The organism is Azonexus sp., assembly GCF_049652925.1.
Taxonomy (GTDB): domain Bacteria; phylum Pseudomonadota; class Gammaproteobacteria; order Burkholderiales; family Rhodocyclaceae; genus Azonexus.
Genome location: NZ_JBASFI010000025.1, coordinates 110,923 through 167,660, shown reverse-complemented (window position 1 = coordinate 167,660; position 56,738 = coordinate 110,923). Strand labels below are relative to the sequence as shown.

The 56,738-nt window shown below is 61.0% G+C and carries 54 protein-coding genes (2 of these 54 only partly in view); 41 read left to right on the top strand and 13 right to left on the bottom strand.

The window, feature by feature from the left end; genetic code table 11:
- Together WBK19_RS14515 and WBK19_RS14510 are read left to right on the top strand one after the other, a co-directional pair.
- On the top strand, positions 1–152 hold the final stretch of the coding sequence (locus WBK19_RS14515) for an EAL domain-containing protein (RefSeq protein WP_511290905.1). 2,191 nt of this gene lie to the left of the window's left edge; only the last 152 of its 2,343 coding nucleotides appear in the window; the start codon falls outside the window, past its left edge; its stop codon occupies positions 150–152.
- Positions 153–1,044: 892 nt separating this feature from the next.
- A complete protein-coding gene (locus WBK19_RS14510) occupies positions 1,045–1,272 on the top strand; it encodes a hypothetical protein (RefSeq protein ID WP_511290903.1) in 228 nt (75 codons plus the stop codon).
- Between the two features lie 96 nt (positions 1,273–1,368).
- On the opposite strand, the gene ahpF is transcribed toward WBK19_RS14510, so the two are convergent.
- Positions 1,369–2,934 carry an alkyl hydroperoxide reductase subunit F gene (gene ahpF / locus WBK19_RS14505; protein WP_511290901.1) on the bottom strand — a complete coding sequence of 522 codons (1,566 nt, stop codon included), beginning with the start codon at positions 2,932–2,934 and terminating at the stop codon, positions 1,369–1,371.
- A gap of 113 nt (positions 2,935–3,047) precedes the next feature.
- A complete protein-coding gene (gene ahpC, locus WBK19_RS14500) occupies positions 3,048–3,611 on the bottom strand; it encodes an alkyl hydroperoxide reductase subunit C (protein WP_511290899.1) in 564 nt (187 codons plus the stop codon).
- A gap of 217 nt (positions 3,612–3,828) precedes the next feature.
- Between ahpC and WBK19_RS14495 the strand changes: the two genes are divergently transcribed.
- The 26 genes from WBK19_RS14495 (at position 3,829) to WBK19_RS14370 (ending at position 30,717) form a co-directional block, all read left to right on the top strand.
- Positions 3,829–4,155, top strand: a complete 327-nt coding sequence (locus WBK19_RS14495) for a chaperone NapD (protein ID WP_511290897.1) — start codon at positions 3,829–3,831, stop codon at positions 4,153–4,155.
- Positions 4,152–6,665 carry a nitrate reductase catalytic subunit NapA gene (gene napA / locus WBK19_RS14490; protein WP_511290895.1) on the top strand — a complete coding sequence of 838 codons (2,514 nt, stop codon included), beginning with the start codon at positions 4,152–4,154 and terminating at the stop codon, positions 6,663–6,665. Before WBK19_RS14495 ends, napA begins: the two co-directional genes overlap by 4 nt.
- A gap of 86 nt (positions 6,666–6,751) precedes the next feature.
- Positions 6,752–7,195 carry a nitrate reductase cytochrome c-type subunit gene (locus WBK19_RS14485; protein WP_511290893.1) on the top strand — a complete coding sequence of 148 codons (444 nt, stop codon included), beginning with the start codon at positions 6,752–6,754 and terminating at the stop codon, positions 7,193–7,195.
- The gene (locus WBK19_RS14480) at positions 7,192–7,842 is read left to right on the top strand and encodes a NapC/NirT family cytochrome c (RefSeq protein ID WP_511290891.1); all 651 of its coding nucleotides are present in this window, start codon (positions 7,192–7,194) and stop codon (positions 7,840–7,842) included. The genes WBK19_RS14485 and WBK19_RS14480 overlap by 4 nt, the downstream gene beginning before the upstream one ends.
- Positions 7,843–8,066: 224 nt before the next feature.
- Entirely contained in the window at positions 8,067–8,366 is a 300-nt protein-coding gene (locus WBK19_RS14475; protein WP_226401804.1) for an HU family DNA-binding protein, read from the top strand.
- Between the two features lie 132 nt (positions 8,367–8,498).
- A complete protein-coding gene (locus WBK19_RS14470; protein WP_511290889.1) occupies positions 8,499–8,786 on the top strand; it encodes a hypothetical protein in 288 nt (95 codons plus the stop codon).
- Positions 8,787–8,826: 40 nt separating this feature from the next.
- On the top strand, positions 8,827–9,990 hold the full coding sequence (locus tag WBK19_RS14465; RefSeq protein WP_511290887.1) for a UbiH/UbiF family hydroxylase: 1,164 nt from the start codon (positions 8,827–8,829) through the stop codon (positions 9,988–9,990).
- Between the two features lie 30 nt (positions 9,991–10,020).
- The gene (locus WBK19_RS14460) at positions 10,021–10,704 is read left to right on the top strand and encodes a DsbC family protein (protein ID WP_511290914.1); all 684 of its coding nucleotides are present in this window, start codon (positions 10,021–10,023) and stop codon (positions 10,702–10,704) included.
- Positions 10,705–10,779: 75 nt separating this feature from the next.
- Positions 10,780–12,747 carry a diguanylate cyclase gene (locus WBK19_RS14455; protein WP_511290885.1) on the top strand — a complete coding sequence of 656 codons (1,968 nt, stop codon included), beginning with the start codon at positions 10,780–10,782 and terminating at the stop codon, positions 12,745–12,747.
- A gap of 307 nt (positions 12,748–13,054) precedes the next feature.
- Positions 13,055–13,501, top strand: coding sequence for a division/cell wall cluster transcriptional repressor MraZ (gene mraZ, locus WBK19_RS14450; protein ID WP_226401794.1), 447 nt, complete (start codon positions 13,055–13,057; stop codon positions 13,499–13,501).
- On the top strand, positions 13,498–14,424 hold the full coding sequence (rsmH, locus tag WBK19_RS14445; RefSeq protein WP_511290883.1) for a 16S rRNA (cytosine(1402)-N(4))-methyltransferase RsmH: 927 nt from the start codon (positions 13,498–13,500) through the stop codon (positions 14,422–14,424). Before mraZ ends, rsmH begins: the two co-directional genes overlap by 4 nt.
- Complete coding sequence (ftsL, locus tag WBK19_RS14440; RefSeq protein WP_226497201.1) at positions 14,424–14,681, top strand: cell division protein FtsL; 258 nt, start codon at positions 14,424–14,426, stop codon at positions 14,679–14,681. Before rsmH ends, ftsL begins: the two co-directional genes overlap by 1 nt.
- On the top strand, positions 14,681–16,429 hold the full coding sequence (locus WBK19_RS14435; RefSeq protein ID WP_511290881.1) for a peptidoglycan D,D-transpeptidase FtsI family protein: 1,749 nt from the start codon (positions 14,681–14,683) through the stop codon (positions 16,427–16,429). Before ftsL ends, WBK19_RS14435 begins: the two co-directional genes overlap by 1 nt.
- A complete protein-coding gene (locus WBK19_RS14430) occupies positions 16,426–17,913 on the top strand; it encodes a UDP-N-acetylmuramoyl-L-alanyl-D-glutamate--2,6-diaminopimelate ligase (protein WP_511290879.1) in 1,488 nt (495 codons plus the stop codon). Before WBK19_RS14435 ends, WBK19_RS14430 begins: the two co-directional genes overlap by 4 nt.
- The gene (locus tag WBK19_RS14425; RefSeq protein WP_511290877.1) at positions 17,910–19,280 is read left to right on the top strand and encodes a UDP-N-acetylmuramoyl-tripeptide--D-alanyl-D-alanine ligase; all 1,371 of its coding nucleotides are present in this window, start codon (positions 17,910–17,912) and stop codon (positions 19,278–19,280) included. Before WBK19_RS14430 ends, WBK19_RS14425 begins: the two co-directional genes overlap by 4 nt.
- Positions 19,280–20,383 (top strand): phospho-N-acetylmuramoyl-pentapeptide-transferase, encoded by a 1,104-nt coding sequence (mraY, locus tag WBK19_RS14420; protein ID WP_511290875.1) that lies wholly within the window; start codon positions 19,280–19,282, stop codon positions 20,381–20,383. The genes WBK19_RS14425 and mraY overlap by 1 nt, the downstream gene beginning before the upstream one ends.
- On the top strand, positions 20,383–21,735 hold the full coding sequence (murD, locus tag WBK19_RS14415) for a UDP-N-acetylmuramoyl-L-alanine--D-glutamate ligase (RefSeq protein ID WP_511290873.1): 1,353 nt from the start codon (positions 20,383–20,385) through the stop codon (positions 21,733–21,735). Before mraY ends, murD begins: the two co-directional genes overlap by 1 nt.
- The gene (ftsW, locus tag WBK19_RS14410) at positions 21,732–22,895 is read left to right on the top strand and encodes a putative lipid II flippase FtsW (protein ID WP_511290871.1); all 1,164 of its coding nucleotides are present in this window, start codon (positions 21,732–21,734) and stop codon (positions 22,893–22,895) included. Before murD ends, ftsW begins: the two co-directional genes overlap by 4 nt.
- Positions 22,892–23,950 carry an undecaprenyldiphospho-muramoylpentapeptide beta-N-acetylglucosaminyltransferase gene (gene murG / locus WBK19_RS14405; protein ID WP_511290869.1) on the top strand — a complete coding sequence of 353 codons (1,059 nt, stop codon included), beginning with the start codon at positions 22,892–22,894 and terminating at the stop codon, positions 23,948–23,950. The genes ftsW and murG overlap by 4 nt, the downstream gene beginning before the upstream one ends.
- On the top strand, positions 23,951–25,342 hold the full coding sequence (gene murC, locus WBK19_RS14400; protein ID WP_511290868.1) for a UDP-N-acetylmuramate--L-alanine ligase: 1,392 nt from the start codon (positions 23,951–23,953) through the stop codon (positions 25,340–25,342).
- Positions 25,343–25,399: 57 nt separating this feature from the next.
- Complete coding sequence (locus tag WBK19_RS14395; RefSeq protein WP_511290866.1) at positions 25,400–26,305, top strand: D-alanine--D-alanine ligase; 906 nt, start codon at positions 25,400–25,402, stop codon at positions 26,303–26,305.
- A gap of 53 nt (positions 26,306–26,358) precedes the next feature.
- Positions 26,359–27,054 (top strand): cell division protein FtsQ/DivIB, encoded by a 696-nt coding sequence (locus tag WBK19_RS14390; RefSeq protein WP_511290864.1) that lies wholly within the window; start codon positions 26,359–26,361, stop codon positions 27,052–27,054.
- 4 nt (positions 27,055–27,058) lie between these two features.
- The gene (gene ftsA, locus WBK19_RS14385; protein ID WP_511290862.1) at positions 27,059–28,288 is read left to right on the top strand and encodes a cell division protein FtsA; all 1,230 of its coding nucleotides are present in this window, start codon (positions 27,059–27,061) and stop codon (positions 28,286–28,288) included.
- Positions 28,289–28,323: 35 nt separating this feature from the next.
- A complete protein-coding gene (ftsZ, locus tag WBK19_RS14380) occupies positions 28,324–29,505 on the top strand; it encodes a cell division protein FtsZ (protein WP_511290860.1) in 1,182 nt (393 codons plus the stop codon).
- A gap of 83 nt (positions 29,506–29,588) precedes the next feature.
- Positions 29,589–30,506 (top strand): UDP-3-O-acyl-N-acetylglucosamine deacetylase, encoded by a 918-nt coding sequence (gene lpxC, locus WBK19_RS14375; RefSeq protein ID WP_511290858.1) that lies wholly within the window; start codon positions 29,589–29,591, stop codon positions 30,504–30,506.
- 22 nt (positions 30,507–30,528) lie between these two features.
- On the top strand, positions 30,529–30,717 hold the full coding sequence (locus tag WBK19_RS14370) for a hypothetical protein (RefSeq protein ID WP_511290856.1): 189 nt from the start codon (positions 30,529–30,531) through the stop codon (positions 30,715–30,717).
- Here the strand turns inward: WBK19_RS14370 and WBK19_RS14365 are convergent.
- Positions 30,704–31,138, bottom strand: coding sequence for a DciA family protein (locus tag WBK19_RS14365; protein ID WP_511290854.1), 435 nt, complete (start codon positions 31,136–31,138; stop codon positions 30,704–30,706). The genes WBK19_RS14370 and WBK19_RS14365 overlap by 14 nt on opposite strands.
- A gap of 10 nt (positions 31,139–31,148) precedes the next feature.
- On the opposite strand from WBK19_RS14365, the gene WBK19_RS14360 reads away from it, so the two are divergent.
- The 4 genes from WBK19_RS14360 (at position 31,149) to ydiK (ending at position 37,330) form a co-directional block, all read left to right on the top strand.
- On the top strand, positions 31,149–32,069 hold the full coding sequence (locus WBK19_RS14360; protein ID WP_511290852.1) for a M23 family metallopeptidase: 921 nt from the start codon (positions 31,149–31,151) through the stop codon (positions 32,067–32,069).
- A 112-nt stretch (positions 32,070–32,181) separates the two neighbouring features.
- On the top strand, positions 32,182–34,890 hold the full coding sequence (gene secA / locus WBK19_RS14355; RefSeq protein ID WP_511290912.1) for a preprotein translocase subunit SecA: 2,709 nt from the start codon (positions 32,182–32,184) through the stop codon (positions 34,888–34,890).
- Between the two features lie 60 nt (positions 34,891–34,950).
- Complete coding sequence (argJ, locus tag WBK19_RS14350) at positions 34,951–36,177, top strand: bifunctional glutamate N-acetyltransferase/amino-acid acetyltransferase ArgJ (RefSeq protein ID WP_511290850.1); 1,227 nt, start codon at positions 34,951–34,953, stop codon at positions 36,175–36,177.
- A gap of 22 nt (positions 36,178–36,199) precedes the next feature.
- Complete coding sequence (gene ydiK, locus WBK19_RS14345; RefSeq protein ID WP_511290848.1) at positions 36,200–37,330, top strand: AI-2E family transporter YdiK; 1,131 nt, start codon at positions 36,200–36,202, stop codon at positions 37,328–37,330.
- Here the strand turns inward: ydiK and WBK19_RS14340 are convergent.
- The gene (locus WBK19_RS14340) at positions 37,286–37,879 is read right to left on the bottom strand and encodes a class I SAM-dependent methyltransferase (protein ID WP_511290846.1); all 594 of its coding nucleotides are present in this window, start codon (positions 37,877–37,879) and stop codon (positions 37,286–37,288) included. The two genes, ydiK and WBK19_RS14340, sit on opposite strands and share 45 nt — an antisense overlap.
- Positions 37,876–38,259, bottom strand: a complete 384-nt coding sequence (gene apaG, locus WBK19_RS14335) for a Co2+/Mg2+ efflux facilitator ApaG/CorD (protein WP_494647110.1) — start codon at positions 38,257–38,259, stop codon at positions 37,876–37,878. Before apaG ends, WBK19_RS14340 begins: the two co-directional genes overlap by 4 nt.
- 40 nt (positions 38,260–38,299) lie before the next feature.
- On the opposite strand from apaG, the gene rpe reads away from it, so the two are divergent.
- From rpe to WBK19_RS14290, 9 genes are all read left to right on the top strand, one after another.
- The gene (gene rpe, locus WBK19_RS14330; protein ID WP_511290844.1) at positions 38,300–39,001 is read left to right on the top strand and encodes a ribulose-phosphate 3-epimerase; all 702 of its coding nucleotides are present in this window, start codon (positions 38,300–38,302) and stop codon (positions 38,999–39,001) included.
- Positions 39,001–39,681 (top strand): phosphoglycolate phosphatase, encoded by a 681-nt coding sequence (locus tag WBK19_RS14325; RefSeq protein ID WP_511290842.1) that lies wholly within the window; start codon positions 39,001–39,003, stop codon positions 39,679–39,681. Before rpe ends, WBK19_RS14325 begins: the two co-directional genes overlap by 1 nt.
- Positions 39,682–39,803: 122 nt before the next feature.
- Positions 39,804–41,279, top strand: coding sequence for an anthranilate synthase component I (gene trpE, locus WBK19_RS14320; RefSeq protein ID WP_511290840.1), 1,476 nt, complete (start codon positions 39,804–39,806; stop codon positions 41,277–41,279).
- A 264-nt stretch (positions 41,280–41,543) separates the two neighbouring features.
- Positions 41,544–42,443: a glutamate/aspartate ABC transporter substrate-binding protein gene (locus tag WBK19_RS14315; RefSeq protein WP_511290838.1), complete on the top strand. Its 900-nt coding sequence runs from the start codon at positions 41,544–41,546 to the stop codon at positions 42,441–42,443.
- Positions 42,444–42,507: 64 nt separating this feature from the next.
- A complete protein-coding gene (locus WBK19_RS14310) occupies positions 42,508–43,245 on the top strand; it encodes an amino acid ABC transporter permease (protein ID WP_511290836.1) in 738 nt (245 codons plus the stop codon).
- Entirely contained in the window at positions 43,245–43,928 is a 684-nt protein-coding gene (gene gltK, locus WBK19_RS14305) for a glutamate/aspartate ABC transporter permease GltK (RefSeq protein WP_511290834.1), read from the top strand. Before WBK19_RS14310 ends, gltK begins: the two co-directional genes overlap by 1 nt.
- 22 nt (positions 43,929–43,950) lie before the next feature.
- On the top strand, positions 43,951–44,679 hold the full coding sequence (locus WBK19_RS14300) for an amino acid ABC transporter ATP-binding protein (RefSeq protein ID WP_511290832.1): 729 nt from the start codon (positions 43,951–43,953) through the stop codon (positions 44,677–44,679).
- Positions 44,680–44,739: 60 nt separating this feature from the next.
- Positions 44,740–46,671 carry a sensor histidine kinase gene (locus tag WBK19_RS14295; protein ID WP_511290830.1) on the top strand — a complete coding sequence of 644 codons (1,932 nt, stop codon included), beginning with the start codon at positions 44,740–44,742 and terminating at the stop codon, positions 46,669–46,671.
- The gene (locus WBK19_RS14290; RefSeq protein ID WP_511290828.1) at positions 46,668–47,987 is read left to right on the top strand and encodes a sigma-54-dependent transcriptional regulator; all 1,320 of its coding nucleotides are present in this window, start codon (positions 46,668–46,670) and stop codon (positions 47,985–47,987) included. The genes WBK19_RS14295 and WBK19_RS14290 overlap by 4 nt, the downstream gene beginning before the upstream one ends.
- A 103-nt stretch (positions 47,988–48,090) precedes the next feature.
- On the opposite strand, the gene WBK19_RS14285 is transcribed toward WBK19_RS14290, so the two are convergent.
- The 8 genes from WBK19_RS14285 to aspA form a co-directional block, all read right to left on the bottom strand.
- Positions 48,091–48,417, bottom strand: a complete 327-nt coding sequence (locus WBK19_RS14285; protein WP_511290826.1) for a FlxA-like family protein — start codon at positions 48,415–48,417, stop codon at positions 48,091–48,093.
- A 141-nt stretch (positions 48,418–48,558) separates the two neighbouring features.
- Positions 48,559–49,761: an IS4 family transposase gene (locus WBK19_RS14280; RefSeq protein ID WP_511290824.1), complete on the bottom strand. Its 1,203-nt coding sequence runs from the start codon at positions 49,759–49,761 to the stop codon at positions 48,559–48,561.
- Between the two features lie 223 nt (positions 49,762–49,984).
- A complete protein-coding gene (locus WBK19_RS14275) occupies positions 49,985–50,551 on the bottom strand; it encodes a PEP-CTERM sorting domain-containing protein (RefSeq protein WP_511290822.1) in 567 nt (188 codons plus the stop codon).
- Positions 50,552–50,732: 181 nt separating this feature from the next.
- On the bottom strand, positions 50,733–51,908 hold the full coding sequence (locus WBK19_RS14270) for a porin (protein WP_511290820.1): 1,176 nt from the start codon (positions 51,906–51,908) through the stop codon (positions 50,733–50,735).
- 134 nt (positions 51,909–52,042) lie between these two features.
- Positions 52,043–53,104 (bottom strand): asparaginase, encoded by a 1,062-nt coding sequence (locus WBK19_RS14265; RefSeq protein ID WP_511290818.1) that lies wholly within the window; start codon positions 53,102–53,104, stop codon positions 52,043–52,045.
- A gap of 205 nt (positions 53,105–53,309) precedes the next feature.
- The gene (locus tag WBK19_RS14260; protein WP_511290816.1) at positions 53,310–54,065 is read right to left on the bottom strand and encodes a sulfite exporter TauE/SafE family protein; all 756 of its coding nucleotides are present in this window, start codon (positions 54,063–54,065) and stop codon (positions 53,310–53,312) included.
- A gap of 90 nt (positions 54,066–54,155) precedes the next feature.
- Complete coding sequence (locus WBK19_RS14255) at positions 54,156–55,454, bottom strand: dicarboxylate/amino acid:cation symporter (protein ID WP_511290814.1); 1,299 nt, start codon at positions 55,452–55,454, stop codon at positions 54,156–54,158.
- A gap of 161 nt (positions 55,455–55,615) precedes the next feature.
- Positions 55,616–56,738, bottom strand: the 3' portion of a protein-coding gene (gene aspA / locus WBK19_RS14250; protein WP_511290812.1) for an aspartate ammonia-lyase. 302 nt of this gene lie beyond the right edge of the window; 1,123 of the gene's 1,425 nt are visible here — the last part of the coding sequence; its start codon lies off the right edge, out of view; the stop codon is at positions 55,616–55,618.

Sequence of the window (56,738 nt, the reverse complement as noted above, 5' to 3'; positions counted from 1 at the left end):
TAGGTATATCGGTTATTGCCGAGGGGATTGATTCCAAGGAGTCTCTCGATTACCTGAGGCTGCATCATTGCACGCTAGGCCAGGGATTCCTATTCACGCATCCGTTGTCGTCTGGCGAATTCGAGGAGTGGTACAAACGCAGGGCGGCATAATATTTGGAAAATGTGCCATGTTCTGGATTGTGATAATTCAGAGACGGCTTCGGCGGTTGCTAAAGATGCGCAAAATGGGTAAATGAAAGCTGATTCCTTAGCATTGCTGGTTAGCTATTGATATTGGATAGCCACCCCGACCGTCGCCTTTTGGCCGGTAGTGTGAGGTCGGCAACGGCGGCTTTGTGGCAGTCGAGTTCGAAAAACCTGGGTTTGGCTCACTGGCCGCTATCGGGAACCCGCTACTGCAGCTTTGGGTCGGTTGCAGCCGTTCCTGAAAGGCCGAGTTAGGAACGCATCAATAGTAAGCTGGAGGCTGGTGTTGACCTTCAAATGTGTTGCCTGGTGCCCGGCTTACAAGTTATTGGGCGGCTTCGTCCAGTCCCCAAGACTTAGCGCTTTCGCATCTCGACAATCAAGGCTTAAGATTGCTCGAGTCGGGCACTAGCTACAGCGGCCAACTGTTCTGCTGCAATCCTCTGCTCACGCGCCATGTCCAAAGATATCGAGCGTATCGAGGAGGTCAGCGTCTCGAGGGTTGAAGATTTCGCTCAGACCTGGTTGTACTGGCTCGATTCAGCGGATAGTGAAGGGGGTTAATCGAGACTGAGCGGGTAGAATAGATTCAACACAGTCAGTAAATGTTGATTTTAAGAGTTGGTTTTCTGTGGCTCAAATTGAGTTTTTTAGTGTGGCTCATTTGCCCGGTGGACTTAAAATAGTCGTTTGATTAGTAACAGATTTTTTTGAGCTTACAGTTTCTGCCCATCACCACCACAAATGCAAAAACCCGCTGATTCGTCAGCGGGTTTTTCTTTTTGGTCCCCGCAATCTGGGCCAAATATTGCTAGAGCTACCTCGTGGTTTCGTTTTTCCGAAAGCGAGGTGCGTCATGCATGATTTTTCGAACTCATTTAATGCCAATCCGGCGTTGACCGAAGAGGCCATGTTCTGGATGCGTTTGGCCGCATTTGCCGGCGTTTCGGAGTATGTGCTATCGACAGGGGCTTCGTTGCTCGATGCCGAGGAGCTTTTGTTCGGCTTTTGCCTGCCGGGCGACCTGCCATCCCGCTATGCCAGTCTTTCAGGCGGTGCGGCGAATCCGCGCGTGCTGGTTTAGCTGTCCGCCGGCGTTTGTCGGATTGTCGACGAGATGAAAGAACCAATGCGCCGAAGCGGTGCATTGGTTCCGGGGCAGGCTGGTAGATCGAATCGATCAGGCCGGTGCCGAACTGCGGATCAGGTGGTCGAACGCGCTGAGTGAGGCGGTGGCGCCGGCACCCATGGCGATGATGATCTGCTTGTAGGGCACGGTGGTGCAGTCGCCGGCGGCGAAGACGCCGGGAACGGAGGTCTGGCCCTTGGCATCGATTTCGATTTCGCCGAAGCGGCTCAGGTTGAGCGTGCCCTTGAGCCAGTCGGTGTTGGGCAGCAGGCCGATCTGGACGAAGATGCCTTCGAGTTCGACGTGCCTGATCTCTTCCGTCACGCGATCCTTGTAGGTGATGCCGTTGACCTTCTGGCCGTCGCCGGTGACTTCGGTGGTTTGCGCTGACTTGATGACGGTGACGTTGGGCATGCTGTGGAGTTTTTTCTGCAGGACGGCGTCGGCGCGCAGGGTGTCGGCGAATTCGAGCAGCGTGACGTGGGCGACGATGCCGGCCAGGTCGATGGCGGCCTCGACGCCGGAGTTGCCGCCGCCGATGACGGCAACGCGCTTGCCCTTGAACAGCGGGCCGTCGCAGTGCGGGCAGAAGCAGACGCCCTTGGCCTTGTATTCCTGCTCGCCGGGCACGTTCATTTCGCGCCAGCGGGCGCCGGTGGCGAGGATGACGGATTTCGATTTGAGCGAGGCGCCGTTTTCGAGCTGAATTTCGACCAGGCCGCCAGCTTCGCTGGCCGGTACGAGTTTGGCGGCGCGTTGCAGGGTCATGATGTCGACTTCATAGTCCTTGACGTGCTGTTCGAGCGCGGCGACGAGTTTCGGTCCTTCGGTATGGCTGACGGAGATGAAGTTTTCGATGCCCAGCGTGTCCATCACCTGTCCACCGAAGCGTTCGGCCAGGATGCCGGTGCGGATGCCCTTGCGAGCGGCGTAGACCGCTGCGGCAGCGCCGGCGGGGCCGCCTCCGACGACGAGGACGTCAAAGGCATCTTTCTTGCCGAGTGCCTCGGCGGCGCGGGCAGCCGCGCCGGTGTCGACCTTGGCGAGGATTTCCTCGATGAGCATCCGGCCGGCGCCGAATTCGGCACCGTTCAGGTAGGTGGTCGGCACGGCCATGATCTGGCGTTCGTTGACCACGTCCTGGAACATGGCGCCGTCGATCATCGTGCTGGTTACGCCGGGGTTGAGGACGGCCATGAGGTTGAGCGCCTGCACGACGTCCGGGCAGTTGTGGCAGGACAGCGAGATGTAGGTCTCGAAATTGAAACTGCCGGGCAGGGCCTTGATCTGGTCAATGACTGATTGTTCGACCTTGGGCGGATGGCCGCCGGTCTGCAACAGGGCGAGGACGAGAGATGTGAATTCGTGGCCCATCGGGATGCCGGCAAAGGTGATGCGCGGCGTTTCGCCGGGCAGGCCGATGGCGAAGGAGGGGCGCAAGGCGGCAGAGCCGTCTTCACGCAGGCTGACTTTGGGTGAGAGTTCGGAAATGTCGATCAGCAGGCCACGCATTTCCTGCGCTTTGGCGCTGTCGTCAAGCGAGGCGACAAGTTCGATCGGGCGTTGCAGTTTTTCGAGATAGGCCGCGAGCTGGGCCTTGATGTTGCTGTCTAGCATATTGTTCTCCCTGAGCTGAATTTCACTGAAATTCCACGGTCAACCGGAAAATTTCGCTGAAATCCAAATGATCGAGCGGCGTTTGCCGCTCGATCCTGTTTGCCGCTAACTAATTAGATCTTGCCAACCAGGTCCAGCGACGGTGCCAGAGTGGCTTCGCCTTCTTTCCACTTGGCCGGGCAGACTTCGTTCGGGTGGGCAGCGGTGTACTGAGCGGCCTTCAGCTTGCGCAGGGTCTCGGAAATGTCGCGGGCGATTTCGTTGGAGTGGATTTCAACGGTCTTGATCACGCCATCCGGGTTGATAACGAAGGTGCCGCGCAGGGCCAGGCCTTCTGCGTCGATATGCACGTCGAAAGCACGGGTCAGTTGGTGGGTCGGGTCGCCGACCAGCGGGAACTGGGCCTTGCTGACGGCGGGCGAGGTTTCATGCCAGACCTTGTGCGAGAAGTGGGTGTCGGTGGTGACGATGTACACCTCGGTCCCGGCCTTCTGGAATTCGGCGTAGTTGTTGGCGGCATCTTCGATTTCGGTCGGGCAGTTGAAGGTGAAGGCAGCTGGCATGAAGATCACGACAGACCACTTGCCCTTGAGGCTGGCTTCGGTGACTTCGATGAACTTGCCGTTGTGGAAAGCCTGGGCCTTGAACGGTTGAACCTGGGTGTTGATAAGCGACATTGTTTTCTCCTGAGTGGGTGTTGGAAATTGAACACAACGCCATATTAGGGGCTGTTGTTTGATCAAGCCAATTGATTGGTCAAATATTGGCGATAGGGCTTGGCTATCCAAGTTTGCCTGCTCGGCGGCTAGGCAAAAAGTACTAGTCAGTTTTTCCATTGGCACTAATGAGCCCCTTTCGGCAGTATGGACTTGATACACATCAATTGAAGTCTCCGTGCGGATCAGGATCATTGCCAGCCATGGCGGCGTTGGGCTGCCAAAGCTTGAGGAGGTCAGCCGGATGAATATTTCCAGCGCCATTTTGTACATCGCTCCGGAGCGCCTTTATGAGGCGTGCGAAGCACTTCTCCTGATGCCAGGGGTGGATATCCACGCCAGGAGTCCGGAGGGTAAGGTGGTCGTTACTCTGGAGGATGACGACACGAATTCGGCTGCTGATAAATATGTAGCCCTGCATGGCGTACCCGGCGTCGCATCGGTGGCCATGGTCTATCAATACAGCGACGACGAATCAGTAAATACCGAGGAGGTAAAGGCGTGAAGCTCAATCGACGCGATTTCATCAAGGCCAATGCAGCAGCGGCGGCCATGTCAGCGGCAGGATTGTCCGCGCCCGGTACGGCCGTGGCCCAGGGCAAGGACGAGATTCGCTGGGACAAGGCAGCCTGCCGTTTCTGCGGCACCGGTTGCGGTGTTCTGGTCGGGACGCAGGAAGGACGCGTCGTGGCCACCCAGGGCGACCCGGATGCACCGGTCAATCGTGGCCTGAACTGCATCAAGGGCTATTTCCTGTCCAAGATCATGTATGGCGCCGACCGTCTGAAGACGCCGTTGCTGCGCATGAAGGACGGCAAGTACGACAAGAATGGCGACTTCGCGCCGATCTCCTGGAAGCAGGCTTTCGACATCATGGAAGAGAAGGCCAAGGCGACGCTCAAGGCCAAGGGGCCGAACGGCCTTGCCATGTTCGGGTCGGGGCAGTGGACGGTGTGGGAAGGCTACGCTGCCGCCAAGCTCATGAAGGCTGGCTTCCGCACCAACAACCTCGATCCCAATGCCCGCCACTGCATGGCTTCGGCCGTTGCAGGCTTCATGCGCACTTTCGGCATTGATGAACCGATGGGCTGCTACGACGACATCGAGCATGCCGACGCCTTCGTGCTCTGGGGCTCGAACATGGCCGAGATGCACCCGATCTTGTGGACGCGCATTACCGACCGCAAGCTCTCGAACAAGGGCGTCAAGGTGGCAGTGTTGTCGACCTTCGAGCACCGCTCCTACGAGCTGGCCGACATTCCGATGATCTTCAAGCCGCAGACGGATTTGGCGATCCTCAACTACATCGCCAACTACATCATCCAGACCGGCAAGGTGAACCAGGTGTTTGTCGACAAAAACATCAATTTCAAGAAGAGCGCTACCGACATCGGCTACGGCCTGCGGCCGACGCACGCCCTGGAAAAGGATGCGACGAGCAACGGTTATCCGGGTGCCGATGGCAAGCCGAAGGGCGATACCGGCAAGTCCGATCCGATCACCTTCGACGAATTCAAGAAGTTCGTTTCGGAATACACCGTTGAAAAGGTGTCCAAGCTGTCCGGCGTTGCCGAGAAGGACCTCAAGGCGATGGCCGAGTTGTATGCCGATCCCAAGGTCAAGATCATTTCCTTCTGGACCATGGGCTTCAACCAGCACACGCGCGGCACTTGGGCCAACAACCTCGTCTATAACATCCACCTGCTCACCGGCAAGATTTCCGAGCCGGGCAACAGCCCGTTCTCGCTGACCGGCCAGCCGTCCGCCTGCGGCACGGCGCGCGAAGTCGGTACTTTCTCGCACCGCCTGCCGGCCGACATGGTTGTCACCAATCCGGAGCATCGCAAGCACACCGAAGAGCTGTGGGGCCTGCCGGAAGGCACGATCCCCGACAAGGTCGGCTACCACGCCGTGGCCATGGCCCGCGCCCTGAAGGACGGCAAGGTCAATTTCTACTGGCAGCAGTGCAATAACAACATGCAGGCCGGCCCGAACATCAATGAAGAGCTCTATCCGGGCTGGCGCAAGCCGGAAAACTTCATCGTCGTATCCGATCCGTACCCGACGGTGTCGGCGATGGCTGCCGACCTCATCCTGCCGACCGCCATGTGGGTCGAGAAGGAAGGTGCCTACGGCAACGCCGAGCGGCGCACCCAGTTCTGGCGGCAGCAGGTCAAGGCGCCGGGTGAGTCCCGCTCCGATCTTTGGCAGGTCATGGAATTTGCCAAGCGCTTCAAGCTGGAAGAGGTCTGGCCGGCCGAATTGCTGGCCAAGGCACCCAAGCTGAAGGGCAAGACGATGTATGACGCGCTCTTCGCCAATGGTGTGGTCAACAAGTACAAGACCAGCGAAACCGCTGCCGGCTTCGATAACGACGAGTCCAAGCACTTCGGCTTCTACGTCCAGAAGGGGCTGTTCGAGGAATATGCCTCTTTCGGTCGCGGCCATGGCCACGATCTGGCCCCCTTCGATACCTACCACCAGGCGCGTGGTCTGCGCTGGCCGGTCGTTGGCGGCAAGGAAACCCTGTGGCGCTTCCGCGAAGGTTATGACCCGTACGTCAAGAAGGGCGAGGGCGTGAAGTTCTACGGCCACAAGGACGGCAAGGCGATCATTTTCGCGCTGCCCTACCAGCCGCCCGCCGAGTCGCCGGACAAGGAATTCGACATGTGGCTGTCTACCGGTCGTGTCCTTGAGCATTGGCACACCGGCACCATGACTCGCCGCGTTCCCGAACTGTACAAGGCCTTCCCGGATGCCGTCGTCTTCATGCACCCGGATGATGCCAAGGCACGTGGTTTGCAGCGCGGCATGGAAGTCAAGGTGGCTTCGCGGCGCGGTGAAATCCAGCTCCGTGTTGAGACGCGCGGCCGTAACAAGCCGCCACGTGGCCTTGTCTTCATCCCGTTCTTCGATGCCGGTCGTCTGGTCAATAAATTGACACTCGACGCGACCTGCCCGATTTCGAAAGAAACGGACTACAAGAAATGCGCCGTCAAGGTTACTCGGGCCTGATCGGGCCGAATTCCACGGTCAACCGGAAAAATGAGCCAAAAAGCGAATGGAGCCCCGGCTCCAGACGCTCATCGGAGGTAATGAATATGAGATTGATCACTGCACTGGCCCTGGCCGCCGGCATGCTCCTGGGGGGAGTGGGCGGCGTCAGCGCGCAGGAACTGCGAGTGAATGAGATCGGCATCGAGTCGATCGAGGGGAATTCCAAGGTCGATATGTTCCGGCCCGAGAAGGACCAGGCCACCATCCCGCGCAACTTCCAGAAACAGCCGCCGCTGATTCCGCACAGCATCAAGGGCTACAACATCACGCAGAACTTCAACAAGTGCATGGACTGCCACTCGAAGGAGCGCGCCGAGGAAACCGGGGCGACGAAGGTGGCCAAATCGCACTATCTCGACCGCGAAGACAAGAAGCAATCCAATATTTCGCCGCGCCGCTATTTCTGCATGCAGTGCCACGTGCCGCAGTTCGACGCCAAGCCGCTCGTCGCCAATACCTATAAGCCGGCTGCCAAGAAGGGGGAATGATGAGTCTCGATAAATTCACGCCCGCATGGGTCAAGCGCATCGGGCTGGTCACCGTATTTGCCCTGTTTGCTGCCGGTATCGTTTTCTGGGGGGGCTTCAACTGGGCTCTCGAAGCGACCAACAAGGAGTCGTTCTGTATCTCCTGCCACGAGATGGAGGAAAACGTCTTCCGCGAGTACCAGAACACGGTCCATTACACGAACCGCACCGGGGTGCGTGCCACCTGTCCGGATTGTCACGTGCCGAAAGAATGGGGCCCGAAGATGATCCGCAAGATCCAGGCTTCCAACGAGGTGCTGCACAAGATACTGGGCACCATCGATACGCCTGAGAAATTCAATGCCAAACGTGCCCAGCTCGCCCAGAACGAGTGGAGACGCATGAAGGCGAACGACTCGCAGGAATGCCGCAACTGCCACCGCTACGACTACATGGATTACACCGAGCAGGGCAACCGGGCTGCCAAGCAGCATCCGCAAGCCTTCACCGAAGGTAAGACCTGTATCGACTGCCACAAGGGTATTGCTCACCAGTTGCCGGCAATCGACCAGCATATCGGCAAGCAGAACGACGGTGCCGTAGCTATCTCGCATGGCGAAAAACCGCCTGAGGCAGCCAAGGAAGAAGAGAAGCCCGCAGCCAAATAATCCCTTTGCTGATGGCATCTAGGCAAACCCGGCCGAGCGCCGGGTTTGTTGTTTTTTGCCTGAATGGGCGTCCATGCGTATGAAAATTACAAATATTCACGCAATCGCCTGCAAATAGGCGCTCTCAGGGCAACACTTATTCAAAAAGGTATGCTACTTTTGTCGTGCTGCCGTTCCGACGGCCAGTTTTCTTAAACATTGATAGGTAACTAGGAGGCACTTAGATGAATAAATCCGAGCTGGTCGAAGTTGCTGCAAAAGAAGCTGGTATAACCAAGGCTGCTGCCGACAAGGCGCTGTCGGCCATCATCGGCGCGGTAGTCAAGACCGTGACCGCAGGGGAGTCTGTTACACTCGTTGGTTTCGGCACTTTCAAGTCCGCAAAGCGCGCAGCGCGCACCGGCAAGAATCCCAAAACCGGCGCTACGCTGAAAATTCCCGCTACTACGGTTCCGAAATTTACTGCTGGTACGGCTTTCAAGGCATCGGTCGCCGCCAAGAAGACCGCCGCCAAAAAGAAGTAATCCGGTGTTAACGAATGCGGGGTTCGTCTTCGACGGGCTCCGCTTTTATAAGTTGCAATGAATAATCCGAATCCAGAAAATCCCCCCGAAGCTCCCGTTACGGTAGCCCCGCCGCCTGATACGCGTCGCCGCTTGCGTGACCTCCTTTCGATCCCCGAGCGTGATCGAACCGATGAGCAGTGGGACGAAATCATCGAGCTGGAAATCCAGCTCGCTCCTGGTAACCGTGTTTCCAGCAATGAGCCGCTTGGCGGCAATCCTGGTCGCAGCAACATGCAGCATGGCAAGCCGGGCGGGAACGCCGGTACCGGTGGCGGCATCGGCCAACCGCAAAAGAAGCATCGCCCGCGTACCAACAACAATCGCCGACCGCGCCAGAACAAGCCGCAAACCGGCGGTGGCGGTGGCACTCCCGCCTGATCTGCTTGTTTCATTCTTCTGAAGCGGCATAATCGCCGTTATGCAGCAGTTTGATCTGATCATCGTTGGCGGAGGGCTGGCCGGCGCCAGCCTGGCCTTGGCCTTGCGCGACACGCGCTTGCGTATCGCCCTCGTCGAAAACAATCCCCCACATTCTCCTGATGGCTGGGATTCGCGTATTTACGCCATCAGCCCGGCCAACGTCTCATTCCTTGAGTCAATCGGGGCATGGCGCCATCTGGATGCATCAAGAATGGCGCCAATCCGCGCCATGCAAATTCACGGCGACGGTACTGGCCGGTTGGACTTTTCCGCATTCGAGACAGGCGTTTCTGAATTGGGCTGGATCCTCGAATCGTCGCAGATGGCTTGCGAGTTCTGGGAGAGCGCCAAACGCCAAGGCAACCTGACTCTCTTTTGTCCGGCCCGGCCGGATGGCCTGGCGTTTTGCCAGGATGCAGCCGCCCTTCATCTGAGCGATGGCACTGCCCTGTCGGCTCGCCTCCTGGTCGGGGCGGATGGTCGGGATTCCTGGGTGCGGCAGACTGCCGGGCTTGAGGCCGTTAACACGCCATACGGCGAAAAAGGCCTCGTCGCCAACTTCTCCACTGAAAAACGGCACAACAATACGGCATTCCAGTGGTTTCGTGACGATGGCGTGCTGGCCTACCTTCCGTTACCGGGGAACTGCATTTCCATCGTGTGGTCGACCCCTGATGAGCATGCTGATGAACTCTGTTCGTTGTCTCCCGAACTGCTCTGCGAAAGAGTCGCCGAGGCCGGAGGCCGGGTGCTGGGCAAGCTGGAGCTGCTCACGGCGCCGGTGGCTTTTCCCTTGCGCTTGATGCGCGTCCCGCAAACTGTCGCGCCACGGCTCGCACTGGTTGGCGATGCGGCGCACGGCATTCATCCGCTGTCCGGCCATGGTATTAATCTTGGTTTTCAGGACGCCATGACGCTTGCCAGTCAACTGGCCGCAACACAGCCATGGCACGATATTGGTCAGGAGCGCTTCCTGCAACGTTATCAGCGGGCCCGGCGCGAGGAAACCGTATTGATGCAGATAACGACAGATAGTCTGCGTCGTTTGTTCAGGGAGTCGCCGCCAGGCTTGCGCCCGTTGCGCAATCTTGGGCTGAATCTGGCCAATGGCCTGCCGTTAATAAAAAATGCCTTGGTGCGGTATGCTCTCGGCGCCCTTTAGGAGAATTGCATGTTAAAAAACTTGCTGCCGATGACCTTGGCGATGGTATTCAGTCTGAATGTTGCGGCCGATGAGGCTGATATCCGGAAGATGATGGAAGCCAAGCTCGGCACCAAGGTGGAGAGCGTCACCAAGTCCGGTTACATGGGACTTTATGAAGTCTACGCCGATGGCAATATTTTCTATACCGATGAAAAAATGTCGGCCATCGTGGTCAGCGGTCAGTTGATCGACGCGAAAACGATGAAAAACGTGACCGACGAACGCATGAAAAAGCTGACGGCGATCAAGTTCAGCGATTTGCCGCTTGATCGCGCCATCAAGCAAGTGCGTGGCGACGGCAGGCGCGTGTTGGCAACCTTCGAAGATCCCAACTGTGGCTATTGCAAACGCCTGGCCAAGGAGTTGCTGAAGCTCGATAACGTCACCATCTATACATTCCTGTTGCCAATCCTTTCCGAGGATTCTGTTCGCAAGTCCAAGCAAATCTGGTGTTCCAGTGATCGCGCAAAGGCATGGAACGACTGGATGATTGACGGCAAGGCGCCTGCTGGTCGTGAAGATTGCGATACTGCGGCAGTCACCAAAAATCAGGAATTTGGTCGGAAGCTGAATATTACCGGCACGCCAACCATGTTCTTCGCCGATGGCGAGCGGGTTCCCGGTGCAATACCGCTGGCCAGAATTGAGCAGAAGCTCAGTCAGACCAAGTAGCCCAGAGGGCGTTGAGACTCGGGCGCGCTCTCGGCGCCTATTGTGATTGGCGTATTCGGAAGGCATGATTCCCGAATGGGTATAACTTCCTCCGGACGAATGATTGGCGGCGCGTTTGGCCCACGTGTTCGGCTGGTGCTGTTTTTTGTGTTTACCTGGCTAGGCGTCGCCCTGTTGCTGGCTTTTTTGCTGAACGAAGGGCGGCACGAAGCGGAGCGAAAAGCGCCCTCTGCTGCCCTTGGCGTTACCTCCTTGCTGGAGGCGCGTCTGGCGGCGACGATGCGCCGCCTCCAAGGCAACCTTGAGCACCTGGCTGCTTCGCTGCCTCGGGATGCATTCAGGCCAGCAGCCGTTGGGCGCTTTCGGGAAACCGTGGTAAATGAACTGGAACTATTCTCCGGACAGTTTCCAGAGGTTAGCGGTTTCAGGGTCATGGATGCTTCGGGCAATCTCCTCTACGCTTCCGGTTTTTCGGTGCATTCCCCAGGGTTTACTGATCGGGACTTTTTCGGCGTGCCTGCGGAGCAATCCGGCAATGCCCTGTATTTTTCTGAAGTGATTGTGGACAAGTCGTCCGGTCGTTCGTACCTGTTCGTTATCCAGCCGGTGCGCGATGCTCATGGCGATTTGCTCGGGCTGGTGGCAGCGCCCCTTGATCTCGATGTTCTGGCGAAAGTATTCGAGACGATCAATGTGGGTGGAAAGGGCGTTGTCGGCATTTGGCGGGCCGACGATGGTCGGCAGATTTTGCAGCGGCCAGTCGTTCCTGGTCAGGTGAACCAGGCGCCGGAGAGTAATCCGCTGTACCGACGAATCGAGTCCGGAGAAAAGCTCGGAACGATGCGTTTGCCGGCGATGCTTGACGGAGTGGAGCGCGTTTACGCATTTCAGCGCATTGCAGACTATCCCCTGTATGTTGAAGGCGGTCTGGCGGTCGACGATTATCTGGCTGAATGGCGCCAGATGCTGTGGGTTGCCGCTGTGTCGGCACTGTTGCTTTTTTTGTCCCTGTCGCTGGTCCTGATTCGTTTGCTCCGTGCGGAAAACGAGGAAGAGGCGATTGCCGGCAAATTGGCGGAGAGCGAGGCTCGCTATCGCATGCTGGCCGACAATAGCCATGACGTCATATGGACGCTCGATATTCGATCCCGGCGTTATACCTACGTCAGTCCGTCCATAACCGACATGAGTGGCTATTTGCCCGAGGAAGTCGTCGGTCAGTCGATCGATGCCCGCCTGACCCCGGAGTCGGCCTCACGACTGGCCCGGGATATCGACCAGCGCCTGCGCCGAATCGCCGCCGGTGACAAGACGGCGAATGTTGTCGTCGCCGAGTTGGAGCAGGTTTGCAAGGATGGCGAGGTTATTTCGACGGAAGTGGTGTCGAGCTATTTACTGGATACCGATGGTGTCGCGCATACGATTCTCGGGATAACGCGCAATGTCAGCGAACGCAAGGCGGCGGAGCTGGCGTTGCGGGAAACGAATCGGCAGTTGCATGCGCGGATCGAGGAAATTGGTCGCTTGCAGGTTGCGCTTCAGGAACTGGCGGTACGTGACAGCCTGACCGGGCTGTACAACCGGCGTTACCTTGATGAAACCCTGGAGCGCGAGGTTTCCCGGGCGCGCCGGGAGGGAATTCCGTTGTCCCTGGTCATGCTCGATATCGATTATTTCAAGCGGGTTAATGATACTTACGGGCACCAGGTCGGGGACGAGGCCTTGCGCATGCTGGCAACGACCTTGCTGGCCGATATTCGGGTCGAAGACGTGGCCTGCCGCTATGGTGGCGAGGAGTTTCTCATTCTGCTGCCCAACATGCCTTTGGAGACGGCAATTGAGCGCGCCGAAGCCTGGCGGAAAGCGATCGAGGAGTTGTCTATCGTTCTCGGCAACTTCCACATCACTTTTACCATTTCCCTCGGGGTGGCCGCCTATCCAGAGCATGGCAAAACGCCTGATGATCTGACCCGTTGCGCCGACCAGGCGCTCTATCACGCCAAGCACGAAGGCCGTAACCAGATTTCGGTTTTTTCAGCCTGATTCGACGGCGGCCGGCCTCGTGCCGGATCGGTGGCTCGTTCACCGCACACATTCCACTTTTTACCACGTCGGCATGCGCCGTCCCGGAATGTTTTTGATTTGCCTCAACTCCTGATAAGTCACTTTAAGTGTCAATGATCCTGCATTGATTTTTAAGGGTAATTTTTCTCAAAAATCGTCTCAGCAAACTTCCGTAAGTCCTTGTTGTGTAAGAAAAAATCCCAATTTCTCGCTTGACTGAGCAGTGTTGTTGTTCTAAAGTGGGAAAACGTGTTGAAAAGTGGGTAAACGGGGAGCGAGACGAGGGATGTTCGAAGGCGCGGCAGCACTGAATCTGGATGCGAAGGGACGGCTTGCCATACCGGCAAGGCACCGTGAGTCTCTGCTCGCCGCCAGTGAGGGCGCGCTGGTCCTGACGGCGCATCCGCATCGCTGTCTGCTGCTTTACCCGTCGCCGGCCTGGCAGCCGATCCGCGAGCAGATCCTCAAGGCGTCGAGCCTCGATCCGCGTTCGGCCTCAATCAAGCGCGTGCTGGTTGGTAATGCCCGTACCGAAGAGCTGGATTCTGCCGGCCGCATTCTGGTTGCGCCGGAGTTGCGTGAGTACGCCAAGTTCGAGAAGACCGTCTATCTGGTCGGCATGGGAACGCATTTCGAAATCTGGAGCGAGGCCGGCTGGAAGCAGCAGAACGACCTGGCTGCCGAGGCTCTGTCCGGCGATCTGCCGCCGGGCTTCGGGGATCTTGTCCTGTGACCCGCGGTGCCGCCCATGTGACGGTACTGCTCGAAGAGGCGGTGGATGCGCTGGCGATCAAGGCTGACGGCATCTACGTTGACGCCACCTTCGGGCGTGGTGGCCATAGCCGCCGGATTCTTTCCGCGCTGAATGAAAAAGGCCGCCTGGTGGCGGTCGACCGTGATCCGCAGGCAATTGCCGCCGGTGCGGCTATCGATGATTCCCGTTTTTTGCTCGTGCACCGCGCTTTTGGCGAACTGGCCGAGGCGGCGGATGAGGCTGGTGTAAGTGATGTTGATGGGGTTTTGTTTGATGTAGGGGTGTCGTCGCCGCAAATCGACGACGGGGAGCGCGGCTTCAGCTTTCGCTACGACGCGCCGCTCGACATGCGTATGGATACGACGCAGGGCGAGACGGCGGCCGAGTGGCTGGCGCGGGCCGAGATAAGAGACATCACGGAGGTCATTAGAAATTATGGCGAAGAACGGTTTGCTTTCCAGATTGCAAAGAAGGTTGTGGCTGCTCGGGTCGAACAACCTATTGTCACAACAGGTCAGTTTGCGGCCCTCGTACGCGAGACCGTGCGCACCCGTGAGCCAGGGCAGGACCCGGCGACGCGCAGCTTTCAAGCTCTACGGATTCATATCAATCAAGAACTCCGCCAGCTGGAGATAGCACTGCCGCAGGCGCTCGGTTTGCTGAAGCCGGGTGGCCGACTGGTGGTGATCTGTTTTCACTCACTCGAAGATCGCATCGTCAAAAACTTCATGCGCAACGAGTCGGTCGCCGATGATCTGCCCAAGGGTTTGCCCTTGCGCGCTGATCAGTTGCCGAAACCGAAGCTGCGTCTGGTCGGCAAGCCGGTGAAGCCGTCTGCGGCGGAAATCAGTGCCAATCCGCGAGCCCGCAGTGCCGTCATGCGCGTGGCCGAGAAGCTGTAATGCTGCGTTTCAATGTGATCCTTCTCATGATCGTCGTCTTTTGCGCCTTGGGCGTTGTGACTTCCCAGCACCGCGCGCGCAAGCTGTTTCAGGCGCTCGAGACGGAGCAGGAGCGGGCGCGCCAGCTTGATGTCGAATATGGGCAATTGCAGCTCGAGATGTCGACCTGGGCCAATCATCCGCGGATCGAAAAGATCGCCCGCGAGCGTCTGCACATGGTGACACCGAATTCTGCCGTGCCTAAGGGGGCGCGCTGATGGTCGTGCGTCGTCGCCCGCAACGCGGTCACCGTTTTACCGAAAGCCCGGTGTTGCAACTGGCCTTGCAGGGCTGGCGTTCGCGCACCGTTGGCCTGCTCCTCATGGCGGCCTTTCTGGCTCTCGTGGCTCGCGGCTTTTATCTGCAGGTCATCAACAACGACTTTCTGCAGCAGAAGGGCGATTCGCGCTATCTGCGCGACATCGAAATCTCCGCTTCGCGCGGCAAGATCGTCGATCGCAACGGCGACATGCTGGCTGTATCGACGCCGATGAAGACGATCTGGGCCATTCCGGCCGATGCGCGGACGATGAATGGCGAGCAGAAGCGCCAGCTGGCCGGCATGCTCGACATGAATGTGCGCGAGCTGGATGGCAAAATCGCTTCCGAAAAAACCTTCACCTTCGTTAAGCGTCAGGTTTCACCAGAAACGGCCGATCGCATCGGCGCCCAGAAATTTCCCGGCGTGCATCAGGAAAAGGAATATCGCCGCTTTTACCCCACCGGCGACATGACGGCCCACATCGTCGGTTTTACCGGCGTGGACGACAAGGGGCTGGAGGGCGTTGAGCTGGCTTTCCAGAACAGCCTGCTCGGCCGTCCGGGCAGCCGCACTGTCATTCGTGACCGGCGCGGCAATATCGTCGAGGATGTCGGCGCAACCAAGCCGCCGCAGGATGGCAAGGACGTCCGCCTGGCCCTCGATTCGAAGATTCAGTACCTCGCCTTCAGCCAGCTCAAGGCGGCGGTCGAGGCCAACAATGCCAAGGCTGGCGGCGCCATCGTCATCGATTCGCGCACCGGCGAAATTCTCGCGCTGGCCAACTGGCCGACTTACAACCCGAACAACCGGGAGCGCCTGTCCGGGGCGCAATTGCGCAATCGCGCGATTACAGACACTTTCGAGCCGGGGTCGGTGATGAAGCCGTTTACGGCGGCGCTGGCGCTGGAAAAGGGCAAGGTTCGTTTCGACACCATCATCAACTGCGCGCCGGGCCGGATGACGATTGGCAGCGCGACCATTTCCGATGCCCATCCGCATGGTGCCCTGAGCGTCGCGGAGGTCATCCAGAAATCCTCCAACGTCGGGACGGCGAAGATTGCGCTGGGTTTCCCGCCGAAAGAAATGTGGGAAATGTTCGACAGCATCGGTTTTGGCCAGATGCCGAACCTCGGCTTTCCGGGCGAGGTCAATGGCCGTCTCCGGCCGTGGAAAAACTGGCGGCCGATCGAGCAGGCGACGATGTCCTACGGTCACGGCATCGCCGTCAGCCTGGTTCAGTTGGCCCGGGCCTACACGGTTTTTGCCCACGACGGCGAGCTGATGCCCCTGTCGCTGACCAAGATCGACGACGCGCCGCCGCATGGCGTCCGCGTCTTCTCGCCGCAGACCATGCGCGAATTGCGGGTCATGCTTGAAATGGCTGTCCAGCCTGAAGGCACGGCGCCGAAGGCGCGCGTTGCCGGCTATCGCGTCGGCGGCAAGACAGGGACGGCCTACAAGATCGAGGGCGGTGTTTATGCGCGCAAATACGTCGCTTCCTTCGTCGGCATTGCGCCGATCAGCGATCCGCGTCTCGTTGTCGCCGTGATGATCGATGAGCCGACCGGCGGCGCTCACTACGGTGGCGACGTGGCCGGCCCGGCTTTTTCGCAGATTGTCGGCGGTGCCTTGCGCACCCTTGGCGTGCCGCCGGACGCGCCGATTCAGGTGGCCGATGCCGGCGTCGGAAAGGGCAAGCTGTGAGCACCCCGCGCGAGCTACTCGACCGTCTCGAAGACATGGGCATCGTGCCGACTGGCGTCGCCGACGACAGTCGCCAGGTCCGGCCGGGTGATCTCTTCCTGGCCTATCCGGGCGATCTGGCCGATGGCCGCCGCTACATCGCCGATGCGCTGGAACGTGGCGCCGTCGCCGTGTTCTGGCAACCGGGGGGCGATTTCAATTTTGGCCAAAATTTCCCGTTGACCGTGGCAAGCCTGTCGGTCGATGCCCTGCGCCCGCTGGCCGGCCCGCTCGCCCACGCTGTCTATGGTCACCCAAGCGAAGGGCTGTCGCTGATCGCCATCACCGGCACCAACGGCAAGACGACAATCAGCCAGTGTCTGGCCCACGCCTACCCGAAACCTTGCGCTATCATTGGCACGCTCGGTGCCGGCTTCCCTGATGCGCTGACCGAAACCGGTTTCACGACGCCCGAAGCGACAACCCTCATGCGCTATCTGGCCCGCTTCCGTGCTGACGGCGCGGCGGCCTGTGCACTCGAGGCCAGCTCGATCGGCATCGAAGAGGGCCGGATGAACGGCGCTCGCGTCGATGTTGCCGTGTTCACCAACATGACGCGCGATCACCTTGACTACCACGGCACGATGGATGCCTACGCCGAGGCCAAGAAAAAGCTCTTCCTCTGGCCGCGCCTGCGTACGGCGATCGTCAATCTGGACGACGAGTTCGGTCGCCTGTTGTCACGCGAAACGACGGCCATGCGCATCCTCGGCTACGCCATCGGCGAGCAGCGGCGCGACTACCCGGCGCTGGTGCGGGCCGAAAACCTCGTCGACACCCCGTTCGGTCAGCGCTTCAGCCTGGTCCTGCCGAATGGCCGGGCCACGGTCGAAACTGTTCTGGTCGGTCGCTACAACATCTCCAACCTGCTCGCCATCGCCGCCGTGCTGCACGATGCCGGTGTCCAGGCATCCGAAGTGGCACGTCGCCTGTCTGAACTGACCGCGCCGCCGGGCCGCATGGAACGCGTCGGGGGCAATGGCGAACCGCTGGTGGTCATCGATTATTCACATACGCCGGATGCCCTGGAAAATGCCCTGGTTGCGCTGCGCCCGGTGGCAGCCTCGCGCGCCGGCAAGTTGTTGGTCGTTTTCGGTTGCGGCGGCGACCGCGATCCGGGCAAGCGCCCGCTGATGGGCGAAGTGGCCGAGCGCCTGGCCGACCGCGTGCTGGTTACAAGCGACAACCCGCGCCGCGAACAGCCGCTGGCCATCATCGAGGCCATCGTGGCCGGCATGACGCAGGCTGAGGTCGAAGCTGACCGCGCCGCCGCCATCGAGCGCGCCATCCTTGAAGCCAACGTCAGCGACGTCGTCCTGCTCGCCGGCAAGGGGCATGAAACCTACCAGGAAGTTTCCGGCGTCCTCCATCCCTTTTCCGATATCGAACAGGCCAGCGCGGCGCTGGCCTTGCGCCGTCCCCAATCGAAGGAGGTAGCGCGATGAAATGGCTGCTCTCACAAGTCGCCGAAGCCACCAATGGTCGTCTGCTCGGCCGTGATGTCGATGTCACCGGCGTGTCGACCGACACCCGTACCGTCGCCGACGGCCAGTTGTTCGTCGCCCTGAGCGGCGAACGTTTCGACGCCCATGATTTTCTTGATCAGGCCGTGGCGGCCGGTGCCGTCGCCCTGCTCGTTTCCAACGAAAGCAAGGTACCGGCGGGCGCTTCAGCCGTCGTCGTCGATGACACCCGTCTCGCCCTCGGCCGCTTCGCTGCCGCCTGGCGCGCCCAGTTCACGCTGCCGGTGATCGCCGTGACCGGCTCCAACGGCAAGACGACGACCAAGGAAATGGTCGCCTCGATTCTCAAGGCTGCCTTCGGCGCCGCTGTGCTGTCCACCCGCGGCAACCTCAACAACGACATCGGCCTGCCGCTGACCCTGCTCGGCCTGCGTCTCTCGCATCGCGCCGCTGTCATCGAGATGGGCATGAATCATCCCGGCGAAATCGCCTACCTGGCGCCGATCGGGTCGCCGACCGTGGCGCTCGTCACCAACGCCCAGCGCGCCCACCTTGAAGGCATGGGCGACATGGACGAAGTGGCGCGTGAAAAAGGCAGCATCTTTGGCGGCCTGCGCCCGAATGGCGTCGCCGTGATCAATGCCGACGACGCCTACGCCGATGTCTGGCGTGGCATGGCCGGCCAGCACACCGTGCGGACTTTCGGCATCGACCGCGCCGCCGATGTGCACGCTGTCGTCCGCCAGCACGGCCTCGAAATCGCCATCGAACTGACTGCCGCCGAAGGCGAAGCGGCGATCACGCTGCATATTCCCGGCCGTCACAACGCCCGCAACGCCGTTGCCGCGGCCGCTGCCTGCCTCGCTGCCGGCGTGCCGATGGCCGCCGTGGCGGCAGGGCTGGAGGCCTTCAGCGGCGTCAAGGGCCGCCTGCAACGGCGGGCCGGCAACAAGGGCGCCGAAATTCTCGACGACACCTACAACGCCAATCCGGATTCGGTCCGCGCCGGGATCGACGTGCTGGCTGCAACCATCGGGCGCAAGCTTTTCGTGCTCGGCGACATGGGCGAAATCGGCGAGGCCAGCGGCCAGTATCACGACGAGATCGGCGGTTACGCCAAGAGCCAGGGCATCGATCGCCTGTTTGCGCTCGGCGACGCGGCGCAACTGGCCGTTCGCAACTTCGGCGAAGGCGCCCGGCATTTCTGCAATATCGAAAAGCTGATTGCTGCGGTCGACAAGGAATTGGGCCCGGAAACCACGGTGCTGGTCAAGGGCTCGCGCTTTATGAAAATGGAACGCGTGGTCGATGCGCTCGCCGCGCCGGCTGCCGCCGAGGAGAAAAACTGATGCTGCTGGCCCTTGCCCAATGGCTCGCCCAGGACGTTCGCTTCTTCAACGTCTTCAACTACATCACGCTGCGTACCGTGCTGGCAACGCTGACCGCGTTGCTCATCTCGTTTGCCGCCGGCCCCGGCGTCATCCGCTGGCTGGCCGCCAAGAAGATCGGTCAGGCCGTGCGCAATGACGGGCCGCAAACCCACCTCGTCAAATCGGGTACGCCGACCATGGGCGGCGTGCTGATCCTGATTTCCATCGGTCTGACCACGCTGCTCTGGGGCGACCTGACCAACAAGTATGTGTGGACGGTCCTCGTCGTTACCCTCGGCTTCGGCATTGTCGGCTGGTACGACGACTGGAAGAAGGTCGTCTATCGTGACCCGAAAGGCTTGTCGGCCGGCTGGAAATATCTGTGGCAGTCGGTGCTTGGCCTGGGGGCTGCACTCTTCCTCGCCTTCTCGGCAACTTCCGGGGCGCAGACCGAACTGATCGTGCCCTTCTTCAAGACCATCGCCTATCCGCTCGGCATCATCGGTTTCATCACGCTGACCTACTTCGTCATCGTCGGCACCAGCAACGCGGTCAACCTGACCGACGGCCTTGATGGCCTGGCGATCATGCCGACCGTCATGATCGCCGGCGCCTTCGCGATCTTTGCCTACGTCACCGGCCACGCCGGGCTCTCCAAGTACCTGCTCATTCCCTACGTGCCGGGGGCGGGCGAGTTGTGCATCCTGCTCGGCGCGATTGCCGGGGCCGGGCTTGGCTTTCTGTGGTTCAACGCCTATCCGGCCGAAGTGTTCATGGGCGACGTTGGCGCCTTGTCGCTCGGCGCGGCGCTCGGCACGGTGGCGGTCATCCTGCGTCAGGAAATCGTCCTGCTCATCATGGGCGGCGTCTTCGTCGTAGAAACCCTGTCGGTCATGCTGCAGGTCAGCTACTTCAAATACACCAAGAAAAAATTCGGCGAGGGCCGCCGCATCCTGCGCATGGCGCCGCTGCACCACCACTTCGAACAATCGGGCTGGAAGGAGACGCAGGTCGTCGTTCGCTTCTGGATCATCACCATCATGCTCGTGCTGGTCGGGCTGTCTTCGTTGAAGTTGCGCTGATGGAACTCAAGGGCAAACGCGTTCTGGTAGTCGGACTCGGCGAGTCCGGACTGGCGATGGCCAAGTGGCTGCATCGCCAGGGCGCGTTGGTCCGCGTCGCCGATTCGCGCGACAACCCGCCAAATATCGAAGCCCTGCAACGCGTCGCGCCGGGTGCCGAACTGATCGCCGGGCCGTTCGTTGAAGCACCGTTTGCCAGCGCCGACCTCGTCGCGCTGTCGCCGGGCGTCGCCAAGGCGACACCGGTCATTGCCACGGTCGACCGGAAAATTGTCTCGGAAATCGAATTATTCGCCGCCGGTGTGCGCGAGCAGGTGCTGGGCTCGAAGATCATCGCCATCACCGGCAGCAACGGCAAGACGACGACGACGGCGCTGACCGCACATCTGCTCAACGGCGCCGGTGTGCCGGCCATCGCCTGCGGCAACATCTCGCCGTCGGCCCTCGATGCGCTGATGGATGCGCAGGATGCCGGCAACTTGCCGCAAGTCTGGGTCGTCGAACTGTCCAGCTTCCAGCTCGAAACGACGCACCACCTCAACGCCGCTGCCGCCACCGTCCTCAACGTCTCGGAAGACCACCTCGACCGCTACGAAGGCAGCCTGGCCAACTACGCTGCCGCCAAGTCGCGCGTCTTCCTGGGCAAGGGCGTCATGGTCCTCAATCGTGACGACGACTGGTCGATGGCCAACGGCCGTTGCGGCCGGACGATGGTGACGTTTGGTCTCAATGCCGCACCGCGCGGCGTCGATTACGGCTTTGCCGATGGGGCAATCCGTCGCGGCAAGGAAAAGCTCGTCGCGCTGGCCGACCTCAAGTTGTCCGGCCTGCATAACGCCGCCAATGCCATGGCCGCGCTGGCCCTGTGCGAAGCCATCGGCGTCGCTCCGGCTGGCCTGGTCGAACCGCTCAAGTCTTTCGCCGGTCTGGCGCACCGCGTCGAAACCGTCGCTGAAATCGGTGGTGTGCTCTACGTCGATGACTCCAAGGGCACCAATGTCGGTGCCACGTTGGCAGCAATCGAAGGCATGGGCCGCAAGGTCGCCATCGTTCTCGGCGGCGACGGCAAGGGACAGGATTTCTCGCCCTTGAAGCCGGCGCTCGAAAAACATGGCCGCGCCGTGGCGTTAATCGGCCGCGATGCCGCCGCCATCGGCATGGCCCTCGAAGGCAGCGGCTTGCCGACCCGGATTCTCGGCGACATGGACGCCGCCGTGCGTTGGCTTGCTGCCCAGGCTCAAGCCGGCGACTGCGTGTTGCTCTCCCCGGCCTGTGCCAGCCTCGACATGTACAAGAACTACGCGCATCGCGCCCAGGCTTTCATCGATGCGGTGGAGGGGCTGCAATCATGATGATCGGCGCCCTCGATTCGCCGCGCCGGCAAGTCGCCGAGATCGACTACGCCCTGTTGTGGAGCGTCTTGATCCTGCTCTTTTCTGGTCTGGTCATGGTCTATTCGGCTTCGATTGCCATCGCCGAAGGTGGCCGTTTCACCGGCCATCAGCCGGCCTATTACCTGGTCCGCCACGGCATCTTCCTGTGCATTGGCCTGGTCGCCGCGGCGGTCACTTTTCAGGTGCCGCTGTCGCTGTGGCAGAAGAACGCACCCTACCTGTTCATGATTGGTGTTGCCCTGCTCGCCCTCGTGCTGATCCCCGGTATCGGCCGTGACGTCAACGGCGCCCGCCGCTGGCTGTCGCTCGGCTTCGCCAACCTGCAGCCGTCCGAACTCATGAAGCTGTTCGCCGTGCTCTACGCCGCCGACTACACGGTACGCAAGATCAACGTCATGCACGACCTCAAGCAGGCCTTCCTGCCGATGTTCGGCGCCATGGCCATCGTCGGCATGCTGCTGCTCAAGGAGCCGGACTTCGGCGCCCTGGTCGTCATCATCTCCATCGCCATGGGCATTCTCTTCCTCGGCGGCCTCAAGGCGCGGCTCTTCGCGCTGCTCATCGTCGGCCTGCTCATTGCCTTTGCGATCATGATCATCGTCTCGCCCTACCGGCGCGACCGGGTGTTCGGCTTCATGGACCCGTGGGCCGATGCCTACGGCCGCGGCTACCAGTTGTCGCATTCGCTGATTGCCTTCGGCCGCGGCGAACTGTTCGGCGTCGGCCTCGGCGCCAGCGTCGAAAAACTCTTCTACCTGCCGGAAGCGCATACCGACTTCCTGCTCGCCGTGATCGCCGAAGAGCTTGGCTTCTTCGGCGTCGTCGCGATCATCGCGCTGTTCGCCCTGCTCGTGCAGCGCGCCTTCGCCATCGGCCGCCAATGCGTGCAGCTTGACCGCCTCTACCCGGCGCTGGTCGCCATGGGCATGGGCATCTGGTTCGGCGTCCAGTCCTTCATCAACATGGGCGTAAACATGGGCCTGCTGCCGACCAAGGGGCTGACCCTGCCGCTCATGAGTTTTGGCGGGTCGGGCGTTTTCGCCAACTGCGTGGCCTTGGCGATTCTCTTGCGGGTTGACTGGGAGAACCGGCAGCTCATGAGAGGAGGCAAGTTATGAGCAAAACAATCATGATCATGGCCGGCGGTACCGGTGGCCACATCTTCCCGGCCCTGGCCGTCGCTCATGCCATGCGCGATGCCGGCTGGCGCGTCGTCTGGCTGGGCAATCCGGAGGGCATGGAAGCCCGTCTCGTGCCGCAGCATGGCTTCGAGATGGTCAATCTGAAGTTCGCCGCCTTGCGCGGCAAGGGCATCCTGCGCAAGCTGCTGCTGCCGGTCAATCTGCTCAAGGGCTTCTGGCAGGCGCGCAAGGCCATTCGCCAAGTGCAGCCCGATGTCGTGCTCGGTATGGGCGGCTACATCACCTTTCCGGGCGGCATGATGGCTTCCCTGCTCGGCAAGCCGCTGGTTATTCATGAACAGAATTCGGTGGCCGGGCTGGCCAATCGCGTCCTGGCTGGTGTCGCTGACCGTGTCGTGACCGGCTTCCCCGATGTCCTGAACAAGGGCATCTGGGCCGGTAACCCAGTGCGTCCGGAAATCGCCAAGATCGCCCCGCCGGCCGAACGTTTTGCCGAACGGACCGGCGCCTTGCGTGTGCTGGTCATCGGCGGCAGCCTCGGCGCCCTGGCCCTCAACGAGATGGTGCCCAAGGGCATGGCCCTGCTGGCTGAATCCGAGCAGCCGCAGATCGTCCATCAGGCCGGCGAAAAGCATATCGAGGCGCTCAAGGCCAATTACGCCGCGGTCGGCGTACAGGCCCATTGCGTCTCCTTCATCGAAGACATGGCCGGCGCCTACGAATGGGCCGATCTGGTCATCTGCCGGGCCGGTGCACTGACTGTGGCCGAGCTGGCCGCTACCGGCGTCGCCAGCATCCTCGTGCCCTTCCCGTATGCGGTTGATGACCATCAGACCGGCAACGCCAAGTTCCTGGTCAATGTCGGAGGCGCCTTCCTGTTGCCGCAATCCGAACTGACGCCGGAATCGATTGCGCTGATCCGCAACTATTCCCGCGGTCAACTGCTGGAAATGGCTGAAAAGGCCCGCAGCCTGGCCAAGCCCGATGCCACCGAAGAAGTGGCGACTATTTGTGCAGAGAGCGCGAAATAAATGAAACATAAAGTCAAACACATCCACTTCGTCGGCGTCGGCGGTTCCGGCATGAGCGGCATTGCCGAAGTGCTGGCCCACCTCGACTACACGGTGAGCGGTTCCGATCTGGCGGCGAGCGCCACGACGCGTCGCCTCGAAGGCGAGCGCATCAAGGTCATGATCGGCCACGCCGCTGAAAACATCGCCGGGGCCGATGCCGTCGTCACCTCGACGGCCGTCAAGGCCGACAACCCGGAAGTCGTTGCCGCCCGCGAAAAGAAGATCCCGGTCGTGCCGCGTGCCCAGATGCTGGCTGAGCTGATGCGTCTCAAGCACGGTATCGCCATCGCCGGCACGCACGGCAAGACGACGACGACCAGCCTGGTCGCCAGCATCCTGGCCGAAGGCGGCATCGACCCGACCTTCGTCATCGGCGGTCGCCTCAATGCGGCAGGTGCCAACGCCCGCCTCGGCAGCGGCGATTTTCTGGTGGCCGAGGCCGACGAGTCGGACGCTTCCTTCCTGTTCTTGTCGCCGGTCATTTCGGTGGTGACCAACATCGACGCCGACCACATGGAAACCTATGGCCATGACTTCGAGCGTCTGAAGAGCGCCTTCGTCGAGTTTCTCAATCGCCTGCCCTTCTACGGCGTGGCCGTCCTCTGCGGTGACGACGCCAATGTGCGCGACATCATGCCGCGTGTGCCGAAGCAGATCATCACCTACGGCCTGTCGCCGGATTGCAATTTCTACGCCGAGAACATCGTCGCCGAAGATGGCCGGATGCGCTTTGACTGCGTGCGTGTCAATGGCTCGACGACGCGCCTGGCCATCACGCTCAACACGCCGGGCCTGCACAATGTGCTGAATGCCCTGGCGGCCATCGCCGTGGCCACCGAGGTGCAGGTATCCGACGCCGCCATCGTCAAGGCGCTGGCCGAGTTCAAGGGCGTCGGCCGCCGCTTCCAGCGTTACGGCGAAGTGGCCCTGCCGGCCGGTGGTTCCTTCACCCTGGTCGACGATTACGGCCATCACCCGGTCGAAATGGCCGCGACGCTGGCTGCCGCCCGTGGCGCCTTCCCGGGCCGCCGTCTCGTGCTGGCCTTCCAGCCGCACCGCTACACGCGGACGCGCGATTGCTTCGAGGATTTCGTCAAGGTGCTGAGCACGGTCGACGCGCTGTTGCTGGCTGAAATCTACGCAGCCGGCGAAGCGCCCATCGTCGCTGCCGACGGCCGTTCGCTGGCCCGCGCCCTGCGTGTCGGCGGCAAGGTCGAGCCGGTTTTCGTCGAAGACATCGCGGCAATGCCGCAAACGATCATGGATGTCGCCCGCGATGGCGACGTGGTGTTGTGCATGGGCGCCGGCTCGATTGGCGCCGTTCCCGGGAAAGTGGCGGGTCAGCAATGAACTTCCACGGTCAACCCGAAAAAATGCCCAATATTGAAATGCAGTCTGGAGCAAAGCATGTCTGATTTCGGCAAAGTCGCCGTGATGTTCGGTGGAACCTCCGCCGAACGCGAAGTTTCCCTGAACAGCGGTTCGCGCGTGCTGGCCGCGTTGCAAGGGCAGGGCATCGATGCCCATGCTTTTGACCCGGCGTCGCAGCCTCTCGACGCGCTCAAGGGCTACGACCGCGCCTTCATCGCGCTGCACGGTCGCCATGGTGAAGATGGCACGATCCAGGGCGCCCTCGAAGTCATGCATATTCCCTACACCGGCTCCGGCGTCCTCGCCTCGGCGCTGGCCATGGACAAGTTCCGCACCAAGCTGATGTGGCAGGCGGCTGGCCTGGCTATTCCCGAATACGCCCTGCTGACGGCTGATTCCGATTTCGGCGACATCGAGGAAGAGCTCGGCCTGCCGCTCTTCGTCAAGCCGGCCCGCGAAGGTTCGTCGATCGGCGTCACCAAGGTCAAGGAGCGCGGCGCGCTCAAGGCGGCCTACGAAGAGGCGGCTCGCCACGACCCGCTGGTTATCGCCGAAAAGGGCGTCATGGGCGGCGAATACACGGTCGGCATCATCGGCGACGAAGCCATGCCGATCATCAAGATCGAGCCAGCCACCGAGTGGTACGACTACGAAGCCAAGTACAACCGCGACGACACCAAATACCTGTGCCCGTGCGGCCTGCCGGAAGCCAAGGAAATGGAAATCCGCAAGGGGGCGCTCGAAGCCTTCCGCGTCCTCGGCGGCCGCGGCTGGGGCCGCGTCGATTTCCTGATGGACGAGGACGGCAAGCATTACTTCCTCGAAGTCAATACCGCGCCGGGCATGACCGACCATTCGCTGGTGCCGATGGCCGCCCGCGTCAATGGCATGGATTACCCGACGCTGGTCCGCCGTGTCCTCGAACTCGCTACTAACGACTGAGCCAATGAATGTGGAACAAACCGCACCTGCTCAACGCCATAGCCGACCTGCTCATGCTGGTCGCCGCGGCGGCGTTGCTGGCCGCCGGCGCGGTGTGGTTGGTGCGCGTGCCGTCGCTGCCGGTCAAGCACGTGGTGTTTGCCGAGACGCTGCCGCACACCAAGCGCGGCGAAGTGGAGCAGGTCTTGCCGGGTTCGCTGAAAGGCAATTTCTTCAGCCTGAATCTGGAAATGGTGCGCGGTTCGCTCGAGAAGCTGCCCTGGGTGCGCAAGGTCGATGTGCGTCGCCAGTGGCCGGATCGCCTGGAAATCAGGATCGAGGAGCACAAGCCGGTGGCGCGCTGGGGCGAGGGGCGCGGCGAGCTGGTCAACAGCTACGGCGAGGTCTTTGCTGCCAGTTTGCCGGAGAGAGAGGCGACCAACTTGCCGCTGCTTTTCGGGCCGCTGGGCACGGCGCAGGACGTTTTAAAGCATTACAGCGAGTTTGTCGGGTCCTTTGCGAAGGTCGGCGAAACGCCGGTACAGCTCACGCTGTCGCCGCGTCTGGCCTGGCAGCTCAAGTTGCAGAACGGCATGTTGGTGGACATCGGACGGGAACAGCCAAAGGCGCCGGTCGGCGTGCGCCTGCAGCGATTTTTGGAAATTTATCCGGAAACGGTCGCCAGACAGGCGGTCCGGCCGGCAGTCGTGGATTTGCGGTATCCGAATGGTTTCGCCATGCGAATGGCGGGCGAAGGGAAGGGAAAGTAAGCATATGAGCAGGGACAACAAGGATCTGGTCGTCGGTCTGGACATCGGAACGTCGAAGATCGTCGCGCTGGTCGCCGAGATCAACCAGGAAGGCCATCTGAACGTCATCGGCATGGGCTCGCAGGATTCGCGCGGCCTCAAGAAGGGCGTCGTGGTGAACATCGAGGACACCGTGCACACCATCAGCCGCGTCGTCCAGGAAGTCGAACTGATGGCCGACTGCAAGGTGACCAATGTGTACACGGGCATCGCCGGCAGCCACATCAAGAGCTTCAACTCGAACGGCATGGTGGCCATCAAGGACAAGGAAGTCACCCAGACCGACGTCGAGCGCGTCATCGAAACCGCCAAGGCCATGCCGATTCCGGCCGATCAGGAAATCCTCCACATCCTCACCCAGGAATTCGTTATCGACGGCCAGGACGGCATTCGCGAGCCGATCGGGATGAGCGGCATGCGTCTGGAAGTGAAGACGCATATCGTGACCGGCGCCGTTTCAGCCGCTCAGAATATCGTCAAGTGCGTACGCCGTTGCGGTCTGGAAGTGAATGACCTCGTGCTGCAACCGCTGGCATCCAGCTACGCCGTGCTCTCCGAGGACGAAAAGGATCTCGGCGTCTGCCTCATCGACATCGGCGGCGGCACCACCGATATCGCCGTGTGGACGCAGGGCGCCATTCGTCACACCTCGGTCATCCCCATCGCCGGCGATCAGGTGACCAACGACATCGCCATGGCGCTGCGCACGCCGACCCGCGAAGCCGAGGACATCAAGTGCAAGTACGGCTGCGCCCTGTCGCAACTGGCCGATGCGGCCGAGAACATGGAAGTTGCTGGTGTCGATGACCGCCCGAGCCGCAAGCTGAGCCGCCGGGCACTGGCCGACGTCATCCAGCCGCGCGTCGAGGAGCTCTACGAGCTGATCCAGAACGAGCTCCGTCGCGCCGGTTTCGAGGAAGTCCTTTCGTCAGGCATCGTCCTGACCGGCGGCGCCAGCGTCATGCCGGGCATGGTCGAGCTGGGCGAGGAAATCTTCCACATGCCGGTTCGCCTCGGCAACCCGAAATACACCGGCAGTCTGGCCGACGTCGTGCAAAGCCCACGCTTCTCGACCGCTTACGGCCTGCTGCTCGAAGCGCAGGCCCAGCGCAAACGCGGCCAGAAGATCCAGGAAAAGCAGGGCTTCAAGGACGTCTTTGACGGCATGAAGTCGTGGTTTGCCAAGAATTTTTGATTTGTCATTGAACAGTTTTTTCAGAGGAGGTAGTCATGTTTGAGATCATCGAGAAAGACGAAGAAGCCGGTACCATCATCAAGGTATTCGGCGTGGGTGGTGCCGGTGGCAATGCCATCGAGCACATGATTCGCGAAGGCGTCAGCGGCGTTGAATTCATTGCCGCCAATACCGATGCCCAAGCACTCAGCCGCAATGCCGCATCGAGCAAGCTGTCGCTCGGCAAGACCGGCCTCGGTGCCGGTGCCAAGCCGGAAGCTGGCCAGGCGGCAGCCGATGCGCATCGCGAAGAAATTCGCGCTTCGCTGGAAGGCGCCCACATGGCCTTCATCACCGCCGGCATGGGTGGTGGCACGGGTACCGGCGCGGCTCCGGTCGTTGCCGAAATCGCTCGCGAAATGGGCATCCTGACTGTTGGCGTGGTCACCAAGCCGTTCAGCTTCGAAGGCAACAAGCGCATGAAGTCGGCCGAAGCCGGCATTGCCGAATTCTCCAAGCATGTCGATTCGCTGATCGTCATCCTCAATGACAAGCTCATGGAAGTCATGGGCGACGACGCCGATGTCGACGATTGCTTCCGCGCTGCTGACGACGTGCTCAAAAATGCTGTTGGCGGTATCGCCGAAATCATTACCTACCCGGGCCTGGTCAACGTCGACTTCGAAGACGTCCGCACCGTCATGGGTGAAATGGGTCGCGCCATGATGGGCTCCTCTGCCGCTGCCGGCGTCGATCGCGCCCGCATTGCCGCCGAGCAGGCCGTTGCCTCGCCGCTGCTCGAAGGCATCAACCTGTCCGGTGCCCGTGGCGTGCTGGTCAACATCACCGCGGCCAAGGGCGGCCTCAAGATGAAGGAAGTCAACGAAGTGATGAACACCGTCAAGGCCTTTGCGGCCGAAGACGCACACATCATTTTCGGTGCTGTTTATGACGAGCTGATGGGTGATGCCCTGCGCGTCACCGTCGTCGCCACCGGCCTCGGCCAGGTTGCTGCGGCCCGCGCCCGTCAGCCGGAAGTGTTCTCCCAGCCAGTCCTCGTTCAGGCCACCGGTACCAGCGATGCCGTCGCCTTCTCGAATGGCCCGGCTATCGATTACAACCAGATGGCCGATGTCCCGGCTGTTGTCCGCAAACGCAATGTGACCGTCGAGGCCCTGGCCAACAGCGGTGTCGACCGTTACGACATTCCGGCTTTCCTGCGCAAGCAGGCGGATTGATGTAACAAAAACTCTCTCTGAAAAAGGGTGGTGGCGGCTTGTGTTACAATCCGTCACCTTCCCCAATCATTCAAGTACTTAGCATGCTCAAGCAACGCACGTTGAAGACAGTCATTCGCGCCTCCGGCGTGGGCCTGCACGGCGGTGTCAAGGTCAACATGACCCTGCGCCCGGCTGCCCCGGATACCGGCATCGTCTTCCGCCGCGTAGATCTGCCTGAGCCGCTTGATATCCCCGCCAAAGCCTTCATGGTTGGCGATACGCGCATGTGCTCCTGTCTCGAAAAGGACGGGGTCAAGGTTGGTACCATCGAACACCTGATGTCGGCTCTTGCCGGCCTCGGCATCGACAATGCCTGGATCGATCTGGATGCGCCCGAAGTGCCCATCCTCGACGGTTCGGCTGCACCGTTCGTTTTTCTGATCCAGTCCGCTGGCATTGAGGAACAGAACGCTGCCAAGAAATTCATTCGCGTCACCAAGACCATCGAAGTCACGGATGGCGACAAGTGGGCGAAATTTGAGCCCTACGACGGCTACAAACTGACTTTTTCCATTGTTTTTAACCATCCGGCCATCGACAAATCAGCCCAGAAGGCCGAAATCGATTTCGCCGAGCAGTCCTATACCCGCGAAGTCTCACGCGCCCGTACTTTCGGCTTCATGCAGGAAGTCGAATACCTGCGTGAAAATGGCTTGGCTCTTGGCGGCGGCCTGGAGAACGCCATCGTTCTCGACGAATTCCGCGTCCTCAATCAGGACGGCCTGCGTTACGGCGACGAGTTCGTCAAACACAAGATTCTCGACGCGATTGGCGATCTCTACCTGCTTGGTCATCCGCTGCTCGCGGCATATTCGTCGCACAAGGGCGGCCATGCGATGAACAACCAGCTGGCGCGGGCCCTGCTAGAACAACAGGACTGCTGGGAAATCGCTACCTTCGAACAAGCCGAGCACGCCCCGAGTGGCGTGACCCGCTGGCTCGCTCAAGCCGCGGCTTGAGCGCACCGGCCAAGGAATAGCCATGTGGCTGCTGCGTCTGCTGGCAGCAATTCTGGTAGTGGCGATCGGCGCCGGTTTCCTCGTTTATGCCCTCACTGGCAACCGCTACTACCTCGGCCTGAGCTGGCGGCTTTTCAAGTACGGGATTGTTTTCGCGTTGGTTGTTTTTGCGCTCATGTTTATCGAGCGCCTGGCGGTCATTCCGCTCTAGCGGCGCGCTTCAATAGGTTGTCCAGAGCGCTCCTGAGCGGCCCTTCCGGCAGCTTGTCAGTGGTTTCCTGCAGCATGCCGATTGCCTTGTCGGATAGCGGCTTTTGAGTGGAACTCGTTGATTGGGCAGGGATTTGGCGGGGTTGTACTTTTACCTCTATGCCGTTACACTCCGCACCTCCATTCGATAACTCGTTGCTCAATCGCTGACTTAACTGGCGAATTTTGGCAGCGACCGCGCCGTTATCGGCGTGGATAATGATTGTCCCCAGCTTGTAATTGGCAACGTGAGCCGAGTGGCGCAGCCCTGCCGGGGCGACCGCTTCGAAGCGACGTGAGAGCTTGAGCAACAACCGGGCGTGGGCCATGACCCTGCCGGCGGCGGCGTCCTTGTCGAGATAGTACTCAGGCCCTTTGTACATAGGAGGTTCCATGCAGATTATTCTGGTTTCGCGCCATCTGAAGGCGGCGAGAACAGTCACCATTATGCCTCGGCATCTAGTGATGGCGCTGCTCGTCTTCGTGGTGCTGGTCTTTTCGACCTCGGCGCTGTTCTCCTGGTTGTCCGTACACATGCGTCTGCCGCTGGTTGAAGATTTGATGCTGTCCCTGCAGCAACAGGAGGCCAAGAAGGCGCGGGACCACCTCAACAACAATCTGCAGTTGATGGCGACCAGGCTGGGTGAATTGCAGGGCAAGGTCATGCAGCTCGACACCTTGGGCGAACGCATGTCCGGGCTGGTCGGCATCAAGCGCCCGTCTGTGGCCGATGTGGCCAAGCCTGGTCAGGGCGGGCCGTATGTTGCAGCGCCGATGTCGGCAATTGAACTCCAGCGCGAGATTGATCGCCTGGCTGGTGTGGTAGACCAGCGCAGCGATGACCTCGCTTTTCTCGAATTCAAGCTGCTTGAAAAGCGGGTCAAGGACCGTCTGTTGCCAACAATCTTGCCAGTCAAGGATGCCTCACTGGGTTCGCCGTTCGGTCATCGCAGCGATCCGATCGCCGGCCTGCGCTCGATGCATGAGGGTATCGATTTTTCTGCCGAGCCCGGTACGCCGGTCGTTGTGGCGGCTGATGGTGTGGTGCTGTCGGCGGCCTACCATCCCGAATATGGCAACCTGATCGAAGTCGATCATGGCGAGGGGTTGACCTCACGCTATGCTCATCTTTCGCGCATGGATGTCCAGGTTGGCAGCTTGATCAAGCGCGGTAGCCAGATTGGCGCCGTTGGCACTACCGGGCGGTCGACCGGGCCGCATCTGCATTTCGAGGTGCGCATGCTGGGCGTCGCCCAGAATCCGGCCCATTTCCTGAAGCAGGGCGACGAGTACGCGCTGGTCAAGCGCCGTTAAACTGTCACGAATCCCCTTGATTTAGGTCGTCATCATCGGGTCATGGGGGCGTGTTAGAATCGTCGCTTTGCCGCACTGCGCAAACCCAGCAGCACAACCCTATTTCATCGCGATGATATCCGGCCTACTCAAAAAGATTTTCGGCAGCCGCAACGACCGGCTGATCAAACAATATTCCCAGGCAGTCAAGCGCATCAATGCGTTTGAACCGGCCATGCAGGCACTCAGCGATGAGGCCTTGCGCGCCAAGACCGAAGAGTTCCGCCAGCGTCACGCCAACGGCGAATCGCTTGACGCGCTGCTGCCTGAGGCCTTTGCGGTAGTTCGCGAAGCCGGCGTCCGCGCTCTCGGCATGCGGCATTTCGATGTTCAGATGATCGGCGGCATGGTGCTGCATGACGGCAAGATCGCCGAAATGCGTACCGGTGAAGGCAAGACGCTGGTCGGCACGCTGCCGGCCTACCTCAATGCCATTTCCGGCAAGGGCGTCCATGTCATCACGGTCAATGACTACCTGGCGACCCGCGACTCGGACTGGATGGGGCGCCTGCACCGCTTCCTCGGCTTGAGCGTCGGCGTCAATCTGTCGCAGATGGACCACGAGGCCAAGCAGGCCGCCTACGCTGCCGACATTACCTACGGCACCAACAACGAATTCGGCTTTGATTACCTGCGCGACAACATGGTCTACACGGCCGGCGAACGCGTGCAGCGCAGCCTGAACTTCGCCATCGTCGACGAGGTTGATTCGATCCTGATCGACGAAGCCCGCACGCCACTGATCATCTCAGGCCAGGCCGAAGATCATACCGACCTCTACCTGCGCATGAAGGACGTCGTTCCCAATCTGACGCGGGCGATGGAAGAGGCCGATGCCGGCGATTACTGGGTCGACGAGAAGGGTCATCAGGTTCACCTCTCGGAAACCGGCTACGAACACGCCGAGCAGTTGCTGGCCGAATACGGCCTGCTCAAGGAAGGCACCAGCCTTTACGACGCCGCCAATATCACGCTGATGCACCACCTGAATGCCGCCTTGCGCGGCATGACGCTGTTCCACAAGGATCAGCATTACGTCGTGCAGAACGACGAAGTGGTCATCGTCGACGAATTTACCGGCCGCCTGATGACGGGTCGCCGCTGGTCCGATGGCTTGCATCAGGCCGTCGAAGCCAAGGAAGGCGTGAAAATCCAAGCCGAGAACCAGACGCTGGCTTCGATCACCTTCCAGAACTACTTCCGCATGTACGGCAAGCTGGCCGGCATGACCGGTACGGCCGATACCGAAGCCTACGAATTCCACCAGATCTACGGTCTGGAAACGGTCGTCATTCCGACCCATCGGCCGATGGTCCGCAAGGACATGAATGATCTGGTTTACAAGACCGCCGACGAAAAGCACACGGCGATCATTGCCGACATCAAGGATTGCGCGAAGCGTGGCCAGCCGGTACTGGTCGGCACGACCTCGATCGAGGCTTCGGAATTGCTCTCCAGCCTGCTCGACAAGGAACAGTTGCCGCATCAGGTCCTGAACGCCAAACAGCACGCCCGCGAAGCGGAAATCGTCGTCCAGGCCGGTCGACCGGGGATGGTCACCATCGCCACCAACATGGCCGGTCGCGGTACCGACATCGTGCTCGGCGGCAATATTGAGAAGCCGCTCGCCGCCATTCGTGATGACGAGTCGCTGCCGGTTGCTGAACGCGAACAGAAGGCTGCCGCGATGAAGGCTGAGTGGCAGGAAGTGCACAATGCCGTGCTGGCCTCTGGTGGCCTGCACATCATCGGCTCCGAGCGTCACGAGTCGCGTCGTATCGACAACCAGTTGCGCGGCCGGGCCGGTCGTCAGGGTGACGCCGGTTCCTCGCGTTTCTACCTGTCGCTCGACGATCCTCTTTTGCGCATCTTTGCCGGCGAGCGTCTGCGCTCCATCATGGACAAGCTCAAAATGCCGGAAGGCGAAGCGATCGAGCATCCACTCGTTACCCGCTCGCTGGAATCTGCGCAGCGCAAGGTCGAGGCGCGCAACTTCGATATCCGCAAGCAGTTGCTGGAATACGACGATGTCTCCAACGACCAGCGCAAGGTGATCTACCAGCAGCGTAACGAGCTGCTGGAAACGGACGATATTTCCGAAACCATCACGGCCATGCGCCAGAGCGTCATCGCCGATGTCTTCCGCACCTACGTGCCGGCCGAGTCGGTCGAGGAGCAGTGGGACATGGAGGGGCTGGAGAGCGCTTTGGCCACCGAACTGCAGATCAATGCCGCGGTTGCCCAGTGGTTCAAGGACGAGCCGACGCTGTCCGACGAGGAAATCCTGGCCCGTATCACCAAGGAGGCTGACGAAGCCTATCGGGCCAAGGTTGAACTGGTCGGTGCGACCAACTTCCAGCAGTTCGAGCGCAATGTCATGTTGCAGAGCCTCGACAGCCACTGGCGCGAGCATCTGGCGGCCCTCGACCATCTGCGTCAGGGCATCCATCTGCGCGGTTACGCCCAGAAGAACCCGAAGCAGGAATACAAGCGCGAAGCCTTTGAACTGTTCGAAGGCCTGCTCGACCTCGTGCGCAAGGAAGTTACCCGCATCGTCTTCACCGTGCAGATTCGTTCGCAGGAAGATGTTGAGGAAACTGCGCCTCATGCCGATGTGCAGAACGTCCAGTATCAACACGCCGGTTTCGATGAGGCGCTCGGTGACGCTGACGAGGCGCCGCCACAACAGCCGGCCGATACGGGGCCGAAGGTTGGGCGCAACGATCCCTGCCCCTGCGGTTCGGGCAAGAAATACAAGCACTGCCACGGAAAACTGTCCTGATTTTTGCTGATTCCCCCCAAGGCACCCGCGAGGTGCCTTGATGCTTTTGGAGCCATGAGAATGCCTGTCAATTACGCCACCCCTGCCGCCGATCAACTTTTCCCGGTTGCCGGGGTTCGTCTCGGTGTTGCCGAGGCCGAAGTTCGCAAGAAAAACCGCCGCGACCTGACGCTGGTGGCGCTCGATGCTGGTTGCACGGTCGCCGGCGTGTTCACCCAGAACCGTTTCTGCGCGGCGCCGGTGCAGATTTGCCGCAAGCATCTGGCGACCAGCAATGAAATCCGCGCCTTGGTCATCAATACTGGTATCGCCAACGCCGGGACCGGCGAGCCTGGGCGTCAGGCGGCGCAGGAAACCTGCGAAGCCGTCGCCGAGTTGCTCGGCGTTTCTGCCGGGCAGGTGCTGCCCTTCTCGACCGGCGTCATTCTTGAACTTCTGCCGGTGGAGCGGATCAAGGCCGGCTTGCCGGCGGTATTCGCCGACCTCAAGGCCGACAACTGGCATGCCGCAGCACATGGCATCATGACCACCGATACCGTCGCCAAGGCCGCTTCGCGCATTGTCACGGTCAACGGAAAAAAAGTGACAATTTCGGGAGTTTCCAAGGGCGCCGGCATGATCAGGCCGAACATGGCGACCATGCTTGGCTTCCTCGCCACCGATGCCGGCATCGCCCAGCCGTTGCTCGACAAGCTGGTGAAGGAAGCGGCCGATGCTTCGTTCAACTGCATCACCGTCGATGGCGATACGTCAACCAACGATTCCTACGTGATGATCGCCACCGGCCAGTCCGGCGCCAGCTTTGCATCTGAAAGCGATGCCGGCTGGGCCGAGGTCAAGGCCGCCATCATTGCCGTTTCCGTCGAACTGGCTCAGGCCATCGTCCGTGATGGCGAAGGTGCCACCAAGTTCATCACCGTCGCCGTGCAAGGCGGCAAGGACGTCGAAGAGTGCCGCAAGGTCGGCTACGCCATCGGCCATTCGCCGCTGGTCAAGACGGCCTTTTTCGCCTCCGACCCCAATCTTGGCCGTATCCTCGCTGCCGTCGGCTATGCCGGCATCGATGACCTCGACGTCGATGGCGTCAAGGTCTGGCTCGACGGTGTTCTGGTTGCCGAAAAGGGTGGCCGGGCTGCGGCCTACAAGGAAGAAGATGGCGCCCGCATCATGGCGCAGGCTGAAATCACGGTACGTGTGGACCTCGGTCGCGGCACAGCGCAGGCCAATGTTTACACCTGCGATTTCTCCTACGATTACGTCAAGATCAACGCCGACTACCGTAGCTGATTCCTTTCCCGGAATCCTAAAAATGACTGAAATCCGCCGCGACCTGGCCCGCAATACGCTGGCCATCCTCTTTATCCTCGGGCTGATCGGCCTGTCGCTCTGGGTGCTGCTGCCATTTTTGGCGGCGACTGTCTGGGCGGTGATGATCGTGGTCGCCACCTGGCCGCTGTTCAAGTCGCTGGAAGCGCGGCTGGGCAATCGGCGGGGGCCGGCGGTGGCGATCATGTCGGTGGCCATGTTGCTGCTCCTGGTGCTGCCCCTGTGGCTGGCGGTCGACACCATTCTTGAGCATTCTGCGCAGTTGACCGCGGCCGGCAAGTCGTTTGCCGCTGACGGCCTTCCGCCGCCGCCGGCTTGGATCAAATCGCTACCGCTGGTCGGCGAACGCGTGGCATTAGCTTGGGCTCAACTCGATGCGGCTGGTACGACTGGTATTGTCAATAAAGTGACGCCTTATGCGGCCGATACGGGAAAGTGGGTACTCGCTCAGGTCGGCGGTATAGGCGGCATGCTGATCCAGTTCCTGCTCGTTGTGACGATTGCCGCCATCCTCTATTCCGGCGGTGAAACCGGGGCGCGCATGGCGCGGCGTTTCGGCCACCGGCTGGCTGGCGAGCGGGGCGAAAATTCAATCATTCTGGCCGGCCAGGCGATTCGTGGCGTGGCGCTTGGCGTCGGCGTCACGGCCATCGTGCAGACCGTCCTGGGCGGCATCGGGCTGGCCGTGGCCGGTGTGCCGTTTGCCTCGTTGCTGTCGGCGGTCATGCTTATGTTGTGCATCGCTCAGGTCGGACCGATGCTGGTTCTGCTGCCCGCCGTGGGCTGGATGTACTGGATGGGTGATACGGGCTGGGCGACGGCGCTGTTGGTGTGGAGCGTCATCGTCGGCAGTCTCGACAATTTCCTGCGACCGATGCTCATCAAGCGCGGCGCCGATTTGCCGCTGTTGTTGATTTTCGCCGGCGTCATTGGCGGCATGTTGAGCTTCGGCCTGATCGGCATCTTTGTCGGCCCGGTCGTGCTGGCCGTGACCTACACGCTGATGCTGGCCTGGATCGAGGATGTGCTGGGCAAGGATGTGCCTGAATCCAGTTCCGAGCCTGCGGCTTCAGAGCCTCCTGAGCCGGATCATTCGGAACCAGCCGCCGGCTAGGGCGGGCTGGTCGTGCTCGAGTGCCAGGCCGGGCGCTTCACTCAACAAATCTTCAAAGACCACATCGAACCGGGTAGCGACCCGGCGGACTAGCGGATTGATCAGCCGGCGCAAAATGGCCGATTGCCCACGCCGCAAAAACTTGTCGAAAACGAACACCTGACCACCAGGTTTCAGCACCCGCTCGATTTCGGCGAAGCAATGGGCCGGCTGTGGCACGACGGCGAGAATCAGGTGCAGCACGGCGCTGTCGAACGATGCGTCGGCAAAGGGCAGGCGCTGGGCGTCGCCCTGCACCGGCACGAAATCGACGTGGCCGGCTCGGGGCAGGGCGCGGCGCAGCATGGCCTGATTGAGATCGAGTCCGACGTAATGGTGTTGCGCTGGCAGGTGCGGCAGGTCTAGCCCGGTGCCGACGCCGGCCAGCAGCACGCGGCCGGCCTCCTTCGGTAGAGCCGACAGGCTGCGCGCCCGGGCGGCGTGCGTGGCCCGGGCAATCGCCGCGTCGTAGAACGGGGCGATCAGTGTGTAGCTGTGCTTGAGGCTCAATGCAGGGCGCGCGGACTGGCCAGGACGAACTCGGGAATCACGGCTTCGAAATGCGTGCCGTCCTCGGCCACCATCTGGTAGGTGCCCTTCATCGTGCCGATGGCGGTCGTCAGCGACGAGCCGCTGGTGTATTGAAAGCTCTCGCCCGGCTGGAGCAGCGGCTGCTTGCCGACGACGCCGAGGCCGCGCACTTCCTGCACTTCGTTATTGCCGTCGGTGATGATCCAGTGCCGGGAAACGAGTTGGGCCGCCACGCTGCCGACGTTCTTGATGGTGATCGTGTAGGCAAAGATGTAGCGGTCATTTTCCGGGTCGGACTGTTCCGGGATGTACTGCGGCATGGGGTGGATTTCGATTTGGTACTTGTCGGTGTCGGGCATGGGATAATTTCGTCTATCTGTTTTTGTTCAGGGAAACATCATGTCAGCCAAAGATTACGTCATCGCGCCGAGCATTCTGTCAGCCAATTTCGCCAAATTGGGCGAAGAGGTGGCCAATGTCATTGCCTCGGGCGCCGACTGGATTCACTTCGACGTGATGGACAACCATTATGTTCCCAACCTGACCATCGGCCCACTGGTCTGCGAGGCGATTCGCCCGTGCACCACGGCGCCGATCGACGTGCATTTGATGGTCAAGCCGGTAGATCGCATCATCCCCGATTTTGCCAAGGCCGGGGCCAATATCATCACTTTCCATCCGGAAGCATCCGATCACGTCGACCGCAGCTTGTCGCTGATCCGCGATGCCGGCTGTCAGGGCGGGCTGGTCTTCAACCCGGCGACGCCGCTCGATTACATGGACTACGTCCTCGACAAGATCGACGTCATTCTGCTCATGAGCGTGAACCCGGGTTTCGGTGGTCAGAAATTCATTCCCGGCACGCTGGCCAAGGCCAGGCTGGCGCGGGCCAAACTTGATGCCTATGAAAAGGAAAGCGGCCGGCGCATCCGCCTCGAAATCGACGGCGGCGTAAACAGCGCCAACATCGCCGAAATCGCCCGCGCCGGCGTCGATGCCTTCGTTGCCGGTTCGGCTGTCTATGGCGCAGGCAAGGACAGCGACCCGCATCGCTACGATTCGATCATCGGCGCCTTGCGCGCAGAGCTGGGGAAAATCTGATGCACTTCGAATCCGTTACTTTCGACCTCGATGGCACGCTGCTCGACACCGTTGCCGATCTGGCCGAGGCTTGCCGCCTCATGCTCGACGAAGTCGGCGCCCCGCCGCGCACGCAGGCCGAGGTGCATAGTTTCGTCGGCAAGGGCATGGCGGTCCTCGTCGAGCGCTGCCTGACCCACGAGCATCCACCGACGGATGAGCAGTTGCACGCCGCCATCGAATCCTTCAAACGCCACTATTCCACGGTCAACGGGAAATTTTGCCAAATTTACGAAGGTGTTATCGACGGCCTGCAAGCCTGGAAGGCCAGCGGACTCAAGATGGGTGTCGTCACCAACAAGCCCGGCATGTTCACCGAGCAACTGCTCGACCGCATGGGGCTGGCCGACTATTTTGACGTGGTTGTTTCCGGCGATACCACGGCCCACAAGAAGCCGCACCCCGAGCCCATCCTGCACGCCTGCCGCCTGTTCAACGTGCGGCCGGACCGCAATCTGCATGTCGGCGATTCGGAAAATGACATCCTGTCGGCCCGCGCCGCCGGTTCACCTACCTTCTGCGTGCCCTACGGCTACAACGAAGGCAAGCCGGTGGACAGCGCAGATTGCGATGCGCTAGTATCCGATTTGCTTGTCGCGTACCGGCAAGCCCTTACTTTTAAAGACCTCAAACACAAATGACGACTCTGCGAATCTGGAACGAATGGCAAGGTTGGCGTCGCTGGCGCCCCTGATCTCCCTTCGCGCGCCCTCGCGGCGCAACGCACCAGATCGCAACACCCTGTCATTTTCGAGGCTTCCCCATGACTGAAACCGAATTCAACGCGCTCGCCGCGCAAGGCTACAACCGTATTCCCGTTACGCTGGAAACGTTTGCCGACCTCGACACGCCGCTGTCGATCTACCTCAAACTGGCCAACGCGCCCTACACCTACCTGCTCGAATCGGTGCAGGGCGGCGAGCGTTTCGGCCGTTATTCGATCATCGGCCTCGCCGCCCAGACGCGCATCGTCGTCACCGGCCACCAAGTCATGGTCCTGACCGGCAACCGGGTTGCCGAGCGCGAGGACGACACCAATCCGCTCGAGTTCATCGGCAAGTTCATGGAGCGCTTCCGCGCCGCGCCCCAGGCCGGCCTGCCGCGTTTCTGCGGCGGCCTCGTCGGCTGCTTCGGCTACGACACCATCCGCTACGTCGAAACCAAGCTGACGCGTACCAACAAGCCGGACGACATCGGCACGCCGGATATCGGCCTGCTGCTTTCCGAAGAAATTGCCGTCGTCGACAACCTGTCCGGCAAGCTCACGCTGGTCGTCTTCGCCGAGCCGGGCTTCCCGAGCGCCTACCAGAAGGCGCGGGCGCGGCTCATGGAACTGCTCGCCAAGCTGCGCACGCCGGTCGTCATCCCGAGCGAAAAGCCGGTTCATTCCGAGCCGGCCGTTTCGGTTTTCGGCGAAGCGGCTTTCAAGAAGGCCGTGCTCAAGGCCAAGGATTACATCACCGAAGGCGACGTCATGCAGGTCGTCCTCTCGCAGCGCATGACCAAGCCCTTCGGGGCCAGCCCGCTGGCGCTCTACCGCACGCTGCGCAGTCTCAATCCGTCGCCCTACATGTTCTACTTCGATTTCGAAGACTTTCATGTCGTTGGCGCCTCGCCGGAAATTCTCGTCCGCCTCGAAGGTGACCGCGTCACCGTGCGTCCGATTGCCGGCACCCGCAAGCGCGGCGCCTCGCCGGAAGAGGATGCTGCACTGGCCGCCGAACTACTGGCCGACGAGAAGGAACGTGCCGAGCACACGCAACTGCTCGACCTCGGTCGCAACGACTGTGGTCGCGTCGCCAAGGTCGGTACGGTCAAGCTCACCGAAAACATGATTGTCGAGCGCTACTCGCACGTCATGCACATCGTCTCCAACGTTGAAGGGCGCCTGCAGCCGGGGCTCGACGCGCTCGACGTACTGCGCGCCACCTTCCCGGCCGGCACCGTTTCCGGTGCGCCGAAAGTGCGGGCCATGGAAATTATCGACGAGCTGGAACCGGTCAAGCGCGGCATCTACGCCGGTGCCGTCGGCTACCTCGGCTTCCATGGCGACATGGATATTGCCATTGCCATTCGCACGGCCGTCGTCAAGAACAAGCAGCTCTACGTCCAGGCCGGGGCCGGCATCGTTGCCGACTCAGATCCGCATTCGGAATGGATCGAAACCCAGAACAAGGCCCGCGCTGTCCTGCGCGCCGCCGAACTGGCCGAGCAGGGGCTCGATACGCGGGTCGATTGATCCCTGCTGTCAGCCACGCCAGAAGAGCCGCCTGAACATGGGCGGCTTTTTTGTGTCAACGCAGGATACGATCAAGCTGTCGGAATTCCGATGGCTCTTCTTGTTGAGTATCGGAATTCCGAGATCAAGGTGCCTTCATCATGAAAAAATACGTTATTTATCAGATGTTTGTGATTTTGTATGCCACTTGTTTTTCTGGCACGCTAGCTGCGTAGTAAACGCCACCGGAGCCGGGCAACGGCTTCTTCCATATCAGGAGACAACATGAACCGATTTGCCCTTGCTGCCGCACTCGCCACCGCCCTGAGCACCGCCGCCGCCTTGCCGGCCCAGGCCCAGGAGTCCGCCACCCTGAAGAAGATCAAGGAAACCGGCAGCATCACGCTCGGTCACCGCGAATCGTCGATTCCGTTTTCCTATTACGACGACAAGCAGCAGGTCATCGGCTATTCGCATGAACTGATGCTCAAGGTCGTCGATGGCATCAAGAGCGAACTCAAGCTGGCCAAGATCGATACCCGCCTGATGCCGGTCACTTCGGCCAACCGCATTACGCTGATCCAGAACGGCACGGTCGATATCGAGTGCGGCTCGACCACCAACAACCTTGAACGTGGGAAGCAGGTTGGCTTCTCGACCACCATTTTCGTTATCGGCACGCGCCTGCTGACCAAGAAGGATTCCGGCATCAAGGACTTCGCCGATCTCGCCGGCAAGAACGTGGTGACCACCGCCGGCACCACCTCCGAGCGCCTGATTCGCAAGATGAACGAAGACAAGAAGCTGGGCATGAACATCATCTCCGCCAAGGATCACGGCGAAAGCTTCCTGACCCTCGAAACCGGTCGTGCCGTCGCCTTCATGATGGACGACGCGCTGCTCTACGGCGAAATGGCCAAAGCGCGCAAGCCGGGTGACTGGATAGTTACCGGTACCGCCCAGTCCAAGGAAGCCTATGGCTGCATGGTGCGCAAGGACGACCCGGGCTTCAAGAAAGTGGTCGATGCGGCGCTGACCAAGGCCATGACCACGGGCGATGCCGAGAAGATCTACAACAAGTGGTTCATGAACCCGATTCCGCCGAAGGGCCTGAACCTCAACATGCCGCTCTCGGAAGAAATGAAGGCTGCCTTCAAGGCCCCGAACGACAAGGCTTTCGAATAAGTCTCCCCGGTCCCTCTCCCGTCTGCGGGGGAGGGACAACAAAAATATCCTTGAGGAGACCATCATGGGTTACCAATGGAACTGGGGCGTCTTCCTGCAGCCAAGTGCAAGCGGGGATGACACTTATCTGGGCTGGATGTTCGCCGGCTTCAAAATGACCATCGCGCTGTCGCTGAGCGCATGGGTCATGGCCTTGCTGCTCGGCGCGCTGGTCGGCGTTTTGCGTACGGTGCCGAACAAGACGCTGGCCGGCATCGCCACGGCTTATGTCGAGCTGTTCCGCAACGTGCCGCTGCTCGTCCAGCTGTTCATCTGGTATTTCGTCTTGCCGGAACTGTTGCCGGCCAGCCTCGGCAATGCCTACAAGCAGTCCAACCCGGTGTTCCAGCAGTTCATCGCCTCGATGGTCTGTCTCGGCCTGTTTACCAGTGCCCGCGTCGCCGAGCAGGTGCGCGCCGGCATCAACTCGCTGCCAAAGGGGCAGAAGAATGCGGGTCTGGCGCTTGGCTTCACGTTGGCGCAGACCTACCGCTTCGTGATGTTGCCGATGGCCTTCCGCCTGGTCGTCCCGCCGCTGACCTCCGAATTCCTCAACATCTTCAAGAACTCCGCCGTCTGCTCGACCATCGGCCTCCTTGAGCTTGCTGCCCAGGGCCGCCAGCTGGTCGATTACACGGCGCAGCCCTATGAGTCCTTCATTGCCGTGACGCTGTCCTACATCATCATCAACGTCACCGTGATGACCCTGATGCACAAGTTTGAAAAGCGCATCGCCGTGCCCGGCTACATCGGAGGCAAATAATGACTTACGAATTCGACTGGTCCTCCATCCCCGGCGCCTTGCCCTTTCTCTGGGACGGCATGAAGATTTCGCTGGTCATCACCGCCCAGGCGGTGGTCATCGGCATCGTCTGGGGTACCCTGCTGGCCATGATGCGGCTGTCGTCGATCAAGACGCTGTCGTGGTTTGCCGCCGGCTACGTCAACCTGTTCCGCGCCGTACCGCTGGTCATGGTGCTGCTCTGGTTCTTCCTGATCGTGCCGCGCTTCATCGAAACACTGCTCGACTTCCCTCCGGGCGCCGACCTGCGCCTCAGTTCGGCGATGATGGGCTTCGCGCTGTTCGAAGCGGCCTATTACTCGGAAATCATCCGGGCCGGCATCCAGAGCGTGCCGAAGGGCCAGATTTCGGCTGCCTCGGCGCTCGGCATGAATTACGCCCAGGCGATGCGCCTCGTCGTGCTGCCGCAAGCCTTCCGCAACATGGTGCCGCTGCTTCTGACGCAAGCCATCATCCTCTTCCAGGACACCTCGCTGGTTTATGTCTCGGCCCTAGCCGACTTCTTCGGAGCCGCCTACAAGGTCGGCGACCGTGACGGTCGGCTGGTCGAACTGCTGCTCTTTGCCGGTGCCGTCTATTTCGTCATCTGCTTCTCCGCTTCGCAGATCGTGAAGCGCCTCCAGAAAAAATACCACCCGGCCTGATGGCCGCCGTCAGGAGAATCCCATGATCAAGATTGCCAACGTCAGCAAGCATTACGGCAGCTTCCAGGTGCTCAAGGATTGCACCACCTCGGTCAGCAAGGGCGAGGTCATCGTTGTCTGCGGCCCGTCCGGCTCGGGCAAGTCGACGCTGATCAAGTGCGTCAATGGCCTCGAACCCTTCCAGGCCGGCGAAATTATCGTCAATGGCATCTCGGTCGGCGACCCGAAGACCAACCTGTCCAAGCTACGCGCCCAGGTCGGCATGGTCTTCCAGAACTTCGAATTGTTCCCGCACATGAGCATCACCCAGAACCTGGCCATCGCCCAGGTCAAGGTCTTGAAGCGCAGTCAGGACGAGGCGATGGACAAGGGCCTCAAGTTGCTCGACCGCGTCGGCCTCAAGGCGCAGGCCGACAAGTTTCCTGGCCAGTTGTCCGGCGGCCAGCAGCAGCGCGTGGCGATTGCCCGGGCGCTGGCCATGGATCCGATCTGCATGCTGTTCGACGAGCCGACCTCGGCCCTCGATCCCGAAATGGTCAACGAAGTGCTCGATGTCATGACCGAACTGGCTCAGGAGGGCATGACCATGATGTGCGTGACGCACGAAATGGGCTTCGCCAAGCGCGTCGCCAGCCGCGTCATTTTCATGGACCAGGGGGCCATCGTCGAGGATGACAGCAAGGAGACTTTCTTCGCCAATCCGCGTTCGGAGCGGGCGCAGCACTTCCTCGCCAAGATACTGCACCATTGATCCATCGACTGCGGTGCTTGGCGGGCAACTTACAATGAAGCACTCATTCCCCATCTGATCATGCCCGACTCCCGCCAGCCCATCCCGATCTCGCTGACCAAACCGCATCGCGTGCTCGGGGTGGCGGCAGTGCTGGTGCTGATCCTGGTCACCGCGTTCCTCGCCTACCGGGTTTCCGAGAAGCAGGGCTTTAGCCAGATGCGTGACGAGGCCAGCCACCAGCTCGACATCCTGGCTGCCGCCATCGACAGCGAAGTGACGCGGCACGCCTCGATTCCCAGCGCCGTCGAGCTGAATCCCGACGTCCTCGCCCTGCTGCGCGCGCCGGCCGACCGGCAGGACGTGTTGCAGCCCCCGGCCAACCGCTTCCTGCAAAAACTCAACGACCATCTCGGCGGGCCGGCCATCTTCGTGCTCGACACCAGCGGCAGGGTGGTCGCTTCGAGCGACTGGATCTTCTCCGACAACCTGCTCGGCGCCGATCTCTCCTACATGCCGCTGTTTCGCGGTGCCGTCGCCGGCACGCCAGGCCGGCACTACGCCGTCGACAACGTGCGCAAGGAGCCGGGCTATTTCTTTGCGTTGCCCATCCGCGACGAACATCAGGACTGGAAGGTGATCGGCGTCGCCGTCGTCAAATCCAGTCTGCACGAACTTGAGCGGCGCTGGCTCGGCCAGGAGGCGCCGGCCCTGATCGTCGACGCCAACGGCATCGTGCTCCTCGCCTCGCCGCCCGAGTGGCGCTACGCCACGCTGCAGCCGCAAAGCCCGGCAGTGCTGGCGCGCATCAGCCAGGAGCAGTTCGCCGGCCAGCCGCTCGGCGCCGCCTCGCTCGACATCGCCATCGAGGCCGCGCAGGAGGGCGCCGTGGTCCGCCTGTCGCGCCAGCTCAAGCCCGATCCCGGCCCGCTGCAAGGCGCCAAGTCCTACCTTGCCCTGAGCCGCCACCTGCCGGGAACGGCCTGGCGCATCGTCGTCTTCTCCGATCTGCGCCCGGTTGCCGTCCAGGCCTCGACCCACGCTGCGCTGGCCGCCGCGGCCATCGGCTGTTTCCTGCTCTGGCTGCTTTTCCTGAGTCAGCGCCGGCGTCTCGCCCGCGGTCGCGAGGAAGCGCGCGCCATGCTCGAACAGGCCAATCAGGAACTCGAACGCAAGGTCGCGGCGCGCACCGCCGACCTCTCGGAAGCGGTCACTGGCCTGCAGCGCGAAGTCGCCGAGCGCCAGCGCGCCGAGCAGACCCTGCGCGCTGCTCAGGACGAACTGGTCCAGGCCGCCAAGCTCGCCGTGCTCGGCCAGATGGCAACCGGGATCACCCGCGAACTCAGTCAGCCGCTCGGCGCCATCCGCACGTTGTCGGCCAATGCCGTCGAATTCATGCATCGCGGCGACCTCGCCACGGCCGAAAAGAATCTCGGCATCGTCGGCCAGCTGGCTGAGCAGGCCGGCGGCATCATCACACCGCTCAAGACCTTCGCCCGCAAGTCGCCGGCCGTGTCGGTGGCGGTCGATGTGGCACAGGCGGTCGATGCTGCCCTGTTCCTGTTCGACGCCCGACTGAAAAAGCTCAATGTCACGGTCAACCGGAATTTTGGCCCAAAATCGGAAATCGCCTGGTGCGACCAGAACCGCCTGCAACAGGTGCTGGTCAATCTGATCGGCAACGCCATCGACGCCATGGCCGACGAGCCGGAACGCCGCCTCAGTTTCAGCGCCGAACGCGCCAGTTCCGGCCAGCTTGCCCTGGCTGTCTGCGACAGCGGATTCGGCTTTACCGAAGAAGCCCTCGAACATCTGTTCGAACCCTTCTTCACCACCAAGCAGCCGGGCGAAGGCCTCGGCCTCGGCCTTGGCCTGACCATTTCGCGCGACATCCTGCGCGATTTTGGCGGCGACCTGCTGGCCGGCCCGGCGCCCGGCGGCGGCGCCCGTTTCGTCATCCTGCTGCCGGCCGTGCCGCCGGCCACCAACACGCCTGAAAAGGGGTTGTCATGAAGCCCGAACTGTCCGTCCTGCTCGTCGAAGACGACCCCAATGTCCGCCTCGGCTGCGAGCAGGCCATGCAACTGGCCGGCATCACCGTTGACGCCGTGGGCTCGGCCGAAGAGGCGCAGCGCCGCCTGCGCGCCGGCTACCCGGGCATCGTCGTCACCGACATGCGCCTGCCCGGCATCGACGGCATGGCGCTGCTGCGCTGGGTTGTCGAGCTCGATGCCGACCTGCCGGTCATCATCATCACCGGCCACGGCGACGTCACGCTGGCCGTCGAAGCCATGCGCAGCGGCGCCTACGATTTCATGCAGAAACCGTTCTCGACCAGCGATCTGGTCGATGTGGTGCGCCGGGCGCTCGAAAAGCGTGAACTGGTCCTCGAAGTCGACGCCCTGCGCCGCCGCCTCGACCATCGCGATAGTCTTGAATCCCGCCTGATCGGCCGCTCGCCGCAAATGGCCAAGGTCCGCCAGCTGATCCTCGATGTTGCGAATGCTGCGGTCGATGTGCTGATCTTCGGTGAAACGGGCACCGGCAAGGAAATGGTCGCCCGCTGCCTGCACGACCTCAGTCATCCCGGCCAGCAGAATTACGTCGCGCTCAATTGCGGCGGCATGTCCGACAACCTGCTCGACAGCGAGCTTTTCGGCCACGAGCCGGGCGCCTTCACCGGCGCCCAGAAACGCCGCATCGGCAAGATCGAGTACGCCAGCGGCGGTACGCTCTTCCTCGACGAAGTCGAATCGATGCCGGTCAACATGCAGATCAAACTGCTCCGCGTCCTGCAGGAACGGGTCATCGAACGCCTCGGCTCGAACCAGCAAATCCCCGTCTCCTGCCGCGTCGTCGCCGCCAGCAAGGATGACCTCAAGCTGCTCTCCGACCAGGGGAAATTCCGCGCCGACCTCTACTACCGCCTCAACGTCGTGCGCATCGAACTGCCCCCGCTGCGCGAACGGCGCGAAGACATCCCGGCCCTCTACGACGAATTCCTGCTCCACGCCGCCAAACGCTACAACCGCCCGCCGCCCCCGCTGACTTCCGACTACCTGCGCCGCCTGATGGCGCAGGACTGGCCGGGCAACATCCGCGAACTGCGCAACGCCGCCGACTGCCACGCCCTCGGCATCGGCCGCGATGCCATGACAACCGGCAGCGGCGCTGCCCAATCGCTGACCGAAGCCGTCGAAAACTACGAACGTGGCCTCGTCGCCGACGAATTTACCCGCCAGGAAGGCAACATCGCCCGCACCAGCGAAGCCCTCAAAATCGCCCGCACCACGCTGCACGACAAGCTGAAGAAATACGGGTTGATCTGATCGGCGAGTTCGGCGGAAGCGCAGCGGTAAGTCGGGGGTAAATGCCGCGACAGGATTTTAGTTTTGGCCGTTTTTTCCGGTTGACCGTGGCATCCCCGTTCCCCTAAACAAACTCATCCACATTGACGCCAAGCGTGCCGCTTTCCGCCTTGGCCGCAGGCTGAGCAGCCGTCGTGCTGCTCGCCTGAGCGGCCTGTTTTTCCTGAGCCCTGAGCTGCGCAATCTGCGCCTGTATTTGAGCGATTTGCGCCTGCAACAGCTTGATCTTTTCCGCGCTGTCTCCGGACGTATCCTTCTGCGCGGTCTTCAACTGCTTCTGCAAAGCCTGCAACTGCTTTTCAAGCGCCGCAATCTGCGAGCTATTCCTACTACCCGAGCCGGTGGAAGCGGAGATGCCGGTTGTACTCGGAACACTAGCAATCGATGTCATTTCAAGGCCTCATGCCGTTTGGTTTGGTAAACCTGTTATCGGCTGGAAGCAGTGCGATGCTGAGGGTGCTAAGGGTAAAACCAGGTAAAGATCGGAAGTGCTTGGCTTCTATAAACCGTGGTCTGTGCCTGAGGTTTCCCCTCATATTTTGCCGCCTTGAGCAGCGACCATGGCTTGCTGGCGAATCAACGGCAAAGCATCGGCAATTGGTAGTCGTCGGAACCAGGTGCCACCTGCATCAATAACTCGGCGAGCCAAGGTCATGACAGAGATTTCCTTGTGTTTGAGCCGGGGTACGCTCTGAAACTGTAGTTGCATTTGACGCTGCTCAGCGCATTCCCCGATCAAGCGCAGCAGCCAAGATGCCAAGTGACCAATCAGCAGCAGTATTTCAAGCCGCTTGCCGGAGCGTGAGCGGGAAGCACTCAGCCCCAAGCCTCCCCGCTCATTTTTCAGATCCCGGAACGACTGCTCAATTCTCATCCGTTGTGCATACAGGGAAACGATGGCCTCCGGCTCCAGGTGCCCAAGTCCAGGGGAACTCGCCGGCAACCAGGGTTCCCGGCCGCTGCGGGCGGCCTTAAGCGAACGATGAGCGCGCGAATTTTTCCCCTGAAGGGTGCGACGGAATCGTCCTTTTGCTTGGCGTTTGACCAATATCAGACGACACGGCGTGGGGTGACTGCGCACATACTGTGCATCGGCAAATACTTTGACTTGCGCGCTCGCTTCCGCATAGACCTCAGTGCATCGACGCCATGCTTCTCCCGCTGTACAAACCATATCCTTGCCCCGAATTCGACCGATCCATGGCCAGCGCCGCTGGGCCACCAGATCAAACCAGGTGGAACGAAAGCCTGCATCAGTCATGATGATCGGCATACATCCTTCTGGCAGAAGTTTCGCCAGTTTGGCCAGGAAACGCCGATGTACGCCTCGATCCCCATATTTCCTTTGAGGATGGATTTCTTCATAAAGCGTTACGCTACGCCCATCAACAGCAATGCTCGCCCGGAGCAAATGCCACTTCTGATCGGGCGTTACATCCGACCAGTCGACAACGATCAACAATTGTCTGACCCCAGCTAGCCAATGCGCTGCGACTGCTTGGTAGATACACAGTCGGGCGCCATAAATGGCCGCGTTCCCGAGCAGTCGATCAATTCGCTTGATCCGGTGACGCATGGCACCTTCCGAAGATAGCGAACGGGCCAATTGGCTCAGGCTCAACCGGCCTCCGTTCAGCGCACCCCATACTGCTGCTCTGATCAACTCCGCCCGCTTGCCATGCAAGCAGGATAGACAGCCCACCAACAATCCGTTCACAATCTTCCGTGCATGCATAGCCTACCTCCATCAACGTTTGGTCACCGAGATGAAGGATTTATCGGCGCCATGCATGCATTACTTGATCATAACCAATTGTTCTAAATAGGAAATGCGAGGGGAAACCTCAGGGTCTGTGCCCGATTGTTTGGCATCGGGGGTAACAGACTGTTTGCGGTCGTTCCCCGGAAATGCAAAACGGGAACCGAAGTTCCCGTCTGGTTGAAATATTGAAGCTGCTTTACTGCTTTTGCTTGCGGCGACGAGCAACTGCACCCATTAGGCCTAGACCAGCCAACAGCATTGCGTAGGTTTCGGGTTCTGGGACAGGCGCCAAGTTAAATGAATAAACATCTCCGCTGTGAACGGTATTGAATGACAACATGAAATTATCCGAGCCAGTCGATGAAACGCCGTCGAACGAGGAAGTGAGCCCAGGGTTGGCGCTAGAGTGCGAAAAGCTGGCTAAAGTAACACTTCCAATGCTGGAGGCATCAAATGCGTAATTTACGGTAACCAATCCAGCGAGGCTAGAGGCATTCGCTGCGGGCGAAGAGGGTGAGTAGAATGTAAATTCAAGCTTTCCACTGTCAATCTTGCTGAGGGCCAGCCATGATTGGCCAAAGAGATCAACAAAATACGCGCCGAACGAACCACCGCCGACTTCGCCGACAGTTGGCGATGGCGTGTTGCTGTCATAGAGCCAGCCACCATAGGATGCAGTGACATTGTCTCCACTTACTTGTGCACTTGCAAAAGGCGTCACAAAAATAAGCAATGCGGAAATAACGAAGGCCTTAAATTTCATCTCTTATCCATCCAAAAAAGGTTTAACCAGAATCGAATCCATTTGGCGTTCATCCTTATGGAATATGATGGAATGGTACATTTGGTGTTTCTGGGGGCAATAGTCCGAATGGACTATCGTGGTCGGGGCAATGGATATTTGGCTGGCGCCTGAATTTGATTCTTTGTTCTGGTGCCCCCGCTTAGAACCAGTACTGATACCCCAACGCCAGCCCGTAAGCCGAATCGCCCGGATTGACCGTGTAGTTGCCAGCCGAGCTGGTGCCCATCGGGACCAGAGCCGAGCCGGCGCTGTTTTTGTGGGCGGAGAAGATGCCGTAGACGGCGGATTGGGCGCCGATGTTTTCTACCCAGCCGATGGTGGCGACGCTGCCCTTGTTTTCAGGGTTGCTGTTCTCGGTCTTGCCTTCGCCGTAGGAGAGCAGCAGTTTGCCGGTGCCGGTCACGGCTGTGCGGCTGCCGACCATCCATTCGTTGCGCGTTGTCTTGAGGCCACCGTCCGGCGTCGTGACGGCATGGCCGTAGCCGGCCAGCAACTTGGTTTTCATGATCTGGTAGCCGACGCCGATGAAGGCATTCTCGCTGTGCGTCGTCGTGCTGCTCGCATGGTCGTCGTCCTGGTAGGCGATGCTCATGTCGAAGGGGCCGTTTTCGTAATTGACGGCGAGGGCCATGGCGTCCGATGACTTGCCTGTTTCGCCGCCCAGCGCCAACATGACGTTGGCGCTCAGCCCCTTGAATTTCGGGCTGGCATAGACCAGCGAGTTGTCGAAACGGGTCGAGCCGGTGCTGACGTTGCCGTCGGTGGTCGGCGAGCCGTAACCCTGCTCGTAGGCGTCGTAATTGATGATGGCGTTGTACACCGGCGAGTACTGGCGACCGGCAGTCAGGCGCCCATATTTGCCTTCGATGCCGGCGTAGGCCTGGCGACCGAGTATGCGGCCGCCCTGGGCCAGCGTGCCCTTGTTGAGGAAGATGCCGCTTTCCAGCTGGAATACGCCACGGACGCCTTCCGTGATGTCAGCGCCGCCCTTGACGCCGAGGCGGGTGCCGTTGAGGCCGCCGGATTCGAGCGACAGGCGGTCGCCCTTGCCGCCGCCGCTGTTGTATTCGGTGAACAGGTCGAGTTTGCCGTAAACGGTGACGTTGGCATTGGCGCCGAGGGACGAGTTGGAGAGCACCGGCGCCTTGCTCTCGGGAGCGGCGCGCGGCGCTTCCTTGGCTTGGGCTTCAAGCTGGGCGATGCGCTCCTGCATTTTTTGCATGGCGGCTTTCATGTCGTCCAGTTCACCGGCCTGGGCGGGGGCGAAGGCCGAGCAGAGGCCGGCGGCAGTCATGGCGAGTACGAGTTTTTTCATGGTGCGTTCCTTGATTCGAGAAAAAGTGGGTCCCTGCCGGCATCTAAGATGCGGCATCGGTGTCTTGTCTGAAACGGGGGAGCCGGGCGGGCCGCTGGGCCCGCCGGTGGTTTAGCTAGTCAAACTGCGCTGGCTCAGTATTCCCAGAAAATGCGCTGCAGTTCCTTGCTGTCGCTGGTCTTGGTCATGGCGACGGCGGCCAGGATGCGGGCCTTCTGCGGGTTGAGGTCGTGGGCGACGACCCAGTCGTACTGGTCGTCCGGCTGCTCGGCATTGCGCAGCACGAAGCCGCCGGCATTGACGTGCGACGAGCGGATAATCTGCACGCCCTTGGCGCGCAGTTCGCGCAGGGCCGGGACGACGCGGGCGGCGACCGAACCGTTGCCGGTGCCGGCGTGGATGATGGCCTTGGCACCCTTGTCGGCCAGCGCGCGATAGGCGGTGTCGCTGACATTGCCGTGGCCGTAGGCGATTTCAACCGGGGCCAGGGCGCTGATCTTCTCGATGTCGAATTCCGAGTTCATGGTGTGGCGCTTGGCCGGCAGGCGGAACCAGTAGTTCTTGCCCTCGACCACCATGCCTAGTGCGCCCCACGGGCTCTTGAAGGCTTCTGTCTTGATGTTGATCATCTTAGAGACATCGCGACCGCTGTTCAGCTCGTCGTTCATCGTCACCAGCACGCCTTTGCCGCGCGCATCCTGGCTGGCCGCAACGCTTACCGCGTTCGACAGGTTGAGCATGCCATCGGCCGACATGGCCGTGCCCGGACGCATCGAACCGACAACGACAATGGGCTTGTCGGTATGGACGACGAGGTTCAGGAAGTAGGCGGTTTCTTCGAGGGTGTCGGTGCCGTGCGTGACGACGATGCCGTCGACGTCGCCCTGCTTGGCCAGTGCGGCGACGCGCTTGCCGAGGGTGAGGAGGTGCTCGTTGGTGAAGCTTTCAGAAGCGATCTGGAACACCTGTTCGCCACGTACCTGGGCGACATTGGCGAGGGTCGGAATGCCGGCGATCAATTTATCGACCGGCACCTTGGCGGCCTGGTAGGTGGCGCTCTTGGCCACATCGGCGCCGGCCCCGGCGATAGTGCCGCCGGTAGCGAGGATGACGACATTGGGTTTGTCGGCGAAGGCGGGTAGTGCCTGACAGAAGGCTACGGCGATTAGCGCGCAGCGGGCGAGGAAGCGGTTCATTGAATCTCCTTGTGCATTGAGGAAACCCGGGGTTGGTTTCGTGCTCTCTATTCAGCACGGGTCATGCCAGATGTTAGGGGGATACCGTTTGTTGTTATGTGATTGATTTATTGGGAAATGGTTTTGTGGCGCCCGGTGTTTTTGACGGAATGTCGAGGCTTGGCCAATGCCGGCCATCGGTTTTTCGATATGCGAGGCCGCTGTCTCAGAAGATTTCAACCAGCTGCTTGACGATCAGCACGCTGACGACGCCGAGGAAAGCCTTGCGGATGAAGCCGGCGCCATGCTTCAGCGCGAGGTGGGTGCCGACGTAGGCGCCAGCCAGATTGCAGGCCGCCATGGTCAGGCCGACCGCCCACAGGATGGGGCCGTGGCTGGCGAAGAAGCCAATGGCCGAGATATTGGTGGCGAAATTAACGACCTTGGCGCTGGCCGAGGCGCGGATGAAATCCATGCCAAAGACGCGAACGAAGCCGAAGATCAGGAAGCTGCCGGTGCCCGGTCCGAAGAAGCCGTCGTAGAAGCCGATGACCAGTCCGAACAGGGCTCCGCGCCAGAGGTCGCCGGGGCGCGGCTCGTGCATTTCCTCCTGGCCCAGGTTCTTGCGCAGGAAGGTGTAGATGGCGACGGCCAGCATCATGACGACGACCAGCGGCCGCATCGCTTCGCGCGGAATCCAGGCGACCACGGCGGCGCCCAGCCAGGCGCCGAGCAGCGCGGCTGCCGTGGCGGGCAGCACCAGGCGCCAGGGAATGCGCACGGCGCGGGCGTAACGCCACAGCGAAGCGCCGGTGCCGGCGATGCTTGATACCTTGTTGGTGCCGAATAGCGTCGGGATGCCGGTCTGCGGGAAGGCGGAGAGCAGCACCGGAATCTGGATCAGACCGCCGCCGCCGACCACGGCGTCGACCATGCCGGCGAAGAAGGCGGCGGGAGCGAGGATGAACCAGTCGATAGTCATGGCGAACTCAAAAAAATGACCCGGCGCGGGGGCGCCGGGTCGTCAAAAAAGGTTCGGCGCGAGGGCGGCCGAACCTCAGAGGAGGGTTGGTCAGGCGGTGACTGGCACGGCATCTTCGCCGGCTGCCGGCAGCGCATCTTCGCCGTCAGCGAGGGATTCGTCGACCGGGTCGATGGCCTGTTCCCACTTGGCGACGACGGCGGTGGCGATGGCGTTGCCGAGTACGTTGGTCGCCGTGCGCCCCATGTCGAGGAAGTGGTCGATGCCGAGGATCAGCAGCAGGCCGGCCTCGGGGAGGCCGAACATCGGCAGCACGGCGGCAACGACGACCAGCGACGAACGTGGCACACCGGCAACGCCCTTGCTCGAGATCATCAGGACCAGCAGCATGGTGATCTGCGTTCCCAGGCTGAGATCGATGCCGTAGGCCTGGCCGATGAACAGCGCGGCAAAGGCGCAGTAGAGCATAGAGCCGTCGAGGTTGAACGAGTAACCCAGCGGCAGGACAAAGCCGGTGATGCGGTCCTTGACGCCGAATTTCTCGAGCTGCTCCATGAGCTTGGGATAGGCCGATTCGCTGCTGGCCGTCGAGAAGCCGAGCAGCATCGGGCTGCGCACCAGCTTGAGCAGGCGGAAGACTTCCTTGCCGAGCACGAAATAACCGGCGGCGATGAGCACCAGCCAGAGCACGGCGAGGGCGATGTAGAAGCTCGCCAGCAGCTTGCCGAAGACGACCAGCATGCCCAAGCCCTGCGTCGTGATGATGCCGGCGACAGCGCCGAAGACGCCGATGGGGGCGAAGCGCATGACGTAGTCGGTGACCTTGAGCATGACGTGCACGACTTCTTCCATCGTGTTCACCAGGCTGCGCGCTGCCTGGTTGTGCAGGTGGCCGAGCGCCAGGCCGAAAAAGACGGCGAAGACGAGGATCTGCAGGATTTCATTGGCGGCCATAGCCTCGAAGAAATTCTTCGGGAAGACGTGGGTGATGAAATCCTTGAGATTCAGCGCGCTGGTTTTCAGGCCGACCGCGGCACCGACTTCGGGCAGCGGCACGCCCAGATTGGCTCCGGGCTGCAGCAGGTTGGCGAAAAGCAGGCCGAGCGCCAGCGAGCACAGCGAGGCTGCGACAAACCAGCCAAGCGCCTTGGCGCCGATCCGGCCAACCGTCTTCGAGTCGCCCATGCCGGCCAGGCCGACGACCAGGGTGGCGAAGACGAGCGGGGCGATGATCATCTTGATCAGGCGCAGGAAGATGTCGGTCAGGATGCCGAAATAGCCGGCGATTTCCTTGGCGGCGGCCGGGCCGCCGGCCATGGTGTTGCAGGCGTAGCCGACAATGACGCCGAGCACCATGGCGATCATGATCAGGGTGGTTAACCGGTTCATTTTCATGATGGTTTCCTTGTTGTGTGCATTGAATGAAGGGTCAGTCGTTTTGGGCGGCGCTGAATGAATCGGGTTTGTCATTCCCGCGCAGGCGGGAATCCATAAGATTCAAAACTCTGGACCTCCGCTTTCGCGGAGATGACGAATTAGTCAGCTCTTCCTTACGCCGCCCGCGGCAGGATCATTTGCGGCTTGGTCAGGACTTCAGGGCGCAGCACGTCGGCCAGTTGCTCGGGGCTCATGAGCTTGCGTTCGAGCACGATCTCGGCGACACCACGGCCGCTCAGATGGGCTTCGGCGGCGATTTCGGTGGCGTTGGCATAGCCGATGTAGGGGTTCAGCGCGGTGACGATGCCGATCGAGCGCTCGACGCTGGCGCGCAGCGTTTCGCGGTTGGCGGTGATGCCGTCGACGCAATGGTCGGCCAGCGTCTTGCAGCCCTTGCGCAGGTGCAGCACGCTCTTGAACAGGCTGTGGGCGATGATCGGCTCGAAGGCGTTGAGCTGCAGCTGGCCGGCCTCGGCGGCGAAGGTGACGGTGGTGTCGTTGCCGATGACTTCGAAGGCGATCTGGTTGACCACTTCCGGGATGACCGGATTGACCTTGCCCGGCATGATCGACGAACCGGCCTGGCGCGGCGGCAGGTTGATTTCGCCAAAGCCGGCGCGTGGCCCGGAGGAGAGCAGGCGCAGGTCGTTGCAGACTTTCGACAGCTTGACGGCAACGCGCTTGAGGACGCCGGACAGTTGCACGAAGCTGCCGCAGTCCTGCGTCGCCTCGATCAGGTTGGGGGCGGTGAGGACCGGGATGCCGCTGATTTCGACCAGCTTGCGGCAGACGATGGCGGCGTAATCCGGATGAGCGTTGATGCCGGTGCCGATGGCGGTGGCGCCAAGGTTCATTTCGCGGATGAGCAGGGCGGCTTCCTTGAGGCGTTCCTCGTCTTCGCCGAGCATCACGGCGTAGGTCGAGAACTCCTGGCCGAGGGTCATCGGCACGGCGTCCTGCAACTGGGTGCGACCCATCTTGAGCACGTCGGCGAATTCCTCGGCCTTGCGCTCGAAGGCGCGGCGCAGGTAGGCCATGGCATCGACGAGGCGGAAGATGCCGACGTAGGTGGCGAGCTTGAGCGCTGTCGGATAAACGTCATTGGTCGACTGGCTCATGTTGACGTGCTCGTTCGGGTGCAGGAACTGGTACTCGCCGCGGGCATGGCCGAGGATTTCCAGCGCCCGGTTGGCGATCACTTCGTTGGCGTTCATGTTGGTCGAGGTGCCGGCGCCG

What these genes read in the sequence shown, in the direction of transcription:
- WBK19_RS14510 (WP_511290903.1), top strand. Translation starts at nt 1,045, where the DNA reads ATGCATGATTTTTCGAACTCATTTAATGCCAATCCGGCGTTGACCGAA.
- ahpF (WP_511290901.1), bottom strand. Translation starts at nt 2,934, where the DNA reads ATGCTAGACAGCAACATCAAGGCCCAGCTCGCGGCCTATCTCGAAAAA.
- ahpC (WP_511290899.1), bottom strand. Translation starts at nt 3,611, where the DNA reads ATGTCGCTTATCAACACCCAGGTTCAACCGTTCAAGGCCCAGGCTTTC.
- WBK19_RS14485 (WP_511290893.1), top strand. Translation starts at nt 6,752, where the DNA reads ATGAGATTGATCACTGCACTGGCCCTGGCCGCCGGCATGCTCCTGGGG.
- WBK19_RS14480 (WP_511290891.1), top strand. Translation starts at nt 7,192, where the DNA reads ATGATGAGTCTCGATAAATTCACGCCCGCATGGGTCAAGCGCATCGGG.
- WBK19_RS14475 (WP_226401804.1), top strand. Translation starts at nt 8,067, where the DNA reads ATGAATAAATCCGAGCTGGTCGAAGTTGCTGCAAAAGAAGCTGGTATA.
- WBK19_RS14465 (WP_511290887.1), top strand. Translation starts at nt 8,827, where the DNA reads ATGCAGCAGTTTGATCTGATCATCGTTGGCGGAGGGCTGGCCGGCGCC.
- WBK19_RS14460 (WP_511290914.1), top strand. Translation starts at nt 10,021, where the DNA reads ATGACCTTGGCGATGGTATTCAGTCTGAATGTTGCGGCCGATGAGGCT.
- WBK19_RS14455 (WP_511290885.1), top strand. Translation starts at nt 10,780, where the DNA reads ATGGGTATAACTTCCTCCGGACGAATGATTGGCGGCGCGTTTGGCCCA.
- mraZ (WP_226401794.1), top strand. Translation starts at nt 13,055, where the DNA reads ATGTTCGAAGGCGCGGCAGCACTGAATCTGGATGCGAAGGGACGGCTT.
- ftsL (WP_226497201.1), top strand. Translation starts at nt 14,424, where the DNA reads ATGCTGCGTTTCAATGTGATCCTTCTCATGATCGTCGTCTTTTGCGCC.
- WBK19_RS14435 (WP_511290881.1), top strand. Translation starts at nt 14,681, where the DNA reads ATGGTCGTGCGTCGTCGCCCGCAACGCGGTCACCGTTTTACCGAAAGC.
- WBK19_RS14425 (WP_511290877.1), top strand. Translation starts at nt 17,910, where the DNA reads ATGAAATGGCTGCTCTCACAAGTCGCCGAAGCCACCAATGGTCGTCTG.
- mraY (WP_511290875.1), top strand. Translation starts at nt 19,280, where the DNA reads ATGCTGCTGGCCCTTGCCCAATGGCTCGCCCAGGACGTTCGCTTCTTC.
- murD (WP_511290873.1), top strand. Translation starts at nt 20,383, where the DNA reads ATGGAACTCAAGGGCAAACGCGTTCTGGTAGTCGGACTCGGCGAGTCC.
- ftsW (WP_511290871.1), top strand. Translation starts at nt 21,732, where the DNA reads ATGATGATCGGCGCCCTCGATTCGCCGCGCCGGCAAGTCGCCGAGATC.
- murG (WP_511290869.1), top strand. Translation starts at nt 22,892, where the DNA reads ATGAGCAAAACAATCATGATCATGGCCGGCGGTACCGGTGGCCACATC.
- murC (WP_511290868.1), top strand. Translation starts at nt 23,951, where the DNA reads ATGAAACATAAAGTCAAACACATCCACTTCGTCGGCGTCGGCGGTTCC.
- WBK19_RS14395 (WP_511290866.1), top strand. Translation starts at nt 25,400, where the DNA reads ATGTCTGATTTCGGCAAAGTCGCCGTGATGTTCGGTGGAACCTCCGCC.
- WBK19_RS14390 (WP_511290864.1), top strand. Translation starts at nt 26,359, where the DNA reads ATGCTGGTCGCCGCGGCGGCGTTGCTGGCCGCCGGCGCGGTGTGGTTG.
- ftsA (WP_511290862.1), top strand. Translation starts at nt 27,059, where the DNA reads ATGAGCAGGGACAACAAGGATCTGGTCGTCGGTCTGGACATCGGAACG.
- ftsZ (WP_511290860.1), top strand. Translation starts at nt 28,324, where the DNA reads ATGTTTGAGATCATCGAGAAAGACGAAGAAGCCGGTACCATCATCAAG.
- lpxC (WP_511290858.1), top strand. Translation starts at nt 29,589, where the DNA reads ATGCTCAAGCAACGCACGTTGAAGACAGTCATTCGCGCCTCCGGCGTG.
- WBK19_RS14370 (WP_511290856.1), top strand. Translation starts at nt 30,529, where the DNA reads ATGTGGCTGCTGCGTCTGCTGGCAGCAATTCTGGTAGTGGCGATCGGC.
- WBK19_RS14365 (WP_511290854.1), bottom strand. Translation starts at nt 31,138, where the DNA reads ATGTACAAAGGGCCTGAGTACTATCTCGACAAGGACGCCGCCGCCGGC.
- WBK19_RS14360 (WP_511290852.1), top strand. Translation starts at nt 31,149, where the DNA reads ATGCAGATTATTCTGGTTTCGCGCCATCTGAAGGCGGCGAGAACAGTC.
- secA (WP_511290912.1), top strand. Translation starts at nt 32,182, where the DNA reads ATGATATCCGGCCTACTCAAAAAGATTTTCGGCAGCCGCAACGACCGG.
- argJ (WP_511290850.1), top strand. Translation starts at nt 34,951, where the DNA reads ATGCCTGTCAATTACGCCACCCCTGCCGCCGATCAACTTTTCCCGGTT.
- ydiK (WP_511290848.1), top strand. Translation starts at nt 36,200, where the DNA reads ATGACTGAAATCCGCCGCGACCTGGCCCGCAATACGCTGGCCATCCTC.
- apaG (WP_494647110.1), bottom strand. Translation starts at nt 38,259, where the DNA reads ATGCCCGACACCGACAAGTACCAAATCGAAATCCACCCCATGCCGCAG.
- rpe (WP_511290844.1), top strand. Translation starts at nt 38,300, where the DNA reads ATGTCAGCCAAAGATTACGTCATCGCGCCGAGCATTCTGTCAGCCAAT.
- WBK19_RS14325 (WP_511290842.1), top strand. Translation starts at nt 39,001, where the DNA reads ATGCACTTCGAATCCGTTACTTTCGACCTCGATGGCACGCTGCTCGAC.
- trpE (WP_511290840.1), top strand. Translation starts at nt 39,804, where the DNA reads ATGACTGAAACCGAATTCAACGCGCTCGCCGCGCAAGGCTACAACCGT.
- WBK19_RS14315 (WP_511290838.1), top strand. Translation starts at nt 41,544, where the DNA reads ATGAACCGATTTGCCCTTGCTGCCGCACTCGCCACCGCCCTGAGCACC.
- WBK19_RS14310 (WP_511290836.1), top strand. Translation starts at nt 42,508, where the DNA reads ATGGGTTACCAATGGAACTGGGGCGTCTTCCTGCAGCCAAGTGCAAGC.
- gltK (WP_511290834.1), top strand. Translation starts at nt 43,245, where the DNA reads ATGACTTACGAATTCGACTGGTCCTCCATCCCCGGCGCCTTGCCCTTT.
- WBK19_RS14300 (WP_511290832.1), top strand. Translation starts at nt 43,951, where the DNA reads ATGATCAAGATTGCCAACGTCAGCAAGCATTACGGCAGCTTCCAGGTG.
- WBK19_RS14295 (WP_511290830.1), top strand. Translation starts at nt 44,740, where the DNA reads ATGCCCGACTCCCGCCAGCCCATCCCGATCTCGCTGACCAAACCGCAT.
- WBK19_RS14290 (WP_511290828.1), top strand. Translation starts at nt 46,668, where the DNA reads ATGAAGCCCGAACTGTCCGTCCTGCTCGTCGAAGACGACCCCAATGTC.
- WBK19_RS14285 (WP_511290826.1), bottom strand. Translation starts at nt 48,417, where the DNA reads ATGACATCGATTGCTAGTGTTCCGAGTACAACCGGCATCTCCGCTTCC.
- WBK19_RS14280 (WP_511290824.1), bottom strand. Translation starts at nt 49,761, where the DNA reads ATGCATGCACGGAAGATTGTGAACGGATTGTTGGTGGGCTGTCTATCC.
- WBK19_RS14275 (WP_511290822.1), bottom strand. Translation starts at nt 50,551, where the DNA reads ATGAAATTTAAGGCCTTCGTTATTTCCGCATTGCTTATTTTTGTGACG.
- WBK19_RS14270 (WP_511290820.1), bottom strand. Translation starts at nt 51,908, where the DNA reads ATGAAAAAACTCGTACTCGCCATGACTGCCGCCGGCCTCTGCTCGGCC.
- WBK19_RS14265 (WP_511290818.1), bottom strand. Translation starts at nt 53,104, where the DNA reads ATGAACCGCTTCCTCGCCCGCTGCGCGCTAATCGCCGTAGCCTTCTGT.
- WBK19_RS14260 (WP_511290816.1), bottom strand. Translation starts at nt 54,065, where the DNA reads ATGACTATCGACTGGTTCATCCTCGCTCCCGCCGCCTTCTTCGCCGGC.
- WBK19_RS14255 (WP_511290814.1), bottom strand. Translation starts at nt 55,454, where the DNA reads ATGAACCGGTTAACCACCCTGATCATGATCGCCATGGTGCTCGGCGTC.